The organism is Sphingomonas lacunae (genome assembly GCF_012979535.1).
Taxonomy (GTDB): Bacteria; Pseudomonadota; Alphaproteobacteria; order Sphingomonadales; family Sphingomonadaceae; genus Sphingopyxis; species Sphingopyxis lacunae.
In genome coordinates, this window is record NZ_CP053015.1 from 576,241 (window position 1) to 633,911 (window position 57,671).

The following is a 57,671-nucleotide window of genomic DNA, read 5'->3' on the forward strand; positions in this document are numbered from 1 at the left end:
ACATGACGCTGGAAGAGCTCAGCTGGTATGTCGACAATACCGTGGCCAAGCGAATCCGGGCCATTCCAGGCGTCGCCGCAGTTGAGCGGGGCGGTGGCGTCGACCGCGAGATAAGGGTGATATTGAACCCCGCAGAGTTGCAATCACAGGGGCTGACCGCTTCCCAGGTCAATGCCCAGCTCCGCCAGCTCAACATCAATGCAGCCGGAGGCCGTGCAGAGATTGGCGGCACCGAGCAATCGGTTCGCGTCTTGGGCAATGCGGCCGACGCCTATGCCCTGTCCCAGATGGACATCGCGGTGGGCAACCGCACGATCAAACTGGCCGACATCGCCGATGTCCGCGACGGTTATGCCGAACAACGCACACGCTCGCTCATGGACGGGCGGGAAGTGCTCAGCTTTGGCATCACCCGTGCCAAGGGGGCATCCGACGTCGAGGTCTATGACGAGGTGCAGCAAGTCCTCAACGACCTGCGCGAGAAGAACCCCAAAGTCAGCTACCGTGAGTTGTTCACCAGCGTCAACTATACCAAGGACCAGTTCAAATCCGCCATGCGGGCGATGATCGAAGGCGCCATCCTCGCCGTGATCGTCGTCTTCTGGTTCCTGCGGGACTGGCGCGCGACGATCATCAGCGCCATTGCCATCCCCCTCTCCGCCATCCCTGCCTTTTTCTTCATGGACCTGTTGGGCTTTTCGCTCAACTTCCTGTCGCTGTTGGCCCTCAGTCTGGTGGCCGGTGTGCTGGTCGATGACGCAATCGTGGAAATCGAGAATATCGTCCGTCATATGCGCATGGGCAAAACCGCCTATCAGGCATCAATCGACGCCGCCGACGAGATTGGCCTGGCCGTGCTCGCGACGACCATGTCGATCGTCGCGGTCTTCCTGCCGGTCGGATTCATGCCCGGATTTTCAGGCCAATTCTTCAAAAATTTCGGCTTTACCGTCGTTGCGGCCGTGCTCGTTTCACTGGCGGTCGCGCGCATGATTACGCCCATGCTAGCGGCCTATTTCCTGAAAAGTCACGGCAGCGCGAGCCATGGCGAAGGGCGTGCCATGGATTGGTACACATCGACCCTGCGCTGGACGCTGATCAACCGGTGGAAGACGATGGGTGTGGGCATTCTGGCCCTTGTAATGACGGTGCTGACCTTTTCCGGCGTTCCCGGCCTGATCAAGCCGATCCCCTTTGCCTTCCAGCCGCCGCAAGACAATGATTTCAGTCAGATCCGTATCATAATGACGCCGGGAACGACGCTGCAGCAAACCGAACAGGTTACCCGTCGCGTCTATGACATGATCAGCAAGGCCCCGGATGTGAAGTCAGCCTTTGCCGACATCAACGTCGGCAACGCCAACATCTTCCTGACTCTCAAGGACGACCGCTCGATGAAGAGCGTGGAGTTTGAGCGCAGCTGGGCAGATCGTCTCAACGCCGTGCCGGACGCCCGGGTCAGTTTCCAGTCCCAGTCCCAAGGCGGACCGGGCAACACCGGACGCGATATCACCATCACCTTGGGCGGTGACAATAGCGACGTGCTCAATGCCACAGCATCGCAGATTGTCACCGAAATGCAGCAGCGCTTGTCTGACAAGCTGGTTGCACCGCGCACAAACGCCGACATGAAGCGACCGGAGCTGGTTATAACACCGCGCCGCCAGCTGGCGTCTGATCTCGGCGTTTCAACCGCCGCGATGAGCCAGGCGATCCGCATCGCCACTTTGGGCGAAATTGAACAGAATGCCGCCAAATTTTCACTGAACGACCGGCAAATTCCGATTGCCGTCCAACTGGGTGAGGATTCGCGCCGCAGCATCGCCAATATCGAAAATCTGCCGGTCCCAACCTCAAATGGCGGCTCCGTCCCTCTCAAGCTCGTCGCCGACATCCGTTTTGGCGCCGGTCCAGTGTCGATTCAGCGCACTAATCAGACACGTCGTGTCAGTCTGGGAGCCGACCTCGCCCCTGGCCTCGTCAGCGGCGACGTGATGCCATTGATCGAAGAATTGCCGACAATGAAGAATTTGCCGCAGGGCGTGACCCGACTGACTCTGGGCGAGGCCAAATGGCAGGCGGAATTGTTGGTCAATTTCATCATTGCGCTCGTCACCGGTATCCTTTTGGTGTTCGCCACTCTGGTACTGCTCTACAAGCGGCTGCTGCCACCGTTGGTCAACATGGGTTCGTTGGCGCTCGCTCCGCTCGGCGGCGCCATCGCGCTGAGACTGACCGGTGATGCCGTATCGATGCCGGTGCTTATCGGCATGCTGCTGCTATTTGGCATTGTCGCGAAAAACTCGATCCTGCTGGTCGACTTCGCATTGGAGGAAATGTCAAAGGGCATCGACAAGTTCGAAGCCATTCTTGATGCCGGTCACAAGCGCGCCCAGCCGATTGTCATGACCACCGTGGCAATGGTCGCCGGCATGATCCCGGTTGCCCTGAGCCTCGATGGTGACGGCAGTTTCCGAGCACCAATGGGCATCACCGTGATCGGTGGCCTGATCATCTCCACCCTGCTGACCTTGCTTATTGTTCCTGCGGGATTCAGTCTGGCGATCGGCGCGGAACAGCGGCTCGGGCCTTGGCTGCGGCGCAAACTGCTGACCTATCGCCCTGGCGATGAGGATCGGCCCGTTTCGCCGCAACCGGCGGAGTGAGGGTGACGGGCACGCGAGCAGCGTCAATGGCATTGCAACCGCAGGGCAACTGGATGAGTGAGGGGCGGTGAGCCGTCGTCCTGCCCTGCCCCAAACACCCGCCATCCGCATTGATCGCGGTGGAATGGCTCTGGGTTTCGGCAATCCGGGCCATGACATCAGGCGCATTGCCACTGGCCTGTTGGTGTTCATGGCGGCCCTCTTTCTGCTCACCCACTGGTATCGGGACATGCATCCCGCCATCGGTTTCATTCGCGCCTTCGCAGAAGCAGCAATGGTCGGCGGTCTGGCCGACTGGTTTGCGGTTACCGCCCTGTTCCGCCATCCGCTGGGGTTGCCTATCCCCCACACCGCCATTGTACCGCGCAACAAGGACCGGATCGGCGAAACGCTGGCGCAATTCATCCGGGGCAATTTCCTCGTGCCGCGCATCATTGCGCTGAGGATGCGGCGCATCGACATTGCAGGCGCGGTAGGCCGGTTCCTGACCGACCCCAGCCTGTCCCAAGGCCGGATGAAATCGGGCGCCGGACGGCTGATCGCCGACGTCATCGCTGCGCTCGACCAAGACCGGCTAGGCGGCATGGTCAAAAGCGCGCTGGCCGACCGTTTACGGCAGCTGGATATCGCCCCGTTGCTTGGTCAGGCCTTGACCGCGGCCATGGCCGATGGCCGGCATCAACCGCTGCTTGACGGATTTGTTGGTTGGGCGGCCAAAACGCTCGACGCCAACGCCCATCTGATCCGCGAGATGGTGCATGAGCGCGCCAACGCCCTCGTCCGGCTTACCGGCATAGACGAAACCATTGCCAATTCGATCATCAATGGGCTGCACAAACTGTTGGAAGACATGGCAAGTGACCCCGACCACCCATTGCGTGAAAGGGTCGAGGAAGGCCTCACCAAGCTCGCCAACGATTTGCAGCATGACCCGTTGATGCAGGCGCGGGTTGACAAGGTGCGCGACGAGATTCTGGAAAATCCGGCTGTCAAACGTTGGCTGGATGGACTCTGGGAACAGGGCCGGGGAGCACTGCTCAAGGCAGCACGCCATCCTGAGTCGGCGCTGGCCGGGCGACTGGGGGAAGCCATGCAACAATTGGGCGGCACCCTGATCGAGGACCGGACCCTGCGCGCCATGATCAACCGCTTCGCCCGGCGCGCAGTAGTTGGCGCGGTGGACAGCTATGGCGACACCGCAGTGCGCCTGATCTCCGACACTGTCCGCGGATGGGATGCCGATACCGTCACCGGCCGGCTCGAAAATGCGGTGGGACGCGACCTGCAATATATCCGGATCAACGGCACATTGGTTGGCGGGTTGGTCGGTGTGTTGATCCACACTATCGAAGTCGCGCTGTAGCTCCGATGCGGGCAAGCCGATGCGAACGCAAGGGCACAAGGGTCACAAGCAGCTGTTCAGTCCGCTGCGATATTCGGCAAACCGTGGCGACCAACCCAACAGCCGCTTGGCCCGCCCGTTCGCCACCCGCCGATTTTCGGCATAAAAAGCGCGGGCCATCGGCGACAGGCTGTCGATCGTCACATAGGGCGGCGGAGCCAGCCCGAGCATTGATGCGGCCGCCTCCACCACATCATTCTGGCTGGCCGGCAGATCATCGGCGATATTGAACACACCCGTCGCCGGGCTGTCGATGCTGGCGACAACCGCGCCAACAATGTCATCGACATGGATCCGGCTGAAAATCTGGTCGGGCAGGTCAACCCGGTGCGCTTTGCCCTCGCGCACCCGGTCGAGGGCGCTGCGGCCTGGCCCATAGATGCCGGGGAGACGGAAAATGCGAACATCGGCGCGCAGGCCCTGCCAGGCGAGGTCGGCGGCATTGCGGCCGGCCCTCCGCCCTTTCAGCGGTGCACTTTCATCGACCCAGGCACCGCCGGTATCACCATAGACACCGGTGGACGACAGGTAACCAACCCACCGCGCCGGGGCGAGCGCCAGCGCCTCGCCATAGTTTGCAAGCACGGGATCCCTGCCACTGGCGTCGGGCGGGACCGAGGACAGGACGTGCGTTGCCGAGCGCATCGCAGCGAGTACTGCCGCTTCGTCGGCAAAGGGAATGGAACCATTGCGACCGTCGCGTGTCGTGCCGGTGACAGTCCAGCCCCTTGCTTCAATCCGACGGGCAATTGCCCCGGCGCTGTAACCAAGGCCAAAGATGAGGAGAGCGGTCATGCCGCTCCCCCTAACCCAATATTATGGCGTTGTCGCGGGGGCAGCGGCCGGCGCTGCCACCGCCGGCCGACCGGGACCAGCCGCGCGTGATTCAGGCGACAATTCATTCCAGTGCCGCGCCTTCCAGTCCATCGACATCTGCACCCGGGTGCGGCCCGAGGGATGATCGTAGAACAGGATTTCCTCCAGCGCGCCCGGTTCGATCTTGCGATATTCCGACAGGCGCATCGCTGCCTGGGCAAAGCCGTCGGGTTCGCGCGCGACATCGAGACCAAAGGCGTCCGCTTCGCTCTCGTTCCAGCGGATGATGCTGTTGGTCAGCGGCGTCATCACCACACTGAGCGCCCCGAGCGCTATCATGTAGACCGGGATAGCCGCCACATCATCGGGCCCGCGTACACGCCAGTTGCTCCCCCAGCGATTGATCATCGCCGGCACCATGCGCGAGGCGGCGAAGAAGAGCAGGCCAAAGATGAGGGCAAAGGCGCCGATCATCTTGTAGACATGGCTCAGCACATAATGGCCCAGCTCATGCCCCATCACCGCCGCCGTTTCAGGGAGGCTGGTGCGGTTGAGCAGATTGTCGTTGAGCGAGATGCGGATCGTCGGGCCAAGCCCCGAGACATTGGCTGAAATGCGCTTGGTCTGTTTCGACGCATCGAACAGGTAGATATGCTCGGCCGGAACATTCTGACTCTCTGCCATCGCGACAATGCGGTCACGCACCGGCCCCTGATCCAGTTCGGTATAGGTATTGAACAGCGGGTTGATGAACACCGGCACGATCAGCGCGGCAAAGGCCGCCATCGCCGTCATCGCTCCCGCGCCCCACAGCCACCAGCTTTTCGGGAATTTGCGGATCAGCCCCATGATGATGGCAAGGCCGATGGCAAGGAAGACGATGTTGATCGCCAGCATGATCCCGGCATCGCCGAGCCATTCGACGAAGGTCTGGTTCATCAGGCCATATTGGTCTTCGCGGACGAATTCGGTGTAGATCGTCCAGGGCGCGACGATCAGCGACGACACGATGCCATAGGGCAGCACCCACAGCATCGTCTGCAGCCAGCGCCATTTGCCCCAGCGTTCCGCCCAGTCGCGGAAGCGCGCCGACAGGCCGGTCCTGAGGATGACCAGTTCCGAAGCGATGGAGACCAGCGCGCCCCACAGGATCAGCCAGTAGCCGCCCTCGAAATAAGCATCCGACTTGGCCCGCGCCGCGCCGCGCAGCGTCGCCATATAGGCGTCGGTCGCGGCGTCGGGGTCAAAGGCTCCGCCAGCCTGCGCCGCCCATGCCGCACCGGGCAGCAGCAGCGCCAATCCTGCCACGGCGAGCGCGGCCTTGCGTCCTGTCATCATCGTCCATCCCCGCAGACTGTATTGGGTGGACAATACACATCGAGCAACACAGTTCAAGCGGCAGTTTTTCTGCCCTCCTCCTTGCGTTGCCGCGGCCCCTCTCCTAGGCTTTTGGCCATGTCTGACAGCCCCTCCCCGCTCGCCATCCGCACCATTCACCGCAGCGATTACCAGCCGCCCGACTGGCTGGTGGAGACTGTGCATCTCGATTTCGACCTGTCACTCGATGCCACCACTGTCTCGGCGACGCTCGGCATCCGCCGCAATGGCAGTCACGACCGCCCGCTGCGCCTCGACGAGGATGGCGCGATCCCCGAGGTCATCCGCGTCGATGGCAAGGCCGTCGCATACACCCGCGACAGCGGGCAGTTGATCTTGCCGGTGGGCAGCGAAACCGCCACCGTGACCTTCACCACCACCATCGACCCCAGCGCCAACACACAGCTCATGGGCCTGTTCGCCTCGAACGGCATGCTTTGCACCCAGTGCGAGGCCGAGGGCTTCCGTCGCATCATCCCGTTCGTCGACCGGCCCGACAATATGGCGGTCTATACCGTGCGCATGGAAGCTGACCGCGCAGCCTTCCCCATCCTCCTCGCCAATGGCGAAAAGGTCGCCGAGGGTGATCTCGATGACGGCCGCCACTTTGCCGAATGGCACGACCGCTGGCCCAAGCCCTCCTACCTCTTCGCGCTGGTCGCGGGTCAGTTGGTCGCCAACCGCGACAGCTTCACCACCGCCTCGGGCATGGATGTCGATCTCGCCATCTGGGTGCGTGACGGCGACCTCGACCGCACCGGCCACGCGATGCAGGCGCTCAAGAACAGCATGCGCTGGGACGAGCAGGTTTATGGCCGCGAATATGACCTGCCGGTGTTCAACATCGTCGCGGTCAGCGATTTCAACATGGGCGCGATGGAGAACAAGGGGCTGAACATCTTCAACAGCCGCTACATCCTCGCCGATGCCGACACGGCCTCGGACCTCGATTTCGACGGGGTCGAAGGCGTCGTCGCGCACGAATATTTCCACAACTGGTCGGGCAACCGCGTCACCTGCCGTGACTGGTTCCAGCTCTCGCTGAAAGAGGGCTTCACCGTCTATCGCGACCAGTGCTTCTCCGCCGACATGGGCTCCGAAGCGGTCAAACGCATCGAGGATGTCCGCATCCTGCGTGCCGCGCAATTCCCCGAGGACAATGGCCCGCTCGCCCACCCGATCCGGCCCGACTCCTATCAGGAAATCTCCAACTTCTACACCGCCACCGTCTATAACAAGGGGGCGGAGGTCATCCGGATGATGGCGACGATGGTGGGACCGAAGCGCTTCCGCGCCGGCACCGACCTCTATTTCGACCGCCACGACGGAGAGGCGGCAACCTGCGAGGATTTCGTCCGCGCCATTGAGGAAGGGGCCGGCATCAACCTCAGCCAGTTCCGCCTGTGGTACAGTCAGGCCGGAACACCGCACGTCACAGCCCGCGTCGAGCATGACGATGCCAGTGGAACAGCGGCGCTTCACCTGACCCAGACCATCCCCGCAACCCCGGGTCAGCCGGACAAGCAGCCGATGCTCATCCCGCTCCGCATTGCTGCGCATGACCGGGCGAAGAATGCGCCGGGCAGCGAACAGCTCGTCCTGCTCGGCGAGGCGGAGGCCAGCGTCTCGCTCGGCCGGTTCAGCGAGCCGCCTGTCCTCTCGTTCAACCGGGGCTTTTCCGCGCCAATCATCGCCGAGGTCGCCCGCAATCCCGGCGACCTCGCCTGGCTAGCCGCGCATGATGATGATCCCTTCGCCCGGTATGAGGCGCTGCAAGCGCTGATGCTCGACACGCTGGTTGCCCGGGTTTCGGGTGGTGACGCCAGCCATGACGCGGTTGTTGCCGCCGTCGGCAACACGCTCGCCAGTTGGGCGTCGGACCCGGCCTTTGTCGCCGAAGCCTGTGCCCTGCCCAGCGAAGCCTTTGTCGGCGATCAGATGCTGGTTGTCGATCCCGATGCCATTCGCCGCGAACGACGTGCCCTGCAACGCAGCATCGGGCAGACGCACGAGGCGCTGTTGCGCACCATCCACGCCGGCACAGCCACCAACGCCACAGAGCTGTCCCCGACGGCCAAGGGTATGCGCAAGCTGCACAGTCTCGCGCTGATGCTGCTGTGGGCGAGTGACGCCGCCGACGCCCCCGCCCTTGCCTTCGCCCAGTTCGCACAGGCCGGCGGCATGACCGACCGGCAGGCGGCGCTCGGCATCCTCGCCCACATGGATGCTCCCGAGCGGCAAACGGCGCTCGACGCCTTTTACGCCCGCTACCACGACAATCAGCTGGTGCTCGACAAATGGTTCACCACCCAGGCCTTTTCTTTGCGCGCCGACACGCCCGAGGTGGTCGCCGCGCTGGCGCAGCACCCCGACTTCACCCTCGGCAACCCCAACCGGGTGCGCTCGCTCTATGGTGCCTTTGCCGGCAATCAGGCGAGCTTCCATGACGCCAGCGGGCGCGGCTATGCCCTGCTGGCGGACCTCGTCATCGCGCTCGACCCCAAAAACCCGCAAACCGCCGCCCGGATGATCCCGCCGCTCGGGCGCTGGAAACGGTTTGACGAAAGCCGGGCGAGGCTGATGCGCGAGGCGCTTGAGCGCATCCTCGAAACGCCGGACCTGTCTCGCGATGTCACCGAACAGGCGAGCAAGAGTCTGGCGGGATAGGCTCTACCCTTCCCGCACCCGCATCATCGCCAGCGCCGCCACCACCAGCGTACCGGCGGCAAAGGCCATGGTGTAGATCGGCTCGGTCGGGAAGAAGGCCTTGACGATCGATCCCATCACCGTGGCCACCAGCAATTGCGGCACGACGACGAACACGTTGAACAAGCCCATATAGATGCCCAGCTTGCGCTGCGGCAGGGCGCCGGCAAGGATGGCATAGGGCATGGCGAGGATGGACGCCCAAGCGATGCCGATGCCGAATTCGCTGAGCAACAGCCATTGCGGGTCAGTGATGAAAAAGAAGCTGGCAAAGCCCGCGGCACCCGCCATCAGGCCGACCATATGGGTGCGGGCCTTGCCAAACCGTGCCGCCAACCAAGGCAGCATCGTCAGCGCCGCCACCGCCGCGACACCATTATAGACGGCGAACATGATGCCGACCCAGTTGCCGGCCTCGTTGAAGGTCGCGCTGCTGCTGTCGGTCGTGCCATAATAATATTGGGCGACGACAGGCGTGGTGTTGATCCACATGATGAACAGTGCCGACCAGCTGAAGAACTGGACAAGCGCGAGCTGTTTCATCACCGGCGGCATCCCGCCGAAATCACCGACAATATGGCCCAGCGCCGTGTTGCCGTGCCCCGCCCTGGCCATGGCTATCGCTATGGCACTGGCGAGGCCATATGCCGCGAGCAACCCGCCGAGCAGATAGACTTCCTTTTCCAACCCCCATTCGGCCACGGTGAGCATCACCACCACACCTGCCGCTAACCAGAGTCCGCTCGACACATAGGATCGAGCGGCGAGCGCCCGGATGCTCTCGTCCGTGTCATCACCCGCTGCGGCGTCATCACCAAAGGCGGCAAGTTGCGCCGGACTATATTCGCGGGTTGACAGCACCGTCCCCAGCACCGCGACAAACAGGGCAAGGCCGCCGAACCAGAAGCTGTACCTCACCGTGTCGGGAATGACGCCCGGCGGCGCTTCATTGGCGACCCCCATATGCTCCATCAACCAAGGGAATACCGAACCGACCACGGCACCCGCGCCGATAAAGGCGGTTTGCACCGCATAGCCCGCCGTGTGCTGATCCTTGCGCAACATATCACCGACAAAGGCGCGGAACGGCTCCATTGATATGTTGAGGCTGGCATCGAGCAGCCACAGCGTCAGGGCGGCGGCAAACAACACGGGCGCCAGCGGCATGTAGAACAGTGCAGCCGCAGAGAGGATCGCCCCGGCGAGGAAATAGGGGCGACGGCGGCCAAAGCGTGACCATGTCCGGTCGGAATAATGGCCGATGATCGGTTGGACCAACAATCCGGTCAATGGTGCCGCGACCCACAGCGCCGGCAAATCATCGAGACTGGTGCCCAGTGTCTGGAATATGCGGCTCATATTGGCGTTTTGCAGGGCAAAGCCGATCTGGATGCCAAAGAAGCCAAGGCTGATCATCGCCAGGCCGAGCCAGCCCTGACGTGGCTTGCCGCTCACGCCTGCGCTGTCGCCGATGCCATCGCTCATCCTTTTCCCTCCCCGGTGCGGCGTTGTTCACGCCTGCCTCTCCACCCCGCACAGTGGCGCAACCCCCGGCATCGGGCAATCGCACCACATACGAATACACTGGCAGCACGGCTTGCCAGCCGCCTGGTGACCGGGCAGCCCTTGCAGAGAAAGAATTCAACATTGTCATCCCCGCGAAGGTGGGGATCCATCTCAGGCCCTCTCGGCCAATGCAGGCTGGCTGACTTTCATGAGAGGACTGGGGATGGATTCCCGCGTTCGGCACAACCCAAGTCTGTCCTGAGGGCCTGCAAGGCTGTCGACGGGCGGGGATGACGAGATGGAGAGAGATGCCATGCGCCCCCTGACATTTTTTGCCGCTGCCAGCTTGCTGGCCCTCGTCACCCCCGCCTTGGCCCAGACCAGCCCGATCCCCGACCGCTACCAGCCGCACCCCTATGTCGAGATCAGCGCGCCGGAATGGACGCGCAATGCCGTCGTCTACCAGATCAACACGCGCCAGTTCACGCCCGAGGGCACGTTCCGCGCGGCGCAAGCACAACTGCCCCGGCTGAGAGCTTTGGGCGTCGACATCATCTGGCTGATGCCGATCCATCCGATTGGCCAGGTCAACCGCAAGGGCACATTGGGCAGCCCCTATGCGGTACGCGACTATTATGGGGTGAACCCGGAGTTCGGCACCAAGGATGACCTCAAGGCCTTTGTCGATGCCGCCCATGCACAGGGTATGCGCGTCATTCTGGACTGGGTCGCCAACCACACCGCATGGGACAATCCCATGGCCCGCGACCATCCCGACTGGTACGAACGCAATTGGGATGGACAGTTCCGCCCGACGACATGGTTCGACTGGACCGACATCATTGACCTCGATTATTCGAAGCCCGAGGTGCGCCAGTATATGACCGGGGCGATGGTCCATTGGGTGCGCGAATATGGGATCGACGGCTATCGCGCCGATGTGGCCGGCATGGTCCCGGTCGATTTCTGGAACAATGTCCGCGCCGAGCTCGACGCCATCCGGCCGGTTTTCATGCTCGCCGAATGGGAATGGCCCGAACTGCACCGCCGCGCCTTTGACGCCAGCTATGCCTGGGGATGGGCCGAGGCGATGCGCAAGGTGGCGCATGGCGAAGCCGATGTCGGCGCACTGTTCGGCTGGCTCAGCTGGGACGATGGCGCATGGCCAGCGGAATCAATGCGGCTGATGGGCACATCCAACCATGACTGGAATGCGTGGGAGGGGACCGAATATGAAATGTTCGGGCCCGCGCTGGAAAATGCCACCGTACTGACCTTTGTCGCGCGGGGCATGCCGATGATCTACAACGGGCAAGAGGCAGGCAACGCCCGCCGCCTCGCCTTCTTCGAACGCGATCCGATCATCTGGCCGGCGACCGAGCATGCCAATACCGCCATGTACCGCCGCCTCATCGCCTTCCGCGATGCCCATCCGGCGCTGCACAATGGCCGCTGGGGCGCGAGGCCTGTCCCGGTGATCAACAGCGCGCCGTCAAAAGTGCTCAGCTTCGTGCGCCAGCATCCCGCCGCCAATGGCCAGCCGGGCGACAAGGTCTTCGCTATCTTCAACATGTCCGCCGAACCGCAGACGATCCGCTTCAGCGCCGGTCCCTACGCCGGTGATTACACCGACTTTCGCGATGGCGGCGCGGTGCATATCGACGCGACGACAACCCTGACCCTCCCGGCCTGGGGACACAAGTTGCTGACCGGGCGGCCGTGAGAGGAACGCAGCCCGCCACCTTCCTTCCCCTTGGGATGGGGGAAGGATTCAGAGACTTTTGAGCGAAGCGAATTAGTCGCGGCTGGAGGGGGTGGCACCCTGTCGCCCGAAGGCAGTAAGGCTTTGTCCGGGACCAGAGGTGCTCGACGCAAGACCGACGAACCGATAGCCTAACCTGCCCCAGAAGACTGGCGGACCACCAGCCGTGTGGGGATGACCTCGCTGACCGACTGGCCCTTGTGGATCAGGTCGTGCAGTTTGCTGACCAGCAACTCTCCCGCGGCCCGGACATCCTGCACTACGGTGGTCAGCGGCGGATTGGCGAAGCTGGCGGCGAGAATGTCATCGAAACCGGTCAGCGCCACATCGTCCGGCACCTTCAGGCCGGCCTTTTGCAGCGCCCGCATGGCGCCGATGGCGATCATGTCGCTGGCACAGACAATTGCGTCGAGCCCAACGCCCTGTTCGAGGAAGTTCCGCGCGGCGACATTGCCATCCTCTTCGGCATTATGCGCCGGATATTGCGCTGCCGGTTCAAGCCCGGCCTCACGCAGCGCATCGCAATAGCCGTCATAGCGCGCGCGGAATTCGGGGGAGCCGATGCCAATCTCCCCGATGAAGCCAATGCGGCGGCGGCCAAGGCCGATGAGGTGCTGCGTGACCGCATGGCCACCGGCGCGATTGTCGCTACCCACCACCACCTCCGGGTGGCCCGGTTCCTCCGATCCCCAGCGGACGAAGTGCGTTCCCTGCTCGACCAGCCGGGCATGGCGTTCCTGATAGTCGCGATAATCGCCATAGCCGAGCAGGATCAGCCCGTCGGCCTTGCGGCTGTCCTCATAGTCGGTGTGCCAGTCGGATGACAGCTGCTGGAACGAGACGAGCAGGTCATACCCCCGGCGCGCCGTCGCCCGGGTGATCGACCCCAGCATGGCGAGGAAGAAGGGGTTGATCATCGAATCGTCGGGCGTCGGATCTTCGAACAGCAACAGTGCCAGCGTGTTCGAATGGCGGCTGCGCAGGTTCGACGCATTCTTGTCGACCTTGTAGTTCAGCTGGCGGGCAATTTCCTGGACCCGGTGGCGTGTGGCCTCGCTGACCGAAGGGCTGCCGCGCAGCGCCCGCGACACTGTCGGCTGCGAAACGCCCGCCAGTTCGGCGATGTCAAAGGATGTGGGCTTGCCCGCCACGTCCCGAACCTCTCCCCGTATCTTTATGTTGCGCCAGACGGACGGCGCATAATTTGAATACGTATGTGCCAAGCTTGGCTTTGGCTGGCAAGCATCGCATTAGGAAGAAGGACCAAAATTGGCGGAAACCCGGACCTGCATGCTTTGCGGGCCGGGGAAGCTTTGCCTGCGGGGTTCAAGGGGAGATCATATGTCCAACAAGACCTTCATTACCGCTGCCCGCCTGTCGCGCGGTGCCAGCACCATCGCGCTGGCCGGTGCCCTGTGGATGACCGGCACGACCGCCGCCATGGCCCAGGCTGCCGCTGAAGACGAAACCAATGACGACATCGTTGTCACCGGCTATGCCGCCGCGCTCGACAGCGCGACCACCGAAAAGCGTGAAAACGACCAGATCGTCGAATCCGTTTCTGCCGAAGACATTGGCCGTCTGCCCGACGCATCGATCGGTGAGGCCATTGCCCGCCTGCCCGGCATCACCTCGCAACGCCTCAACGGCCGCGCCAACAACATCGCCATCCGCGGCCTTGGCCCGGACTTTTCGCAGACCCTGCTCAACGGTCGCGAACAGACATCGACCGGCGACAACCGTGCCGTCGAATTTGACCAATATCCCTCGGAAATCGTCAACCAGGTGGTCGTCTACAAGTCGCCGACCGCTGATCTCGTCGGCCAAGGTCTGGTCGGCACCATCGACATCCGCACCATCCGTCCGCTGGAAAATGGCGGCCGCGGCATCTTCGCTGTCGGTGGCCGCGGCACCATGGCCGATCTGGGCGCGCTCAACTCGGGCTCGAACAAATATGGCTACCGCCTCAACGGCACCTTCGTTGACCAGTTCGCCGACGACACCATCGGCATCGCGCTCGCCGCCTCCTATGTCGACGAGCCCTACCAGCTGCAGGAATTCAACGCCTGGGGTTACAACAATGTCGGCGGCAACGCGCTGATCGGCGGGTCGAAGTCCTATGTCACCTCGACCCAGCTCCAGCGCCTGGGCATCAACGGCACCCTGCAGTGGGAGCCGAACGACAATATGATGTTCACCTTCGACGGCTTCTACTCGCACTTCAACGACGACCAGATCAAGCGCGGCATCGAGCTTCCGCTCGGCTTCTTCGCGTTTGGCACCCAGCTGTCGCCGACCGGCCAGACCGTGGCCGGCGGCCAGATCGTCGGCGGCACCTTCACCAATGTCGAAGGCGTGATCCGCAACGACGTCTATGATCGGGAAGCCGACCTCTACTCGCTCGGCTTCAACAGCGTCTATGACACGCATGATGGCTGGAAGTTCACCGTCGATCTCGGCTATTCGCGCACCGAGCGCAGCGAGCTGTCGATCGAGAGCTATTCGGGCACCGGCTATGGCACCGGCGTCGGCGCGACTGACACCATCCGCTTTGCCAGCGGTCCGTCGGGCACGGTCTTCCAGCCGACGCTCGACTATTCGAACAGCTCGCTCATCCGCCTGACCGACCCGCTCGGCTGGGGTGGCAGCCGCATTCAGGCCGGCTACTGGAACGACCGCCAGATCGTTGACGATCTCAAGCAGTTCCGGGCCGAAGTTGAACGCGAGATGGAAGGCACGCTGTCTAGCGTCCAGTTCGGCATCAACTACACCACGCGCGACAAGTCGCTGAACCCGGATGAGTTCTTCATCGGCCTGCGCGGTGGTGCCAGCTCGCTGCCGATCCCGGCGTCCAGCCTGCTGACCCCGACCAACCTCAGCTACCTCGGCCTCGGCCCGATCGTCAGCTATGATCCGCGCACCTTGCTCGCCGACGGCACCTATGTGCTCGACCGCAACACGTCGCAGGACATTCCGGCCAAGGCCTACACCATCTCCGAAGACCTGTTGACCCTGTACCTCCAGGCCAACATCAACAGCGAACTCGGCGGCGGCGAGCTGACCGGCAACATCGGCGTCCAGGCGATCCACACCGACCAGTCCTCGTCCGGTCTGGTGTTCGCCAATGGTGTCGGCTCCATCCGCACCCGCGGCGCCAGCTATTGGGACGTGCTGCCCAGCCTCAACCTGTCGCTGCGCTTTGACAGCGATCTCGTCCTGCGCTTTGCCGCAGCCCGCGAGATCCAGCGTCCCCGTCTCGACGACATGCGGACCGCGCTCAGCATCGGAATCGACAATTCGGTCGTTCCGCGCGTCTATTCGGGCAACGGCGGCAACCCGTTCCTGCGTCCGATCCGCGCCAATGCCGTCGACTTCAACGTCGAGCAATATTTCGGTCGTGGCGGTCTCGTTGCCCTTCAGCTCTTCTACAAGGATCTGAAGACCTACATCGATCAGGACCGGGTCACCTTCGATTTCGCCGGCAACCCGCTGCCGACCGGACTGCCGGTCTCCAGCACCGTCGGTTATCTCGACTCGCGGTTCAACACCGGTGGCGGCAGCTTCCTCGGTGCGGAACTGGGTGCAACCCTGCCGTTCGGCAACTTCGCCGAAGCGCTTGACGGTTTCGGCGTGACTGGCGGCGTGGGCTGGACCCGCACCCGCGTCCGCAATGCCCGTGGTCAGCTGAGCGCCATTCCGGGCTATTCGAAGTGGACCGCCAACGCGACTGTCTACTTCGAACGCTCGGGCTTCAACGCCCGCGCCTCGGCCCGCTACCGCTCGACCTTCCTCGGCGATTTCAACGGCTTCGGTGGCTCGCCGACGCGTCGTCAGGCGCTCGACGAAACCATTGTCGACGCCCAGATCGGTTATGACTTCCAGCCGGGCAGCGCGCTCGAAGGTCTCTCGCTCTATGTCCAGGGCCAGAATCTGACCGACGAACGCTTTGCCTCGGTGGCCAACACCGCCACCCCGCTGCAGGTCATCGACTACCAGATCTATGGCCGCCGCTTCCTCGCCGGCTTCACCTTCAAGTTCTGACACCTGAAGGGTCGCGCAACTCCCCTGCCGGTGTCATAGCTGGCAGGGGATTTGTTTTCTGGGGCACGGCGACATGACGGCCATGCGTGAAGCGCGCACCATCACGATCATCGGCGGCGGGACCGCCGGCTGGATGACAGCCGCAGCCCTTGGCCGTTTCCTTTCCGGTCCGGACTGGACCATCCGCCTCATCGAATCCGACGCCATCGGCACGGTCGGCGTCGGAGAGGCGACCATCCCCCAGCTCCACCTGTTCAACCGCGCGCTCGGGCTTGACGAAAACGCCTTTGTCGCCGCGACACAGGGAACATTCAAACTGGGCATCGCCTTTGACGGCTGGCGCGCGCCGGGCCACAGCTACATGCACGGTTTCGGCACGGTCGGGCGCGATCTCGGCATGCTGTCCTTTTACCATTACTGGCTCGCCGCCCGGCTGGATGGCATGGCCGCCGACAGCCTCGACGATTGCCTGATTGCCGCTGTTGCCGGGCGTCAGGGCCGCTTTGCCCGGCCTGACCCGGCCCGGCCTGCTCCGGCTGGCGGACACAATTACGCCTTTCATTTTGACGCCTCGCTCTATGCCGCCTTTTTGCGCAGCTATGCCGAAGCGCGCGGCATCAACCGCCATGAAGGCCGCATCACCGGATTTGAACGCGATGCCGAGACCGGAGATATTGCCGCTGCGGTGATGGAGGATGGCCGCCGCATCAGCGGGGACCTGTTCATTGATTGCTCGGGCTTCATCGGCCTTTTGATCGAACGGGAAATGCAGGCCGGCTATGAAAGCTGGCAGCATTGGCTGCCCTGCGACCGGGCACTGGCGGTGCCCAGCGCCGACGACAATCCCCCCCTGCCATACACCCGTGCCATGGCCCGGGCGGCAGGCTGGCAGTGGCGCATTCCGCTCCAGCACCGCACCGGAAATGGCCATGTCTTCTGCTCCGCTTTGATGGGCGAGGATGAGGCCGCCGCCATATTGCTTGCCAACCTGCCCGGTAGGGCGCTGGCCGATCCGCGCCCGCTGCGTTTCACCGCCGGTCGCCGCCGATCGGTTTGGGTTGGCAATGTCATTGCCATCGGCCTGTCCTCCGGCTTCCTCGAACCGCTCGAATCCACCAGTATCCACCTCATCCAGTCAGGCATCGAACGGCTGCTGAAGGCGCTGCCATCCGATCGTGGCAGCGATGCGGAACGCGCCGCCTTCAATGCCCAGGCAGCGGCCGAGATGGAGCAACTGCGCGATTTCATCATTCTCCATTATTGGGCGAATGGCCGTGACGAGCCCTTCTGGCAGGATCGCCGCGAGGCCAGCTTGCCCGACAGCCTGCAACAGCGCATCGACCTGTTCCGTGCCTCTGGCCGACTGGCCGACGGGCAAGGCGAATTGTTCACCCCGCTCGCCTGGCAACAGGTCATGATCGGTCAGGGCCTCTTGCCGGATGCCGTCCACCCGCTGGCGGCATCCATGCCAAAGGCCCAGCGCGATGAGCTGATCGCCATGGTGCGTCAGGTGGTCGCCAGCCAATCGGCAGCCATGCCCCTGCACCGCGCCTTCATCGACACAAATTGCCCTTCCACCCCCCGGGAAAGACTGGCCTCATGAAACATTTGACCCTTGCTTTTGCCTTGGCCGCCACCACCCTGTCGGCCTGCGCCCATGCCCAGACGGCCCCTGCCGTTCCCGCTCGGGCAACGCCGGCGGCACCATCCGCCGAGGCGCTCGCCGCCGTCCGCGCGCGTCTGCCACAGGATGAGATCATCTATTTTGTCCTGCCCGACCGCTTTGAAAACGGGGATCCCTCCAATGATCGTGGCGGCCTGTCGGGAGGCCCGCTGCAAACCGGCTTTGACCCCACCCACAAGGGTTTTTTCCATGGTGGCGACCTGCGCGGCCTGATCAACCGGCTTGATTATATCCAGGGCCTTGGCGCGACAGCGATCTGGCTGGCTCCGGTGTTCAAGAACAAGCCGGTACAGGGCGGTCCGGGAGAGGAAAGCGCCGGTTATCACGGCTACTGGGTGACCGATTTCACCACCATCGACCCGCACTTCGGCACCGAGGATGATTTCCGCGAACTGGTCAACGCCGCCCATGCGCGCGGCATGAAGGTCTATATGGACATCATCGCCAATCACACGGCCGACGTCATCACCTATACCGAAGGGGCAGCGGAAAACTTCCCCTATCGCAGCATCGCCGACTATCCCGACACCGCCTATACGCCGGTTGTCCCGGCGGCCGAGCGCGATGTGAAGGTGCCGGCCTGGCTCAATGATCCCCGCTGGTACCATAATCGCGGCAACACCCTATTCCGCAACGAAAGCTCGATCATGGGCGACTTTGTCGGCCTTGATGATCTCGCCACCGAAAACCCCCGGGTGATCGAGGGCTTCATCGAGATTTTCGGCAGCTGGATCGACCGTTTCGGCATTGACGGTTTCCGCATCGACACCGCACGGCACGTCAATCCCGAATTTTGGCAGGCCTTCAATCCGGCCATGCTCGAACGCGCCCGGGCACGCGGCATCCCCAATTTCCACATCTTTGGTGAAGTGGCGATCGAGGAGATCAATCCCGGTGCGCTCGCCCGGTTCACCAGGGTTGACCGCTATCCTGCGGTGCTGGATTTCCCGTTCCAGTCGGCCATCCGGGCGGTCGTGGCCGGCAACCAGAGTCCGGCCCTGTTCGAACGGCTGTTCAGCGGTGATGCCCTTTATGAGGGCGGCGAGCCGACCGCACTGCAATTGCCCACCTTCCTCGGCAACCATGACATGGGCCGCATCGGCACCTTCATCCGTCAGGCCAATCCACAGGCCAGCGATGCCGAACAATTGGCCCGCCTGCGCCTTGCCAATGCCCTGATGCTGACCCTGCGTGGCGTGCCGACCATCTATTATGGCGATGAACAGGGCTTTGTCGGCGATGGCAATGACCAGGCCGCACGAGAGGACATGTTCCCCAGCCGCACCGCCAGCTACAATGACAATGATCTGGTCGGCACGGACGCCACCACCGCGGTGAGCAATTTCGACACCAGCCACCCGCTTTATCGCACCATTGCGGAACTGAGCGCCATCCGCCGCGCCCATCCCGCGCTGACCCGTGGCCGGCAGCAGTTGCGCACATGGTCCGATGATCCGGGCCTGTTTTCCGTGTCGCGTTTCGATCCCGAGAGCGGGCGGGAATATATCCTCGCCTTCAACACCTCCAACCAACCGATCAGGGCCAACATGATTGTCGAACGCGGCTCCAGCCGTTTCACGGCCTTGTCCGGTCCCTGTCCGGCGACCGCCCGCGTTCCCGGCAGCGTCACCGTCAGTCTCGAACCCTTTGGCTACATGATCTGCGCTGCGGAGCCGACCGAGTGAATAAAGTTTCCCGTCTCGATACCGGTGCCTGCTCGGGCAGCACCGCGCCCTGGTGGCGCGGCGCGACCATCTACCAGATCTACCCGCGCAGTTTTGCCGACTCCAACGATGACGGGATCGGCGACCTTCCGGGCATCACCGCCCATCTCGATTATGTCGCCTCGCTCGGCGTCGATGCCTTATGGCTCTCGCCCTTCTTCAAAAGCCCGATGCGCGATTTCGGCTATGATGTGTCCGACTATTGCGATGTTGACCCGATATTCGGCACGCTCGCCGATTTTGACGCCTTGGTCGCCCGCGCCCATGCGCTCGGGCTCAAGGTGCTGATTGATCAGGTTTATGCCCATACATCGGACCTGCACGACTGGTTTGTCGAAAGCCGGTCGAACCGCACCAACCCCCGCGCCGACTGGTATGTCTGGGCCGATGCCAAGCCGGACGGCTCGCCGCCCAACAATTGGCAGTCCGTCTTCGGCGGCCCGGCCTGGACCTGGGACGCCCGTCGCTGCCAATATTATCTGCACAATTTCCTCAAGGAACAGCCACAGCTCAATGGCCATCATCCCGATGTGCAACAGGCACTGATCGACGCGGCCCGCTTCTGGCTGGATCGCGGGGTTGATGGCTTCCGCGTCGATGCGATCAACTTCGCGATGCACAATCCGGCGCTGACCGATAATCCGCCGGCCCCCGACACCGGAAAGCCCCGCACCCGGCCCTTCGATTTCCAGCTCAAGATCCACAATCAGAGCCAGCCGCAGGTGACGGAGTTCCTGCGTCGCTATCGCGCGATGCTTGATGACTATGGCGCCATCTTCACCGTGGCCGAGGTCGGCGGCGATCAGGCGATTGTCGAAATGAAAGCCTATACGGAGGGGGATGAACATCTCAACAGCGCCTATGGCTTCGACTTCCTCTACGCCGACAGGCTGACGCCCGAAGTGGTCGCCACCGCGCTTGCCGAATGGCCCGACGCTCCTGGCATGGGCTGGCCGAGTTGGGCCTTCGCCAATCATGATGCGCCGCGCTGGATCAGCCGCTGGGCACCTGCTGACGCCCGCGATGCCTTTGCCCGCCTTATCCTTCTCCTGTTCGTCGCCCTGCGCGGCAACATCATCCTGTGGCAGGGGGAGGAACTTGGCCTGACCCAGGTGGACATCCCGTTTGAGCGGCTCCAGGACCCGGAAGCCATCGCCAACTGGCCCCTCACCCTTTCCCGCGACGGCGCCCGCACGCCGATGGTGTGGAGCGACAATGCCCCGCATGGCGGCTTTTCCCACGCCGAGCCATGGTTGCCGGTCGGTGAGGATCACGCCCTGCTCGCCGTCGCCCGGCAGGATGGCGATCCGGCCTCGCTGCTCAACTGGACGCGCCGCCTTGTCGCGCTCAGGCAGGCGCAGCCCGTGCTGCGGCTCGGCCGCCTCGACATTGTTCAGGCGAGCGACGACCTGCTCATCTTCACCCGTGCATGGCAGGGTGAAACCTTGCTGTGCGCCTTCAATCTCGGATCGGCCGTCCAATCCTGGACTCCACCTGCCGGGCAGGCCTGGACCGTTCTGGAAAATGTAGGCGATTCAACGCTTTCCATTCTCCCCGCCTATGCCGGCCTGATCGCCAGAGGAGCCTGAGTGATGCCCGCCCTGACCCCCAGATACTGGCTCTACCTCGCCCTCTACCTGCTCGCCATCTGTGCGCCCGCCAATGCCGAAACCGTCGCCACCGCCACTTCCCCCGACGGCAAGATCGAAGTCCGCATCGACATCAACAACGACGGCCGCGCCAGCTACAGCGTCACCCGCGAGGGCCGGCCAGTCATCGGCAACTCTCGTCTCGGCTTCCTGTTCACCGACGCCCTCGCCTTCGACCGCGGCCTGACGCTCGAAAGTCAAGCCAGCAGCAGCGCCGACACCCGCTGGGAGCAGCCCTGGGGCGAGCGCCGGTTCGTCCGCGACCATCACAATGAGCTGATGCTCGCCCTGCGCGAGCGCGGCGACGGCCAGCGCAAACTCGTAGTGCGTTTCCGTCTGTTCAACGACGGCATCGGCTTCCGCTACGAATTTCCGTCAGACGGCAATTGGCCGATCACGATCAACATTCAGGACGAACTGACCGAGTTCACCGTCGACCGTCCCGGCACCGCCTGGTGGATAGCGGGCGGCGACTGGAACCGCTACGAGCAGCTCTATCAGCGCACCCCGATTGACGCGGTTGCCACCGCCCATACGCCCATCACAATGCGCTTCGAAGACGGAACACACCTCACCTTCCACGAGGCGGCATTGGTCGATTACGCTGCCATGTGGTTCCGCCGAGTGGAGGGGCAGCGCTTCAAGGGGACTTTGTCTCCTTCTGGCAGCGGCCCGCGAGTCACCCGCGTCGTTCCCTTCCCGACACCGTGGCGGACAATCATAATCACAGCTGATGCTGCCGGCATGGTCGAGAGTGACCTTGTCCTGAATCTCAACGAGCCAAACAAGCTCGGGGATGTGAGTTGGGTGCGTCCGTATCGCTACATCGGCATCTGGTGGGGGATGCATCTCGGCCAATGGAGCTGGGCCTCGGGCGAACGGCACGGGGCGACCACGGAGAACGCAAGGCGCCACATCGACTTTGCTGCACGCCACGGCTTCCGAGGCGTGCTGATCGAGGGCTGGAATGTCGGCTGGGACGGCAACTGGTTCGGCCATGGCGACCAGTTCAGCTTCACCCGTCCCTATTCCGATTTCGACCTTGAGGCAGTTGCCGCTTATGCCCGCGAGCGGGGCGTGCGGCTGGTTGGCCATCATGAGACGGGCGGCAACATCGCAGTCTATGAAGACCAGCTGGAAGACGCGATGGCCCTTTACCAACGGCTCGGTATCGACAGCGTCAAGACCGGCTATGTGGCTGATGCAGGCGGCATCATATCGCGTGATGCCGAAGGCACGATACATATGGAATATCACGATGGGCAGGTGATGAGCCGGCATCATATCCGGGTCGTGGAAGCGGCTGCACGGCACCGCATTGCTGTCAATCCGCACGAACCCATCAAGGATACCGGCCTCAGGCGGACCTATCCGAACTGGGTGAGCCGCGAAGCAGCGCGTGGCATGGAGTATAATGCCTGGACCGGCTCCCAGAACCCGGTCGATCACGAACCGACATTGGTCTACACACGCATGCTGTCAGGTCCGATGGACTTCACGCCTGGCATTCTGTCGCTCCAGGGCCAGAACGGGCAGCCGCTCAATTCCACCATGGCTCGCCAGCTGGCGTTGTATATCGCGATCTACAGCCCGATCCAGATGGCCGCAGACCTCATTGAAAATCTGGAGCAGCACCCCCGGGAGCTGGCCTTCATCAGTGCAGTGCCAAGCGACTGGGCGGAAAGCCATCTGGTTGATGGCGCTGTTGGCGAATATGCCCTGTTCGCGCGCAAGGACCGGAATAGTGAAGATTGGTATCTCGGGGGAATAACGGATGGTCAGGCCCGGGACTTCAACACGCCACTCACATTCCTTGAACCCGGGCGGCGCTATGTCGCGACCATCTATCGCGATGGGCCAGAGGCGGACTATCGGACTGACCGGCGCGGGGATATTGTGATTGAAAGCCGTGAAGTGACGAGTGCCGACCGACTGTCGTTCCGAATGGCGCCCGGTGGAGGCGCGGCGATACGTTTTGTCCCGGTCCGGACAAGTGGTAGGCGATAATGCACAGGGCGCCCCCAACTCCTGCCGAACCACTGCGCATTGTCATCGTCGGCGGCGGGACGGCGGGCTGGATGGCAGCAGCGCTGATGGCGCAGCACTGGGGCGCGGCTGCGACCGTTACCGTGGTCGAAAGCGTCGACATCGGCATCATTGGTGTTGGCGAGGGATCGACGCCGCAGCTTCGCGCGTTTTTCGAGAAACTGCGTGTTGCGGATAGCGAGTGGATGCCAGCGTGCAACGCGACGTACAAGGCGGGTATCCGTTTTGCTGGCTGGTCCGAACGGCCGGGGTTTCAGGAATATTTCCATCCCTTTGCCACGGCACTGGACGGACATACGGCGCCTTCCTTCTTTTTTCATACAAGGGCGCGGCGGTCCGGGCGGGATGTATGGGCGCATCCGGACCGGTTTTTCCTGTCGGAAAAGTTGGCGGCGCAGCGATTGGCGCCGGTGCCTGCCGGGAATTTTCCGTTCGACATTGGTTATGGCTATCATTTTGACGCGGTGCTGGTCGGGCGGTTCCTGAGACGGCATTGTGCCGAGCGGTTGGGCGTGGTGCATTTGGAACGCATGGTGACGGATGTGCAGCTCAATGTAGAAGGCGAGGTAGAGCGACTAATCACGGCTGAGGAGCCCTCTATCGAGGGGGATTTTTTTGTCGATGCGTCGGGGTTTCGGGGGCTGCTGATCCAGCAGGCGCTGGGCGAGCCGTTCCGACCATTTGCAGAAAATCTGTTCAATAACAGTGCTATAGCCATTCCCACCGAGCGCGAGGCAGAGAGCCTTTCGTGCGAGACCAAGGCCACCGCCCTGGCCGCCGGATGGGCCTGGCAGATCCCGCTGACCAACCGCTATGGCAATGGCTATGTCTATTCGTCGGACTTCAAGTCGAAGGACGCCGCCGAGGCGGAGTTGCGGGCGCATCTGGGCATCGGCGACAAGGGCGAGGCGCGGCACCTGAGCATGAATGTCGGCCGGGTCGAACGCAGCTGGGTGAAAAATTGCCTCGCCGTCGGCCTCAGTCAGGGCTTCATCGAACCGCTCGAGGCAACGGCGTTGCACATCGTGCAGGCGACGGTCGAGCAATTCTGTGCCGCCTATGACGCCGGCACAGATGCGGCGCGGGACCAGTTCAACCAGCGGATCGCGGCGCGCTACGAAGGCATCCGCGACTATATCGTCTGCCATTACAAGGTGAACCAGCGCCGCGACGATGGTACGGCTCGCGACTATTGGCGGGCCAACGCCGCCAACCAGCATCTGTCGGACACTCTCAAGGCCGTGCTGACCAGCTGGTACACAGCAGGCGAGCTCGATGCCGAAATCGCCCGGCTGGGCATCGCCACTTATTATGCGCCGCTGTCCTGGCACTGCCTGCTGGCGGGCTATGGCACCTTCCCCGAGGACGCCAAGTTGACCGCCTCGACCGAGGGGCTGCCGCTGGCGGACATGGCGGTGATTGACGATTTCGTCGATCGGTGCAGCCGCAACTTCCCCGACCATGCGGCGCATCTCGCCGCTCTGACCGGACCCTGACCATGCGCATGATCCGTTGGCTGGTTGCACTCTTCTGCCTGATGCTGTGCAACCTGCATAGCCCAGCAGTGGCTCAGGCCGATGGCCGGATGGTCGAATGGCGCGACCTTGCCTCAGCCCATGTCCAGCCCCGCAATGTCACCATCTGGCTGCCGCCGGGCTATGACGGAAGCCAGCGGCGTTACCCGGTCATCTACATGCATGATGGGCAGAATATCCTTGTCCCCGGCCATGCCTATGGCGGCGAGGAATGGGGCGTCGACGAGGCGCTGTCGCGGATGATCGCCAGCGGCAGGACGCGCGGCGCGATTGTCGTGGGCATCTGGAACACCAATTTGCGCGGCCGCGAATATTTGCCGGCCAAGGTCGCGGCGCTGTTGCCGCCGGACCAGCGCGCGCTGGTTGAAACCACCCATGGAGGCCCCAGCATCGCCGATGCCTATCTGCGCTTCATCGTCACCGAGTTGAAGCCACGGGTTGATGCCGAATTCCGCACGCGGCCTGACCGCGCCCACACCAGCATCATGGGGTCAAGCATGGGCGGGCTGATCTCGCTTTATGCGCTGGGGGAATATCCCGACATTTTCGGTTGCGCCGCCGCCGTGTCGATCCACTGGCCGCTCGGTGATCCGCGCGAAGGCCAGGGAGCCAACCCGGCGTCAGTCACGACGGCGTTTGACCAATGGCTTGGTTCCACCCGCCTGTCGCCGCGCCAACACCGGCTCTACATGGACCATGGCACGGTCAACCTCGACGGTTTCTACCGGGCCTATAGCGAACCGATGGCGACTGTGTTCGCCCGGCGCGGCTGGAGGAGCGGGCGCGGGTTCCAGTCGCGCCTGTTCGCTGGGGCCGACCATAATGAGCGCAGTTGGCGCGAGCGGGTCGAGATTCCCTTGGCGTTCCTCTTGCGCTAACAGGCCAACCGGTCCCGACAGAGGGCCGCGTCAAACGTGGGAGCCCCAAGCGTGTCTGTACCGCCCATTGCCCTGTTCCTGTTTCAGGCAAGTCTGCTGATTGCCGGTCCCTGGGCGCTTTGGCGGCTGACCGGCATCAGGCGCATCGCGCCGCTCGCCGTGCTGCAGATTTGCGCCGGCGTGCTGTTGGGACCATCGGTCCTCGGCGTCATTGCGCCGGGGGTCCAATCGGCCCTGTTCCCCGCTGACAGTGTGCCGAAGATCGGCTCCGTCGCGCAGCTGGCGGTGGTGCTCTACAGTTTCTGTACCGGCATGCATCTGGACCATCGCGAAGTGGCCCGGGCACAGGGAACCACGATCATCGCCACCACATCCTTTGTCCTGCCGATGCTGGTGGGGGCGGTGATGGCCGTGCTGTTGGCTGAAGCAGTGCCGGCCATCATGCCGGAAGGGATGACCAGCCCGTCGATCAGCTTCATCGCCGCACTGGCGCTGTTGACGACGGTGACGGCGCTGCCGGTTCTGGCTGCACTGATGCGCGAGACCGGCATATTGCAGACGCCGTTCGGGCAGCGGGCACTGGGGCTGGCGGCCATCAATGATGCGGGCATGTGGATCGGCGTCGCGGCCATCCTGTTGGTGGTGGCTCCGGAGGCGGAGGGTGCGCACCTGATGGCCATGCCGCCCCTGGTTCTGCTGATTGCCGGTGTCAGCCATGTGCTGAGGAAAAGCAGCGTTGCCGAAGAATCCAGCGGGGTGCAGGTGCTGCTGTGCGCCTATGCCGCGCTGGCGGCGGCGCTGAGCGAGGCAGCCGGAGTGGGCTATGTCATTGGTGCCTTTGTTGCCGGAGTGACCGTGCCCTATCGTTATCGCAAGGCGATGCTGGACCGGCTGGAATGGCCGGCGCTTTTCATCCTGATGCCCTTTTTCTTCATGGCGACCGGCCTGCGCATCCGCGAAGACCTGTTGTCGCCACAACTGATCGGTCTTGTGGTTGTCCTGTCGCTGACCGCGATGAGCAGCAAGATGATCGGCACGGCCATCGGTTCGCGACTGGCCGGCCTGTCATGGAAGGAGGGGGCAGCCATCGGCACCGCATTGCAGACCAAGGGGCTGATGGAAGTGCTGGTCGCAACCATCCTGCTTGACCATGGCGTGATCGGCGAAGCCCTGTTCGCGCCGCTGATCCTGATGGCGCTGATCTGTACTGTGGTGACGACGCCGCTGCTGCGCCTGCTGGGGGTGATCCAGCGGGGGTGACGAAGGGCGTGCTGTTTGGAAAATGACGCTCTGGGCCCCGGCTTTCGCCGGAGGGCGAGGAAGCCATGGTGCCGCTGGGGCCCAGCCGAATACGAATAAAGGCGCAACAAACGATTGCATAACAGGCTTGGGACGTGTTGCCCTCGATGCGATATGGACTAACACTCCATTGGCACGAGGGGCTGTTGCGGCATGGCGTTTGTTTCTGACCGATTGATCCTATTTGGCGCGACCGGTGACCTGTCGCGGCGTATGCTGCTGCCGTCGCTGGCGGCGCTGCATGCCGACGGGCTGGTTGCCCCTGACCTCAAGATCATTGGCACCGCCCGGTCTGACCATGACGATGCGGGGTTCCGGGAGTTTGCCAGAGCAGCTCTTGCCGAATTCCTGCCCGAGGATCGCGCCGAACCGGCGCAGATCGAAAGCTTCCTCGACCGCTTGAGCTATCAGACGCTCGACGCCTCCAAGCCTGACGGTTTTGCGCCGCTGGCCAGCAAGCTGGGCACCGGTTTTGAGGGGCTGTCGATTTTCCTGTCGACCGCGCCGTCGCTGTTCGAGCCGACCATTGCCGGCCTCGCCAAGGCGGGCCTCGCCGGGGACAAGGTGCGCATCGGCCTCGAAAAGCCGCTGGGTACCGATCTGGAGTCGAGCCGCTTCATCAATGATGCGGTGGCGGCGGTGTTCCCCGAGGACCGGATTTTCCGCATCGACCATTATCTCGGCAAGGAAACGGTGCAGAACCTGCTGGCGCTGCGCTTTGCCAACATCATGTTCGAGCCGCTGTGGAACGCCCAGCATATCGACCATGTGCAGATCACGGTCAGCGAGACTGTGGGCCTGGAAGGGCGCGTCGGGTTCTACGATGGCGCCGGGGCGCTGCGCGACATGGTGCAGAACCACATGCTGCAACTGCTGGCGCTGGTGGCAATGGAACCGCCGGCCAAGTTCGACGCGACCGCCATCCGTGACGAGAAGGTCAAGGTTCTGCGCAACCTGCGCGCGCTGGGCAACGGCGACAGCGTTACCGGCCAATATCGCGCCGGCGCGATCAAGGGCGCGGCGGTGCCCGGATATGACGAGGAACTGGGCAAGGACAGCGACACCGAAACCTTTGTCGCGATCAAGGCGCATATAGACAATTGGCGGTGGAAGGGCGTGCCCTTCTTCCTGAGGACCGGAAAGCGCCTGCCCGAACGCAAGACCGAGATTGTCATCCAGCTGAAGCCGGTGCCGCACAGCATCTTTGCCGCATCGGGGGCGGCGGCCCAGCCCAACCGGCTGATCATCGGCATCCAGCCGCAAGAGAACATCCGCATGTCGGTGATGGCCAAGGTGCCGGGGCTTGACCGGGGCGGCATCCGCCTGCGCGAGGTGCCACTCGACATTTCGATGCCCGATGCCTTTGCCGGGCCAAAAAAGCGCATCGCCTATGAACGGCTGTTGCTCGACCTGATCGAGGGCGACCAGACATTGTTCGTCCGGCGTGACGAGGTTGAGGCGCAATGGACCTGGATCGACGGCATCCGTGCCGGTTGGGATGCGGCGGCGCTCAAGCCCAAGGGCTATACAGCCGGCAGTTGGGGACCATCGGCCGCGGTGGCGCTGGCCGAACGCGATGGGGTGAGCTGGCATGAGTGAGACGGTTGTTGCAGTCGATATTGGCGGAACCCACGCGCGCTTTGCCCTGGCTGAAATCGATAGCGGGCGGGTGATCTCACTTGGCGAGGCCGTGACGCTGAAGACCGCCGAGCATGCCAGTTTGCAGACGGCGTGGGAGGATTTCGGCCGGCAGGTCGGCGGCGCCCTGCCCCGCGCTGCCGCCATTGCCATCGCCTGCCCGGTGCGGGGCGACGTGCTGAAGCTGACCAATAATCCGTGGATCATCCGTCCGGCGCTGGTCAATGAAAAGCTCGGCGTCGACCGGCATGTGCTGATCAATGATTTCGAAGCGGTTGGCCATGCGGTGGCGCAGGCGGGCAGCGAGCATTTTGTCCACCTAACCGGGCCGGAGGACGACCTGCCCGACAGCGGCACCATTTCGATCATAGGACCGGGGACCGGGCTGGGTGTCGCGCACATCTGGCGCGGGTACGGCAGCTATCATGTGCAGGCGACCGAGGGAGGGCATATCGATTTCGCCCCATTGGATTCCATCGAGGATGCACTTCTGAAAGCGCTGCGACAGCGGTATCGCCGGGTATCGGTCGAGCGGATCGTGTCGGGGCCCGGCTTGCCTGACATTTATGCGGCGCTGGCGGCGATAGAGGGCCGTGCGGTCCATGCAATGGACGACAAGACGCTGTGGACGCTCGCGCTCGAAGGCAGCGACAGTCTGGCGACGGCGGCGGTGGACCGTTTCTGCATGGCGTTGGGCAGCGTGGCTGGCGACATTGCGCTGGCCCAGGGGGGCGGCGCCGTGGTCATCGCCGGCGGGCTCGGCCTCAGGATCAAGGACATATTGGTGCAATCGGGCTTTGCCGACCGGTTCCGCGCCAAGGGGCGGTTCGAGGGACTGATGGCCTCGCTCCCCGTCAAACTCATCACTCATCCGCAGCCCGGCCTGTTTGGCGCGGCGGCTGCCTTTGCACGGGATTTTGGCTGAACCATGACCGCCGCGATTGAACAGATCATGCTGACTGCCCCGGTGATTCCGGTCCTGGTGGTCGACGACGTCGCCCATGCGGTACCGATAGCCGAGGCGCTGGTGCGCGGCGGGCTCCCGGTGCTCGAAGTGACGTTGAGGACGGCAGCGGCGCTTGATGTGATTGCGGCGATGAAGACTGTGCCCGGCGCAATTGTCGGTGCCGGGACGGTGCTCAATCCGCAGGACCTCAACGCGGCGATCCATGCCGGAGCGACATTCATCGTTTCGCCCGGCCTGACCGAACCGCTGGGCAAGGCGGCAGTGGAAAGCGGCATTCCTTTTCTGCCGGGCACGGCCAATGCCGGCGACATGATGCGCGGACTCGACCGAGGCCTGAGGCACTTCAAATTTTTCCCTGCAGAAACCAGCGGCGGACGGCCGGCATTAAAGGCTCTGATGGGCCCGTTTTCCGACGTGCGGATTTGTCCGACCGGTGGCATCACACTCGACAACGCCTCGGACTGGCTGGCGATCGAGCAGGTGCTGTGTGTCGGCGGCAGCTGGCTGGTCAAGCGCGGGGCGCCCGATGTGGCGGCGATCGAGGCTGCGGCACGGGCAGCGGCGGCGCTGACGAGGGACTAGGAGAAGGCGAATGACCGGGCGGCTGCGCGAGCGACTGGGCGAATTGCACAAGCTGACGGCACAAACGCCGCTGTTCAACCCGGTGTTCCAGATGGGGCTCGATCTCTCACGCGATCTGGAGTCCGGGGTCTTGTCGCTCGACGACATGGCCAAAATGGTCGAGGAGTTGGGCTGCGAGGCCCTGCAGAGCCGGGCCCACCGACTCAACGCCCTGCTCGCGCCGATGGATGCAGCAGAAAACGAGCAGCGGATCGTCGCGCTGGTTGAGGCAAGCGCAGCGGACGGAGACTTTGCCGCCTTTGCCGCGCGCTGGTCACGCCCGTTGCAGCATATTGTTTTCACCGGTCACCCGACATTTCTTCTGACCGCTGACGAGGCTGATGCAGTGGCCATGGCGGCAAGCCAGGACGATGTCGGCCCTGCAATGTGCGTGATCAACACGACGCGGGCGCCGGTGACACTGGCTAGTGAGCATGGCGATGTACTCGACGCGATGCGGCAAGCGCAGGCGGCACGTAACCGGATCGTTACCACCATCCTGTCGGTGGCGGCCAAGGCCTGGCCAGCCCATTGGCGCAAGCTTAAGCCGCTGCCGTTCCGTTTCGCGACATGGGTCGGTTATGACATGGACGGGCGGACCGACATCGGCTGGGCAACCAGCATCCGCCACCGGTTGATTGAAAAAGCCGAACGGCTGGCGGGCTATGCCACGGCGCTGGCCAGTGTCGCGGCGACGAAAGATGTGCGCGCGACCCTGGTGGCAGCTGAAGAGGATGCGCGTGCGATGGCGGCGCTGTTTGCCGGCGACTTCGACAGCCCCGAAGCCCTGTCGGACGCGGCCAACCAACTGACGGCGGATCGGGCGAGCAAGCTGGCATCGCTGGAGCCAGTGATTACGGCGATAGAGGCGTTGGCGGGCGAGGCAGAGGAAGGCGATGCGCTGCTTTTGCTGACACAAGCCGCGGCGATGCGGGCCGACGGGCTCGGCATGGGCTGGATCCATTTCCGAGTGAACAGCGCGCAATTGCTCAATGCGATCCGGCGGCGGATCGACCCAGACAACCAGCTTGATCTGGCCAGCGGCACTGCGCTGGCGCGGCTACGCGACCTGTTGGCCACCGTGGAGCCACTGCGCAGCAACTTTGCCGCGCTGGCGATCGAAAATACGACGGCGGTCCGGCAGTTCCTGGCGATGGCCCAGATCATCCGCCATATCGATGGCGACGCGCCCATCCGGATGCTCATTGCCGAATGCGAAGAGCCGCAGACGGTGCTCGCCGCTCTCTATTTTGCACGTCTGTTCGGTATCGCCGACAAGGTCGATGTGTCGCCATTGTTCGAAACCGAGAGCGCAATGGAACATGGCGGTCGCTTCCTCGACGCTCTGCTCAGGGAGCCGGCCTATCAGGCCTATGTGAGGGCGCGAGGCAGGGTATCGATCCAGACCGGCTTCTCGGACGCGGGGCGCTTTGTCGGGCAGTTACCGGCGGCTCTCGCCATCGAGCGGCTGCATGGGCGTCTAGCCGATGCGATGAAGGCGCATGGACTGTCTGACGTCGCCGCGCTGATTTTCAATACGCATGGCGAGTCAATGGGGCGAGGAGCGCACCCGGCAACCATGACCGATCGGCTCACATATCCGATGAGCCTGTGGGCCAGGAACCGCTTTGCCACGCATGGCATCGTGCTGGAACCGGAAATCAGTTTCCAGGGTGGCGATGGCTTCCTGCCGTTCCGCAACCCGTTGCTGGCGCTGGCGACACTGACGCGCATAGCTGAAGTTGAGAGCCAGCCAGCCGCAGCACAAGATGACCCCTTTTATAGCCGCACCGACCTGAGCCTCGATTTCTATCGCGGCATACGCCGGATGCAGCGCGATTTCCTCGCTTCGCGCAGCTATGCCCGGGCTATCACTGCCTTTGGACTTGGCCTGCTGAACGAAACTGGCTCGCGCAAATCGCGCCGCCAGTCTGACCTTGCCGCAGACCGGGAAATGAGCCTGCGTCAGATACGCGCAATTCCACACAATGCGGTTTTGCAACAGCTAGGTTATCCGGTGAACATCCTCGGCGGGACAGGCACGGCGGCAAGCGAGGAATTGGAAGCGATCACCGCGCTGATTGCAGATAGCCCACGCGCCATGCAGCTGATGCGCATGATCCGCGCCTCAAACGCCCTCGCCAGCATCAAATCTGTTGCAGCCTATGGCGAACTTTTCAACAGTGCCTATTGGGCAAGCCGCCCCTATCGCGGCACCGAACCTCAACTGGAGAATGGTTGTCTGGCGCTTGCCGAACATCTGGTCGGCGATGACCGAACAGGGGCATTCCGCCGACTGGCAAGCCGACTGCGTATCGATGGCCTCAAGCTGCATCGCCTGTTGGCCCGCTTACCAGATGATCAGCCCGATCCACTGCGTGAGGAGCGGCGCCGTTCAATTGGCCTGCTCCACGCGATGCGACTGGCCCTGATGCAGCACATGTTCCTGCTGGCGGTCCAGATTCCGGCCTTTTCCCGATCCAACGACATCAGTCGTGATGATGTCTTGGCGATGGTCTTTTCTCTGCGCATCGAAGAGGCGCTGGCACAACTGCGTCGTGCCTATCCCGTATCAGGCCCGGCGATAAGCGACTTCCATATCGATGAACCCACCGATTATCCCGATGGTGAAGTTCAGGCCTATGCTGGAATCCAGCGCCACTATATCGAACCCATGGAACGGGCATATGCCCTGTGTCTGCGTATCGGCACTGCCATAGCCAATCATTTCGGAGCACATGGCTGATGCACAGTGGGGCCTGGTAGCCGGCCAGTGCCGACTACCGGAACCGCCGCCACCAGCGTGCCGTTGCAGTATTCTTGATCATGCGCACCTTGGTTTCGGCGGCGCTTTCCTCACGGTGACGCGACAGCCTTTCAAGCCGGGTCTCAAAGCGCGATGGGCGCTTGTCGCCAAGCCAAAGCGTGCGAAGCAGTTTCATCCATTGGCTCAAGGATTTGGGCGCAGATGTGCTGACGTGTTCGGTTTGTTTTCCCTGCGGCATTTTGGCGGCATGGCAGGGCATTCGTAACCAGTTGGTAAACATTCGACGGGGCTTTCCTCTTGCGGCAAAATAATTGTCGGGACAGGGTGACTTCATGTCAGAATCCCTTTCCCCGCTGCTCACTGGCCCGTCATCCCACAGCTATGTCTCCCAACGGCTCAGGCTGCATTATGCTGATTGGGGCAACCCCGACGCGCCGCCCCTATTGCTGGTGCATGGCGGGCGTGATCATTGCCGCAACTGGGATTGGGTAGCGCAGGAATTGCGGCAGGATTGGCATGTTATCTGTCCAGACTTGCGGGGCCATGGTGACAGCCAGTGGGCACCGGACGGCAATTATCCGATGGACGCCTTCGTCTATGATCTGGCACAGTTGGTTCATCAGCTTGATCTCGCACCGGTTACGATCATCGCCCATTCGCTCGGCGGCAATATTTCAAGTCGCTACACCGGCCTTTTCCCCGAAAACGTCGCCAAGTTGGTGTGTATCGAGGGACTGGGACCGTCACCGGCCGTCCGGGCCGAACGGGAAGCAGCGGGCACCCGGCAGCGCTTCAGGAAATGGATCGAGGACAAGCGGGCAGCGGCCCAGCGACAGGTACGGCGTTACCCGACAATCGAGGCCGCCTATGCCCGGATGAAGGAAGAGAACAAGCATCTCAACGACGAGCAGGCACGGCACCTGACGGTGCATGGCGTGAGCCGCAACGAGGACGGTAGCTGGAGCTGGAAATTCGACAATTATCTTAACGTCTGGCCAGTGTTCGACCTGCCATTTGAACAGTTGACTGAAATCTGGTCAGCCATAACGTGTCCCACCCTGCTGCTCTATGGGGCAGACAGCTGGGCGTCGAATCCCGAGAAGGACGGGCGTATCGCCCATTTCAGCAATGCGCAGGTGGTCGAGTTCGCGAATGCGGGGCACTGGCTGCATCACGACCAGTTCGACCGCTTCATGACGACGGTGCGGGATTTTTTGGCGGAGTAGGGTGGGACTATAATTTGGTCCCGGTGATGTCTGCCGGAGGGTCGCCGAGCATGAAGCCGGTCAGGCTGCGACCATCGGGACTGACCTCAAAGGTGAAGTCATCGGGTGACCATGTCGGGTATCTGGCCCGATCCACTGTGCATTGCATGGAGAGTCTGCTCCCCGTTCGGATGCCCACGCAGTCCTGTTCAGCTTCCCCCTGCCGCTCGACAATGGTGCCGGGACTGTCGACTTGGGTTATGTTGAGGGACACATCGTAGCGATCGGTCTGCTGACCCGGTGAAATGAGGAATGTCCCGCTGAACCGACACTGATAGTTGGGGTGGCACTGATAGTTGACGGTGCTCCATCGCCACATGCCTGAAAAAAGGTCAGGGGCAGCAGGGGTAGGAGCGGACTCGTTCCGGTCTGCGCTCGTGTTGTCGCCAGCCCTTTCGCCGCGCCCATCTGATCTCCGTTCCGCTGGTCCACAGGCAGTCAAAAACAGCACCAGAAGCAAAACCGATTTGCGCATGCTCACCCTTCCCCATCAGGACAGCCATCCCAAGGGTGTAACCTCGACCAGGAAACGCTGCAATTGTGAAAGCCGACTGGCGCGGATCAGCCCTGTTCGCGACCGCGCTCCATGACTGCCTTGCGCCTCGCTTCCACATCACCCGCCTCGACCTGGCTGTTGGCTTCACGGGACAGCCTTGCTTCAAGCGCCATGCCATCTCCAAAGCTGGTGGCATAGCCGGCGTTGATCAGTTGCTTGTAGGCCCGGCTCATATGGGACTCGACCGTAGCCATGTCCTGAGCCAGCCTGACCGCAGTGGGCAACAGCTCCTCCGGGGCGACGATACGGTTGAGCAGGCCCCAGCGCTCAGCCGTCGCCGCGTCAAGGAAATTGCCCGACAGCGACAATTCGCGGGCCCGATAAATGCCGATGGTCCGCGACAGCTTTTGCGACAGGCCCCAACCCGGCATGATGCCAACGCGGGCATGGGTGTCGGCAAAGCGGGCGTTGGTCGAGCCGATCAGCACGTCACAGGCAAGGGCGACTTCAAAGCCGCCGGTAATGGCGACACCGTTGATTGCGCCGATCACCGGTTTGGTGCAGCTTTCGATGGCGAGCACCGGGTTGGCTTCGGCCTCGGTTGCGTTGGCGGCACCGAGATTGCTGGTATCAGCCCCCAGTTCCTTGAGGTCGAGGCCGGCGGTGAAGGCGCGTTCACCCGCGCCGGTGAGCACAATGGCGCGCACGCTGTCGTCGGCTTCAACTGCGCGCATGACGGCGGCGAGGTCGGCGCGGAGTGCCTTGGAAAGCGCATTCATCGCCTCGGGGCGATTGAGGGTGACGATAGCAACCGGTCCGTCGCGGGTGATGGTGACAAGGGACATGGGGTTCTCCGTTCAGCGGCCGCTGTAGGTCGGGCGGCGCTTTTCGAGGAAGGCGGTCATCGCCTCGATATGGTCCTGCGTTGCGCCGAGCACGACCTGCTGCCGGTCCTCGACCGCCATGGCGGCTTCTAGACTGGGGGCGTCGATGGCGAGGCCGAGCGCCTGTTTCGACAGGCGCAAGCCCCATGGGGCGGTGAGGAGCATTTCGTCAGCCAGAGCGAGACCGGCTTCCAGCAGCTTGTCCTCGTCGACCACATCGCTGACCAGACCCGAGCTGAGCGCCCGGTCGGCGTGGATGAAGCGGCCGGTGAGGATCATTTCCGACGCGAGGCTGGCACCGACGAGGCGCGGGAGGAAGTAGCTCGACGCCATGTCGCAGCCGCCAAGGCCGATCCTGATATAGGCGGCATTGGCGCGGAGCGACGGTGCGGCAATACGGACATCGCTGGCGAGCAACAGCGACAGGCCGCCGCCACAGGCCGCGCCCTGGGCAAGCGCAATGATAGGCTGGGGGCAGGCGCGCATCTTGCGATAGATGTTGCCGATATTGGTCTGGGTGCGCAGCGTGCGCAGGACCGGGGTTTCGTCGCTGGACTTGCCATCCATCGAGGATTTGATGTCGAGACCGGCACAGAAAGCGCGTCCGGCGCCCCTCAGGATGACCACGCGGACGTCGAGCCGTTCGGCCAAGCCGCCGAAATAGTCATTGAGGGCTTGGGTCAGCTCGGCGTTGAGCGAGTTGAGGGCATCGGGCCGGTTGAGCGTGACAATCTCTATCTCGCCGCGCTTTTCGATCAACAAGGTGTCGCTCATCGTCACTCCCTCTCCTGTCCCGCAGTCCGTGCTTCGGCCATGATGTCCCGGCCAATAGCGGCGACCCCTGACGCATCATGCCGGCCGGCAAACAGCGACGCCGACAGGCAGTAGCGTGGTGGGGCACCCGGTTCTGGCACCACGGCGGCGACCGTCACGATGCCAGGGTTGAGCCATTGGTCGTCAACGGCATAGCCAAGCCGTGCGGCCTCATGCACCTGTGAGACGTAGCTATCGGCATCAAGCGCCGACGGCCAGCGCACGCCGGCATGGGCAGCGCGCAAGGTGGTAGCATCGGCAGCGCGGGCGGCGAGGAGGGCCCGGCCGGTCGAGCCGGCGCCGACCGGCTGGCGCTGCCCCACAGCCATGTGGATGCGGGTGGCGGCTTCACTTTCGGCCAGTGCGAGCAGCAGCAGGCGACCACTGTCAGCGGCCCGCCAGAGACCAATGGCGGCATCATGCCGTTCGGCCAACCGTTCCATCACAGGACGCAGCGCCGCAACCATCGTATCACCGCGCAGGGCCATGCGGGCGAAGTCGATCGAGCCGAGGCCGATGCGATAGGTTTTGGTGGCCTCGTCGAAATCAACCAGCCCTTCGGCGACCAAGGTGCGGGCGAGGTTGAAGGTGCTCGACGGGCTCAGGTCGAGGGCCCTCGCGATGGCGGTCACCCCCATGGATTCGCCCGATTTCCCGAGCAGCCGCAGGATCGAAATAGAGTGCGAGACAGAGGGGACTTTTGTGGGTGGTCGGGGTGCCATTGCGCTCCATTACCATTCACAATGGTGAATGGCAATTCTCTATCTTGAACAAACGGGCAGCACTGCGCTACGGCATGAATGAGAGACAAGACTCGCATGCGGGAGAACGAGATGGCTGGGCAATTGCAGGGTAAGGTTGTGGCGGTGACGGGTGCCGGTCGCGGGGTCGGGCGAGAAATCGCCCTGCTGTGCGCCAAGGAAGGTGCGAATGTCGTGGTAAACGATCTGGGTGCCAGCGCCGATGGGGAGGGTGCCGACCTGTCCCCGGCACAGGAAACGGTAAACGACATCATCGCAGCCGGTGGCAAGGCCATCGTCAACGGCGCAAGTGTGGCCGACCCGGCAGGCGCAGCGACGATCATCGAGGATGCGGTCAAGACCTTTGGCCAGATTGACGCGGTGGTGAACAACGCCGGCATCCTGCGCGACCGCATCTGGCACAAGATGAGCCATGAGGATTGGAACGCGGTGATCGACGTTCACCTCAACGGCTGTTTCAACGTGTCCAAGGCAGCCACCCCCTACTTCCGCGATCAGGGGTCGGGCAGCTTCATCCACTTCACCTCAACGAGCGGCCTCATCGGCAATTTCGGCCAAGCCAATTACAGTGCGGCCAAGCTGGGCATCGTCGGCCTGTCACAGAGCATCGCGCTCGACATGGCCCGGGCCGGGGTGCGGTCGAACTGCATCGCGCCCTTTGCGTGGAGCCGCCTGATCGCTACCATCCCGGCAACCAATGAGGCAGAGGCGCAGCGCATCGAGCGGATGAAGACGATGAGCGCCGACAAGATCGCGCCGCTGGTCGCCTTCCTCGCCTCCGACGCGTCGAAGGAGGTCACCAACCAGGTGTTCGGTGTGCGCAAGAACGAGATTTTCCTCTTTTCCAAGCCGCGCCCGATCCGGTCCATGCACAAGAGCGAGGGCTGGACGGCCCAGAGCATCGCCGAGGAATTCCTGCCCGCGGTGCGCGGGAGCTTTGCCAATCCTGCGGAACGGTCGGGCGATGTGTTCGGTTATGATCCGATTTGAGGGTAGCCATGATTGACCCGCAACACCTCCTCACCATGCCGCCGATCATCACCCGGCAGACGCTCACCGCGCGGGATACGGCACTTTACGCGCTGGGCGTGGGGGCGGACGAGCTGGACTTTGTCTTTGAAGAACGGCTGAAGGCGCTGCCAACGATGGCAGTGGTGCTGGGCTATCCGGGCTTCATCTGGCGCGACCCGGCGCTGGGCGTGACCTGGCAAAAGGTGCTGCATGGTGAGCAATCTACCATCCTTCACGCCCCTCTGCCGGTCGAAGGGGAGATCATCGGCGAGACGCGGATCGAGGCGCTGTTCGACAAAGGCGCGGAAAAGGGCGCGATTGCGCTGGTAACGCGTGAGATACGCGACAGCGCGGGGACGCACCTCGCCACCAGCAGGGCGACGACATTCCTGCGCGGCGACGGCGGCTATGGCGGCAGCGCCGAGGGCGCCCCTGCCCCGCACCCCTTGCCCAACGACCGCCAGCCAGATGCAACCGTGACACTGACGACGGCGGCCAATCAGGCGCTGATCTATCGCCTGTCGGGCGACCTCAATCCGCTGCACATCGACCCTGACGTGGCGACAGGAGCCGGCTTCAAGGGGCCGATATTACACGGCCTCGCTACCTATGGCGTGGTCGGGCGGGCGCTTCTCAACGCACGCTGCGGCAATGATCCGGCGCGGATGAAGCGCATGGACGTGCGCTTTTCCTCACCCGTCTATCCCGGCGAGACGATTGCCACCGACATTTGGGATGAGGGCGCGGGACGCATTGCCTTTCGTTCTAGAGTGGTCGAGCGTGACCTTGTGGTGCTGACCAATGGCTATGCGGAGATTGGATGAGATGAGCGACGTCGGACTGCACGGCTTTGGCGCCTATGTGCCGATTACCCGGCTGCAACGCAGTGCGATCCATGCCGCCAATGGCTGGTTCGCTGGCGGACTGAAAGGCCTCGCCAAGGGCGAGAAGGCGGTTGGCAGCTGGGACGAGGACCCCATCACCATGGCGGTCGAGGCCGCGCGCGACATGCTGGGCGAGGGCGAACGGAGCGTTGATAGCATCACGCTGGCATCGACCACCCATGTCTTTGCCGACCGGCAGAATACGGGCGTGGTCAAGGAGGCGCTCAACCTCGACGATACGACGGGCGCGCTTGATGCGGGTGGCAGCCAGCGGGCGGGAACCTCGTCGTTGATCGCGGCGCTTGATGCTGCGGCGGCGGGGAAGCGCACGCTGCATTTGGCGGCGGAGCGGCTGGTGCCCAATCCCGCCTCAGAACGCGAGATGCTGGCGGGTGATGCGGCAGCGGCGCTGCTGGTCGGGCCGGGGGCGGGGATCGCGCGGCTGATCGCCAGCCACAGCGTCACTGCCGATTTCGTCGACCATTTCCGCGAGACAGGCGAGAACGCCGATTATGACTGGGAAGCGCGTTGGGTGCGTGACGAGGGCTTTGGCAAGATCGCCGTCCCGGCCATCCGCGACGCACTGGCCAAGGCGGGAATCCAGGGCGACAAGGTCAACCACTTCATCGCACCGATTGCTGTGCGTGGCGTCCCCGAAATGCTGGCCAAGCAAGCGGGCATCCCGGTCGAAGCGATTGCCGACACGTTGGGAGCGGCCATTGGCCATGCCGGGGCGGCGCAGGCGACGCTGATGCTTACCGCGACGCTGGAGAAGGCCAGGACAGGCGATATCCTGTGCCTGATCGGTTTTGGTCAGGGCTGTGACGTGCTCCTGTTCGAAGCAACGGGCGCGATCGGTTCGGCCAAACCCCGCCTTGGCGTGTCTGGCTGGCTGGCACGTCGGCAGGCAAGCGACAATTACATGAAATATCTGTTCCACCGCGGTCTGGTGCCGCTGGAGAAAGGCGCGCGCGCCGAGTTCGACAGCAAGACCGCGCTGACCGCGATGTGGCGCAACCGCAAGGCGGTGATGGGTCTGGTCGGAGGCCGATGCACCAAGACCGGCACGGTGCAGTTCCCCAAGACCGAGATCAGCGTCAACCCCAATGACCATGGCGTCCGCACGCAGGAGGATTATCCGCTGGCCGAGATTCCGGCGCGGGTGATGACCTATACCGCCGATGTGCTCGCCTTCTCGCCCGAGCCACCTGACTGTTATGGCAATATCGAATTTGAGGGCGGTGGGCGCATGATGGCGCAGTTCATCGACATGCCGGCCGATGCGCTGGAGGTCGGCAAGGAATTGCGCATGATGTTCCGCATCAAATCGATGGACGAGCAACGGCATTTCCGCCGCTATTTCTGGAAGGCGGCCCCGGCCCACTGAGGAGACGACACATGGCACGTGGTATCAAGGACAAGGTCGCCATCCTCGGCATGGGCTGCGCCAAATTCGGCGAGCGCTGGGACAAGGACGCCGACCAGTTGATGGTCGAGGCTTATGAGGAAGCGATTGCCGATGCCGGCATCGAAACCAGCCAGATCGACGCGGCCTGGCTGGGTGCGGCGTTTGACGCGGTCAATATCGGCCCGTCGGGCATTCCGCTGTCGGTGGCGCTGCGGCTCAACGACATCGGCGTGACCAAGGTCGAGAATTATTGCGCCAGCGGCACCGAGAGCTTTCGTGGCGCGGTCTATGCCGTGGCGTCGGGTGCCGCGGACATTGCGCTGGCCATGGGTGTCGAGAAGCTGAAGGACACGGGCTATGGTGGCCTGCCGGTGCGGACGCGCGGCACGACGCATGACATGATCGGCATCACCGGATCAGCTCCCGGCAACTTTGCCCAGCTCGCCGCCGCCTATCGCGCGCAGCATGGCGTGTCGCCCGATGACCTCAAGCAGGCGATGGCGCATGTCTCGGTCAAGAGCCACGCCAATGGAGCGAAGAACCCGAAGGCGCATTTGCGCAATGCCATTACCATGGAACAAGCGATCAACGCGCCGACCATCGCCGCGCCGCTCGGTTTGTTCGATTGCTGCGGTGTCAGCGACGGGGCCGCCTGTGCGATTGTGACGACGCCGGAAATCGCCCGGTCGCTGGGCAAGACCGACATTGTGACGGTCAAGGCGCTGCAGATCGCTAGCTCGAACGGCTGGGAAGCGCAAGGATCGGGCTGGAACGGCAGCTATTTCCATACCACCCGCGTCGCCGCCGCCAAGGCCTATGACGAAGCGGGCATAACCAATCCGCGCGAGCAGTTGAGCCTGATGGAAGTGCACGACTGTTTCTCGATCACCGAGCTGGTGACGATGGAGGATCTGTTCGTTTCCAAAGAGGGAGAGGGCTGGAAAGACGTGCTCGACGGCTTTTTCGACGCCGACGGGCAGGTCCCCTGCCAGATTGACGGAGGGCTGAAATGTTTCGGCCATCCGATCGGCGCATCAGGCCTTCGCATGATTTATGAGAATTACCTGCAGCTGCTGGGCCGCGCCGGTGAACGGCAGCGGGCCAAGCAGCCGGTATTCGCGCTGAGCCACAATCTGGGCGGGATGCCCAATTCCAACGTTTCATCCATCGCTATTGTAGGATTGTCCGATGCTTAATCCCGGAATGGACGCCGACGTCTTTGAAGCCTTCATCGACCAGCTGAAGCGCTATGTGCGCGAACGGTTGATCCCGGCAGAAGCCGATGTGATTGCCAATGACCGGATTCCGGAGACCATCTTGCAGGAGATGCGCGAGATGGGTCTGTTTGGCATCACCATCCCCGAAGAGTTTGGCGGGGCGGGCATGAATGTCAGCCAATATATAGAGACGGTCAAGCAGCTGTCCTATGCGGCGCCTGCCTATCGGTCGACCATGTCAATCAACGTCGGCATGACCGGTAGCGCGATCAAGAATTTCGGCACGCCGGAACAGCGCGAGCAATGGTTGCCGCGCATCGCATCGGGCGAGATTGCCTGTTTCGGCCTGACTGAACCAGGGTCAGGCTCTGACTCTGCCGCAATGCAGACAATGGCTGTGCGGGACGGCAATGGCTACAGGCTCAACGGCACCAAGCGCTACATCACCAACAGTCCCCACGCGAAGATCGGCCTGATCATGGCGCGGACCAGCAAGGAAGCGCTGCCCAAGAACGCCCATGTCTCTGCCTTCATCGTCGATATGACGACGCCCGGCATCAGCATTGGCAGCCCTGACAAGAAGATGGGGCAGACAGGAGCGCATATCGCCGATGTCATCATGGACGATGTGAAGATCCCCGGCGACGCACTGGTCGGTGGCGAGGAGGGTCGAGGATTCCAGATCGCCATGCAGAGCCTCGACAATGGGCGGCTGTCAGTCGCCGGCATGTCGGTCGGCCTGGGCCGGCGGGCGCTCGACACCGCGGTGCGCTATGCCAATGAGCGCAAGGCCTTTGGCGAGCCGATTGCCAATTTCCAGCTGATCCAGGCAATGCTGGCCGATAGCGACACCGAACTGTACGCCGCCGAATGCATGATTGCCGACGCCTGTGCGCGGGCGGACCGGGGTGAGAATATCGTCCGCAAGGCGGCAGCGGCCAAGATGTTCGCATCCGAAACCGCAGGCCGCGTGGTGGACCGGGTAGTGCAGGTCTATGGCGGGGCGGGTTACCTCGCCGAATATGAGGCCGAGCGTTTCTTCCGCGATGCCCGCATCCTGCGCATCTATGAGGGCACGACCCAGATCATGCAGTTGCAGATTGCCAAGCATATGCTGCGCGAATTTGCCGCGACCGGGAATGTGTGGTCATGACGGACGGATACTGAGATGTACCCCCTCCTCACCGGCCTGAGCGTTATCGAGGCCTCCTCCTTCGTCGCCTCCCCTACTGCTGGCCTCTATATGGCGCAGATGGGGGCGGAGGTGATCCGCGTTGATCAGATCGGCGGCGGACCCGACTTCAACCGATGGCCCAAGGCGGACAACGGCAAGTCGCTCTATTGGGAGAATCTCAATCGGGCGAAAAAATCGGTGGCGCTGAACCTGGGTGCCCCGGAAGGACGGGAATTGCTTGCCGCATTGGTCCGCAAGACGGGGCAGTTTGTCACCAACTTTCCGGTGGAGGGATTTCTCTCCCACGAAAAGCTGGCAGCAGGGCGACCGGACCTGATCACTGTGCGGGTGATGGGCATGGCGGATGGTTCGCCCGCGCTCGATTACACGGTGAACAGTGCGGTTGGCTACCCCGACCTGACTGGGGCAGGGCCGGAACCCGTCAACCATGTATTGCCGGCATGGGACTTGCTGACCGGGGCATACGCCGCCTTTGCCATGCTGGCGGCGCTGCGGCACCGGGATGCAAGCGGGTTGGGGCAGGAAGTGCGCGTACCGCTGTCGGATGTCGCCATCGGCACCGTCGCGAACCTCGGCAGCCTTGCCGAAGTGCTCTACACCGGGGCGAACCGGGAACGGCTGGGCAATGCGGTTTATGGCGCGTTCGGGCGCGATTTCGTGACGCGGGACGGCACACGACTGATGATCATGGCGATCACCACGCGGCAATGGACGGGGCTGGTCAAAGTGCTCGACATCGCTGAGGAAGTGGCAGCCATTGAGGCGGCGCGCGGCGTCAGCTTTGCCGCAGATGAAGGCGTCCGCTTCGAGCATCGCGATGCGCTGTTCCCGCTCGTCGAGGCGAAGGTGGCGGGATGGGCCTATGCCGATCTGGCGGCGGCGTTTGACGCTGTCGGCGGATGTTATGGCCCGTATCAGACAATGGCCGATGCGGCAGTTGATCCCGTACTGGTCGGCGGCAATCCGATCTTTGGCCGGACGGCCAACCCGAGCGGCTTTGACTATCCCGCCGCCGGCGCCTTTGCGACCGTGCCACAGATGGAGCGCGGCCAACCTCGGCCTGCCCCTTTGCTCGGCGCCGACAGCGAAGCGGTGCTGAGCGATCGGCTGGGCCTCGACAGCGGGGCTATTGCCGCGCTGATCGACAAGGGCGTGGTGGCGCAGGCATGAGCGGCTGGGACAAGAGCGAACGCATCAGCATCGATATAGAGGTGATGGACCAGCTGGTCCCGGCGGTCGTGGCGGCTGAGCGTTATGCCGCCGACGCGCGCGAAGCTGTGCGGGCCAAGGTTGCCGCCAGGAGCCTCGATGCCGAACAGCGCGCCGCCCATGGCTATGCCTGGGTCGAAACCAGCGTGGCGGCGATGCGCGCGACGCTCGACTGGTTGCAGTCTGCGGAGGCTGACAATCGCGCCCATGCCCATGAATGGCTGGTGGCGATCATCGGCATCAGCGAGACACTGGCCCAACTGACCGGCGGCCTGCCAATGGGCCAGAATGAGATCGTCCGCCCGGTTGATATGGACAGCGGCGCAGCAGCGCGGCGGCTGGCAGAAGAACCAGCGGTCGACTGGTTGCTGACCCAGGGTAACAGCGCCAAGCACAGGTCTTGGCTGGTCCAGTGCATGGTCGATGGCAATGGCCTTGACGACCGGCTGGGCGACGAATTGATCGACACGATCCGCGACCAGTATCGCCGCTTTACCGATGAACGGATCCTGCCGGACGCGCATGGCTGGCACCTCGCCAACGATCTGATTCCCGACGGGCTTGTCGCAGAAATGGCGCAGTTGGGCACATTCGGCATCTGCATACCCGAACAGTTTGGCGGGCTCGGTCTCGGCAAGCTGGTGATGTGTGTCGTCACCGAGGAATTGTCGCGCGGCTATATTGGCACGGGATCGCTGGGGACCCGCTCGGAAATTGCCGGCGAACTGATCCTGCATGGCGGCACCAGCGAACAGCAGGCTCAGTGGCTGCCTCGTATTGCCTCTGGAGAGATTTTGCCGACGGCAGTGTTTACCGAACCCGATGTCGGGTCTGACCTCGGCAGTCTGACCACGCGGGCGGCGCGCGGGGACGATGGCACCTGGTCGATCAGCGGCGCGAAAACGTGGATCACCCATGCCGCGCGGTCCGACCTGATGACCATGCTGGTTCGCACGCGGCCAGAGGTGAAGGGCTATGCCGGCCTGTCGATGCTGCTGGTGCCCAAGCCCCGTGGGACCGATGACGAGCCTTTCCCGGCGCAGGGGATGAACGGCAGCGAGATCGAAGTGCTCGGCTATCGCGGGATGCGCGAATATGCGCTGCAGTTCGATGGCATGGCGGCTCCCGCCGACGCGCTGCTTGGCGGCGAGGAGGGGCAAGGTTTCAAGCAGCTGATGCGCACGTTCGAGGGCGCGCGCATCCAGACGGCGGCGCGCGCGGTCGGCGTGGCGCGGCGGGCAATTGACCTCGCGCTGGCCTATGCGCAGGACCGCAAGCAGTTTGGCCAACCGATCATCGGTTTCCCCAGAGTCGCCGACAAGCTGGCAATGATGCAGGCCGACATGCTGATGGCGCGCGAACTGACCTATGCGGCCGCGCGAGCGAAGGACAGCGGCAAGCGTTGCGACATTGAAGCAGGCATGGCGAAACTGCTGGCGGCGCGCTGTGCCTGGGCCAATGCCGATGCCGCGCTGCAGGTACATGGCGGCAATGGCTATGCCCAGGAATATGAGATCAGCCGCATCCTGTGCGATGCCCGCATCCTCAACATTTTCGAAGGCGCGGCGGAAATACAGGCGCAGGTGATCGCCAAGGGCAAATTGGGTGACAGGAATTGATGCGTGACCGAATATAGTGAAATCCGAGAGGCCGTTGCCAAGCTGTGCCAGCAATTTCCTGGTGACTATTGGCGGGCGAAGGACCGCGAGCGGGCTTATCCTGGCGAATTTGTCGATGCGCTGACGCAGGCAGGGTTCCTCTCCGTATTGATCCCCGAGGAATATGGCGGGTCAGGCCTGCCGATTTCCGCCGCCGCTGCCATCCTTGAGGAGATACAGGCGCAAGGGTGCAACGGCGGGGCATGCCATGCACAAATGTATGTGATGGGCACGGTGCTGCGCCATGGCAGCGAGGCGCAGAAGGCGAAATATCTGCCCAAGGTCGCGTCAGGCGAGTTGCGGCTGCAGGCCTTTGGCGTGACCGAGCCAACCAGCGGCACCGACACACTGAGCCTCAAGACCACGGCCAAACTCGATCCGGCGACCGGCGACTATATCGTCAACGGGCAGAAGATCTGGACCAGCCGCGCCGAGCACAGCGACCTGATGATCCTGCTGGCCCGCACCACCCCGCGCGAACAGGCGGCCAAGCGAACCGATGGCCTGAGCGTGTTCATCGTCGACATGAAGGCGGCGCTGGGCAACGGCCTGACCATCCGCCCCATCGAGACGATGATGAATCACGCCACCACCGAAGTTTTCTTCGACAACATGCGGGTGCCGGCGGAAAATCTGATCGGCGAGGAGGGGCAGGGTTTCAAATATATACTGTCGGGCATGAATGCCGAGCGCCTGCTGATCGCTGCCGAGTGCATCGGCGATGCCAAATGGTTCATCGACAAGGCGAGCGCCTATGCCAAGGAACGGGTGCTCTTCGGCCGCCCCATCGGCCAGAACCAGGGCGTGCAATTCCCCATCGCCCGCGCCTATGCCCAGATGCGCGCCGCGGAGCTGATGGTGCTCGATGGCCTGCGCCGTTATGAGGCGGGCGAGAATGTCGGCGAACAGGCCAACATGTCCAAGATGCTGGCAGCCGAGGCAAGCTGGGCAGCGGGCGAAGCCTGTATCCAGACGCACGGCGGGTTCGGCTTTGCCGCCGAATATGACATTGAACGCAAGTTCCGCGAGACGCGACTCTATCAGGTGGCACCGATCAGCACGAACATGATCCTGTCGTTCGTGGCGGAGCATGTGCTGGGCCTGCCGCGGAGTTACTGATGTGAGCGAGTGGCAGGACTTCATCGGCAAGGGCATGGTGCAGCGCGATGTGCTGACGCCCGGTCTGGCACAGCGCCACGCAGCAACGCTCGACCTGCCGCTGGCCCGCGATGCGGCGCTGCCCGGTATCCACTGGTGCCTGTGCCTGCCCGAGGCGGCGACGGCGCAGCTGGGACCCGATGGCCACCCGCGCCGGGATAGTGCCGGCAGTTTCCTGCCGCCGATCCCCCTGCCCCGGCGCATGTGGGCGTCGAGCAGCGTCGAATTCCTGGCGCCGATCGCGGTGGGAGCCGAGGTCGAGCGGACATCGACCATCGCCGACATCACCGCCAAGAGTGGTGGCAGTGGGCAGCTTGTCTTTGTCACCGTCGAACATGTGACGCGGGTTGGCGACGCCGTGGCGGTGCGCGAAAAGCAGAGCATCGTCTATCGCGAGGCAACCAGTGCAGCGCCAGCATTCCTTGCGCCCCGTACTGGCGATGCCGCGGTTGACGCCGGGGAATGGCCCGCTCAGCGCAAGCTGGTCCCCAGCGAGCCGCTACTGCTGCGTTTTTCTGCCCTCACCTTCAATGCGCACCGCATCCATTATGACCTGCCCTACGCGCGCGACGAGGAAGGCTATGCGGGCCTTGTGGTACATGGACCGCTGACCGCGACGCTGTTGCTCAATCATGCGACGGCGGTGCTGGGAGCCCCCGTGCGCCAGTTCAGCTTTCGGGGGGCATCACCGGCCTTCTGCGGCGAACCGCTGACGCTGGCGGCACGGAGCGAGGGTGACCGGCTGGCGCTGGCGGCGATCAATGGCGAAGGGCAGACGGTGATGACCGGCGAGGCCGCTATTTGACGGGACCCTCCCGGCCCGGAGGGAGTTGGGCGATCATGTCTATGCGCTGCACCTCGGTCATGCGGCCATCGACCAGACGCCCTTCGACCAGCTCGGTTTCCATCAGCGCAAAAATGCGCCCGCCGGTGAAGATCGGCCGGCTGTTGCCGTACCAGTCGACACAACTGACCTCGCACTCATAATCAGGCGCGCGCTCCTCCCGCCCGACTGTGGTCGAGACGAGCAGGCCGGCATCGGTGATGCTGCGCGTTGTGCCGCCCGTCACCGAGGCGAAACTGACGTCCGAGGTTTCGCTGCGCCAGAAATAGCGGCCGGAGGGCATCGCGATGGTCGGCACGCCGACGAGGCCATTGCCGTCAAGGCCGACCGAGCTGTTGAAGGCGTGGCTGCGCCCTTCGCTTTCGTAGCGGCCAAGCAATGTGGTGCTGGTGGCGATGTGGGGAACATTGCCAAGCTGGATCAGCGACATCGTCAGCCCCTGATGGTCGCGATAGCCGTTGACGATCATGCCATCGAGGCCAACGCGATCAATGCGGATGACATTGTGGCCGACCGGCACAACCACCGCCTGTGACGGGCGATCAACCGGCAGGACAACGACAGAACCGGCGCGCTCGGCAGCCCGCAAGGCGGCCTTTTCGGGTGTGTCATCGGCGGGCGGCTCTTCGGGAATGGCCTGGTAGCCCCAGTCACCCGAGCCATAGACCAGCCAGTCATCGGCAAAACGGTTGCGTACCTGCCCCGGTCGAAGCGATGGCACGGCAATATGGCGGGCGGCGCGGAGTTCGGTGTAGGTTTCGGTGAATTCCCGCAGGGCGATGTTGGTGAAGGCGACGGGAATATCCTGTTCTTCAATGTCGCATGTTGCATCATTGACCGACCAGAGCCCACGGAAATAGCCGTCGGTCATATCCATCGAGAATTGATCGAACGGGCGGCCACGCACCCCCACGACGCCCAGTGTCGAGGCGGTGATGGGCACGCGATAGACGGCCGCAGGTGGCAGGTTGCGGAGATCGGGACGGCCAGCCGCACAGGGCTTCCGCTCACTGTACCAATCGCGATCGAACTCCGCCCAGCCGGCACCCACCCACAGGAACACCTCGCGCGGGGTGACGAACATTTCCGCCTGTCGCGGCCCGGTGAAGGCGGTGACACGGCAGCCGGGCACGCGGTCGGCGCGATACTCTCCGAGGTCACAGATGGTGACGCTATGGACATAGGGATCGACGGTGGGGACCACGGGGCGGTGGATTTCATCGGCGCTGAGCATGGCGCGACCGGCAAGGCGTTCGTCGCGATCCTCATCGGCGCCCCCGTCGATCAGCTCCTTGCGCTCAGCCTCGGTCATCCAACGACGGATACGCGGGCGGCCCGAGCGGTCGGTGACATCGTCGGCCTCATAGGGGGTGTAGATGATCAGCCGGTCACCGACGATGCGCGTCGCATAATTGTCGCTGCTGTAATAATCCTCGCTGCTGATCAGGAAGGCGCCATCGCGGGACAGGCGACCCGTTGCCGTATCGAGCCGGAAGACGGCGATTTCGGTCGCTTCATCCTGATAGCTGTAGCTGGTGATGAGGATGCGATCCCCCTCAACCAGCATCTCGTCATACCAGCCATCGTCATCGGCATTGCGGTAGACATTGATGCGGTCGGCAAGGCGCAGTTGAGGGCCGGAAATGTCGACGGCGAAAATGCGTCCATCCTGCAGGACGAGGAGATAATTGCCGATCTGTTTGACGATGTCGCCTTCGTCGACATTGGCGCTCTGGTTATTGGTGATGCTGGTGACGGGCGTGGCGACATTTTGCACTGGGGCGGAGATGCGGGTGCCGGTAACAATGATTTGACCCTGCTCCTGCCCCTCTTCAGAGGGACAGCCTGGATCATCCGGGCCGCATTCGGGTGGCGTGTCCTGCAGGGCGAAGATGCCTGGGCGGACACCCGGCGGCGGCGTGATGGCACCAAAGCGCCGTTCCCAACGACGCCGCGCCGCCTCGGTGCGGGCGACATAGCGGCGGAAATCGCTGTCACTTTCGAAGGTTTCGAGACCGGGGCTAAGCAGGCGGCGGAAAGCGGCATCCTGCCATGGCGCGGTAGGGCGATTGTCGGTCCGCTCGTTGCGGGCATCACCGGACGAGCCCGCCGGAGCGGCTGGCTGTGGCGGTGGCTCCGTCTGCGCCATGGCCGTCGTGGCGAGCAGTGTCGCAGCGAAGCCGGCGAAGGCTATTCTTGCCAGCAGGGTCAGTCGGTGAGCCATGGTCCATTCCTCCCCCAACAGTCTGATCGACCGAACCCGGACAGGCTATACCCGATGGCGGTTGCGACCAAATACTGATTGGCAAGGCACTGGCATTGCTGCCGAATTTGCGGGCAGTTGCCAAGGACTGTGCAAAGACTATGACCCGGAGCATGAGTGCCCCCCGATCGATCACATTGCTGGCCTTCCTCGTCGCCTGCCTGGGCGTCGCGCTGTTTTCGGCGATGGACGCGGTGATGAAGGGGCTGGTGCTGAGCATCGGCGTCTACAATGCCCTGCTGTGGCGCAACCTGGCGGGCGTGCTGATGAGTGGCGCGGTCTATGCGGTGAGCCGCCGGGGTTGGCCTTCGCGCGCGGCAATGCGCCTGCACATCTGGCGCGGCGTGGTCGTGGCGGCGATGGCGCTGCTGTTCTTTTGGTCGTTGGCGCATTTGCCGCTGGCAGAAGCGATTGCGCTTTCGTTCATCGCGCCACTGATTGCGCTCTATCTGGCGGCGGTTCTGTTGGGCGAGACGATCGGCAAGGCGGCGATCTTTGCCTCGATCATGGGCATTGCCGGCGTGGCGGTGATCATGGCGGGCAAATTTGGCGGCGGCGATTATTCGGCCGACGCGATGAATGGCGCGCTGGCGGTGTTCGGCTCAGCTGTGCTGTTCGCCTATAACCTGATCCTGGCACGACAGCAGGCACAGCTTGCCGAGCCTTCGGAAATTGCCTTTTTCCAGGTGCTGACGGTGGCGCTGGTGCTCTTGCTGGGCGCACCCTGGTTCGCGATCTTGCCTGACGGTGCCGAGTGGGTGCCGCTGATCGGCGCGGCGGCGCTCGCCATCGTCTCGCTGCTGCTGCTGAGCTGGGCCTATGCCCGGGCCGAGGCGCAGGTGCTCATACCGGTCGAATACACCGCCTTCATCTGGGCCGCGATCCTCGGCTGGATCGTGTTTGACGAGGCACTGACTTGGACGACCGTGGCGGGTACTGTGATGATCGTCGCCGGTTGCCTGACCGTCGCGCGGTCACAAAAGAACCCTCAGCCGATGCAGGTCGAGGAAAGCGTGGCCTGAACGGCACACTAGAGACGGTCTGGGCCCCGGCTTTCGCCGGGAACAGTCGCTGATCAATCCCCGTGGGTACGGATCCAGTCTTCGACAATCGGGGCGATCTGTTCACGCCATTTGCTGCCGTTGAATATCCCGTAATGGCCCGCGCCCTCGATGAGGTGATAGGCCTTTTGATCTTCGGTAAGGCCGGTGCTGATCTTGAGCGCGGCCTTGGTCTGGCCGATGCCGGAAATGTCATCCCGCTCGCCCTCGATGCACAAAATGGCCGTCTTGTTGATAGCACCTGGGTCGATGCGCAGTCCGCGATGGGTGAACTCCCCCTTGGGCAGCGCATGACGCTGGAAGACGACGTCAACAGTCTGGAGGTAGAATTCGGCGGTCATGTCACAGACGGCCCGATATTCGTCGTAGAATGTCTTGATGACATCGGAACTGTCGTCATCTCCCTCAACCAGATGATTGAACATGGTCCAATGGCTGACCATGTGGTTACCCAAATTCATCGACATGAAGCCGGTGAGCTGGAGGAAGCCGGGATAGACCTTGCGTCCCGCGCCCGGATAATAGTTGGGCACGCGGGCAATGACATTGTGGACGAACCAGTCATGCGGACGCTGGACCGCCATGCTATTGACCTGGGTCGGCGCCTCGCGCGTGTCGATTGGGCCACCCATCATGGTGAGAGTGACCGGGGTGGCGGGATGGTTTTGGGCATTCATCAGCGCCACCGCGGCATAGGTCGGCACCGAAGGCTGACATACGGCGAGGGCGTGGGTCCCCGGGCCAATCGCATCAAGAAATTCGATCACATAGTCGACGTAATCATCGAGATCGAAGCGACCTGCCGAGCGTGGAACCATTTTTGCATCGGCCCAATCGGTGATGTAGACGTCGTGACTGGGCAGCATGCGTTCGACCGTGCCGCGCAACAAGGTGGCGTAATGGCCCGACATCGGCGCAACGATCAGAAGTTTCGGGTCGCCTGAGCGGCCTTCGCGGACAAAACGAAGCAGATTGCCGAACGGCTTTTCGACAACCAACTGTTCACGCACGGGAACGGCCTTGCCCTCAATGACCGTGTGGTCGAGGCCGAATGCGGGTTTGCCGCGCGGTTCAACAGCATGGGCAAACACCTCGAGCGCCGAAGCAAGCACAGGGCCTCCCCCGAAATAGGCGAAGGGCAGCGCCTTGCTGCCGAGAATGCGGGCGCTGGCATCGGCCCAGCGGCCTGCTCCGGCGAGCAGCGCCTTTTGCATGTCAAAAGCGTGATAGAGCATGGGCAATGCGAACTTTCCTGCGAGGACGGCCCTGTGTCGGTGCCTATCCGTTTCATCGATGCTGACATGCTGCACCGCAACATGCAAGCGGCAAGTGCACCCTTGGTATGGACGTCCCTGTTCGGGTCTGGTCCACGATTGAGTGCTCTGCATGCAACTGCTAGGGCCCGATCATGAGCGAAACAGCCCCCGACGCCTCGCAAAGCAGCGCTGGCACCAGCTTGCCGCAAGCCACCGCGCCTGCCGCCAAAAAATTGGGCAGCCTGCGCATGGTTTGGACCTATGCCAGCGCCTATCCGGTCCAGATCGCCCTGGCTCTGCTGGGCCTCACCATGTCTTCCGCGGCAACCCTTGCCATCCCTGCGGGTTTCAAGCTGGTGATCGACCGGGCCTTTGTGACCGGCAACACAGAGAACATCGACCGTTACTTCGGCTATCTGTTGCTGATCGTGGTCGTGCTGGCAGCAGCGACGACGTTGCGATTTTATTTCGTTTCATGGCTGGGTGAGCGGACAGTGGCCGACATCCGCCGCGCGGTGAACCGCAACCTGCTGCGCCAGTCACCCAGTTTTTTCGAGGAAAACCGGCCTTCCGAAATCGCCAGTCGTATGACGTCGGACACGTCGATCATCGAAATGGTGGTGGGCACGACCCTGTCAGTGGCGTTGCGCAACATGGTCACCGGGATCGGCGGCATCATCTATCTGTTCACCCTGTCGCCCAAGATGGCAGCGATGATCATCATCGGCATACCGCTGGCAATCATGCCAATCATGCTGGTCGGTCGCAAATTGCAGACCATTTCCCGTGCCAGTCAGGACAAGGTGGCAGGCGTAGGCAGCATGACCACTGAAGTGCTGGGGGCAATGAAGATCGTTCAGGGGTTCGGCCAGGAAGCGCGCGAAGGCGAACGTTTTGCCACGGCGGTGGAAACCACCTTTGCTACTGCCAAACGGCGCATCTCGATCCGTGCCGGCATGACAACAGCCGTCATCTCCATCCTGTTTGGCGGTATCATCTGCCTGTTGTGGTATGGCGCCTGGCAGGTCGTGCAAGGAACAATGACCGGGGGCACGCTGGCAGCCTTTGTCCTCACCGGAGGGCTGGTGGCCGGGGCGTTTGGCGCCCTGACCGAAGTTTACGGCGATCTGGTGCGCGGCGCGGGCGCGGCAAGTCGCCTGTCCGAGTTGCTCCATGCCGAACCCGAGATAAAGGCTCCGCCGACCCCTGCGGCACTGCCAAACCCATCACGCGGTGAAATGGCTTTCGAGCATGTCGAATTCCGTTATCCATCGCGCCCGGATATGCCCGCGCTGCATGATTTTTCATTGGCCATCCGACCCAATGAGACAGTAGCGATTGTCGGCCCATCCGGTGCCGGCAAGACTACCCTGTTCCAGTTGGCCCAGCGATTCTATGATCCGCAGTCTGGCCGGGTTACCCTGGACGGTGTTGATATCCGAGAGACCGATCCGGCAGAGGTCCGCGCAAGAATCGCAATGGTGCCGCAAGAAACCGTGGTCTTCGCGGCGACGGCACGGGACAATCTGCGCTATGGTAACTGGTCGGCCAGCGATGCCGAAATATGGGAAGCTGCTGAAGCGGCGAATGCAGCGGAGTTCTTGCGCAAGCTACCTGTAGGGCTCGACACATTTCTGGGGGAGGCGGGCACACGCCTGTCCGGTGGTCAACGGCAACGGGTAGCCATTGCACGTGCCCTGCTCCGCAAATCACCGTTATTGCTGCTCGATGAAGCGACCTCCGCTCTTGACGCCGAGAGCGAAAAGCTGGTGCAGGACGCGCTTGACCGGTTGATGCACGACCGGACGACAGTTGTCATCGCCCACAGGCTCGCCACGGTGCGCGCCGCAGACCGGATCATCGTCATGGATGATGGACGAATCGTCGAACAGGGCACGCACGATAGTCTTGTCGCCCAAGGAGGCCTTTACGCCCGGCTGGCGAGCCTCCAGTTCAATGCGATCCCCGCCTAGAAATCCGTCGCAAGTGTGACGGCAACTCCGCTACCTGGCGCCGCCTGACCCGCCAGTCTTTGCCGCCAGTCGATTGACAATCGTGGCGCCGCTTGGCCCAAGCGGACGTCTAGGCCGGGGCCGCCATCCAGCCGCGATACGCCTGGTTGCGCCGCACCCCAGACACCTGCACCCGCAGACAGGCGAATATTCGCCAGGGCCGCCAGTGGCCGGGTAATGCGAACCGAACCTTCGCCAAAGGCATCCCGTCGCCTGACACCAACAACGCCGGCCGCGCCATAACCATCCAATCGCCAACCATCCGGCAACGGCAGGTCCGAAACGCCGCCAGAAGCCATGGCCGCAAAGGCCGAGCGAGATTCGCCTCCCATTATCCCATGGCGCCGTTCGACAGCCAACCGGACAGGAATGGCCGGTGCCGGCTGCCAACTGAGGCCGACCGCCCCCTCAGCCCCATCCATTGACTGACCTGTCGTCGTTAGCCGAACATATATGTCGCCGCCCTGCCCCCGGTCGATCGTCCGTGCCAATCGGGCACCACCCTGAGAACCACCAAGCATCGCGACTGAACCGAGGGACGGAAGACGACTGCCATAAGATCCGTGACGCAGGGCCAGCCAAGCGCCCCCCGACCAGCGGTTGACCACACTAGCGGATCGATCACGCAATCTCGGCAAAAGGCCATTGCCCATCATGGCAAGGCGGCCGTCGGCCGCGACGGCGGGTGCGCCCGATGCCAACGCAGTCCGACTGTGAAACGCCAGCATGAGAGACCTCAACTGGGACCGGCGAGGGGCAGGCGTCGGTTGGTAAGTGGCCGGGCCAAGGATCGGTTGCCGCTCAGCAGGCATTGGCGGGAGCGCGAGCGGGGAGGAAGGCATCGAGACTCGGTGGCGAGGATCATGACGGATCGGGCGCACGGCGAGGCGGACAGTGGTGACCGGTGCAAGCAGACCAGGCGCCGCGAGAGGATCTGTCGACACGAGCTGATGTGCCGGTTGGTCATGAATCTTGGCGAATGCATCGGGATAGTGCACAAAGGGCGCAGCCCCTCCCGGCAAGGGCGCGACCGGACGTTGAAACAGTGATCCGGCAAAGGCGATGGTCAATCGTGATCCTGTCCACAGCAGCAACACCACGGACAACAAAATCAACGGAGGCGAACGGCGGATCATCTGCGATCAGTCGCCAAGGAAACTGTGGCGGGCCAATCCGGAAAATGATGGGTTGTCTTGTCCCAGACAAGCGGTTGTCCACCTAGCCCGCGCCAATGACCCAACAGCGCTCGCCATGCTGTCATGACCAGGATGACATTGCTTACAGGCTGGCGAAAAACAGCCATGCACCCCTGTTGCCAGCCGTAAACGCGCCCAGTGAACCAGCCGCGCATTGCCAGTCGCCACACAAGCAGCACAAGGTTGAAACTGGCAAGCAACCAGGCAAGCGGACCGCCGATAAGCACCTGGGTTCCGCCCATCGCGCCCAGCGCAAAGGCCGCCAACCCGGCAAACATGGCGGTATAGGCAGCCAAAGTGGCCACCGCTGCCAGCAAGGCCCGACGGTCACGCCACAGCATCCAACACGAAACAATTGACCGGGCCAAACTGGCCCCGGGCGGCTTCACCCAGCCGATTCGGCGCCAGCCTTCGAGCGCGTTGCCCCTCAGCCAGCGGGTTTTCTGTCGAACCGCGGCTTCTATCCGTTCGGGGAAATAGGCGCGCGAGGCGATAAGGCGCCCATCCGCCGCGACGGCGCGTACAAAGTCTGCACGGCCACCAATGGCTGTAAGGCGCATGCCAAGCTCATAATCCTCGGTCAGGCTATCTGCCGGGAAGGGGCCGTCCCTCCCGGCAAGTTGATCCAGCACATCGACACGAAAGGCGCAGCCTACCCCCGCTGTCGGCAAAGGCGCCCCCAACGCGGAGCGAATGGCCAGTTCCTTTCCATGCGCTTCAGCGAATTCGTCACAATAGTGGCGGCGTATCCAGTGATTCCCTCGACCCATCAGCGGTATGACCGGCAGTTGGACAAAGTCGGCAGTGCGGAGCGATTGATCGAGCAGCGGCAAGGCTGCGGGATCGACCATATCCTCTGCATCGTGGATCAGAATGGCGCCCTTGCGAGCGCGTCCTTGTGCAACATCCTGGCGAAACCGACGCCATAGGGTGTTGAGGCAATCGCCTTTTGTCGTCGGGCCAGGCCGTTCATTGACAACCATGCGAACACGCCGGTCACGGGCAACGCGTTGGGTGACCGCCTGCATCGTTGCGAAATCATTGGCATAGACCCCGACATAGACGATCAGGCGCGGACTGGGCCAGGCCAACAGACAATGATCGAGCATCGCCCCGATGACCCGGGATTCAGCCCAGGCTGGAATGAACAGGGCAAAGTCTCTTTGCAGGGGGGAGGCAGGATCGGGCGCGGCACGCACCGGGTCAGCCAAACCGGCAATATACAGCGTATCAACCGCAACATCGTCGATGCCGAACAAGGCAAAAACAACGGCCGCGAACAGGCCCAGTTCAAATGCGATCGCTGCGAGGAACAGCGTCAACGCCTCCATCACGGGTGCCTCTCGACAAGGACCGGTTTGCAACCGATCCGGCCAGAATTTTCCCGAGATATGTCGCTTTCATACAATTTCGCATCCGAAATGGCAAGAAAGCGACGAACGACCGTTGCGATGCACTTGGCGGGTTTGCCAAATCATGCTGCCTGTATAGAAAAGAGTCATGACCCAGACCAAAGCCAATACCGCACATTCCCGGTCCGCATTGCGGGCGTTTTTAGAAAGCGAAGCCGCCGGCGGGATCATCTTGATCGGTGCGGCGATAATGGCGATGATCATCGCCAATTCGCCGTTCAGCCAAGGTTATCATGATTTGCTGCACAGTCCGGTGAGCCCCGCCCTCACCGAGAAACTGGGGCCGATGACCGCCCATCTGTGGATCAATGATGGGCTGATGGCGATTTTCTTTCTGTTCGTCGGGCTGGAGATCAAGCGCGAACTGGTTGACGGGCGACTGTCCAACTGGGCACAACGGCGATTGCCGGTTGTTGCAGCCGCCGGCGGCATGATCATACCTGCCCTGGTTTATCTCGCCTTTGTTTTTGGCGACGCCCAATTGACCAGCGGCTGGGCCATCCCGGCAGCCACTGACATTGCCTTTGCCATCGGCGTTCTTGCCCTGCTCGGCAGTCGTGCCCCGACCTCGTTGAAGCTGTTCC

The 57,671-nt window shown here is 63.0% G+C and carries 43 protein-coding genes (2 of these 43 only partly in view); 29 read left to right on the plus strand and 14 right to left on the minus strand.

Annotated elements, in window-relative coordinates:
• Both GV829_RS02680 and GV829_RS02685 read left to right on the plus strand, forming a co-directional pair.
• Positions 1 to 2,666: the 3' portion of an efflux RND transporter permease subunit gene (locus tag GV829_RS02680; protein WP_169943708.1), read on the plus strand. Its footprint begins 448 nt before the window's first position; only the last 2,666 of its 3,114 coding nucleotides appear in the window; its start codon lies beyond the left edge, outside the window; it ends in the stop codon at positions 2,664 to 2,666.
• 124 nt (positions 2,667 to 2,790) lie between these two features.
• Complete coding sequence (locus GV829_RS02685) at positions 2,791 to 4,029, plus strand: DUF445 domain-containing protein (RefSeq protein ID WP_169947861.1); 1,239 nt, start codon at positions 2,791 to 2,793, stop codon at positions 4,027 to 4,029.
• A gap of 42 nt (positions 4,030 to 4,071) precedes the next feature.
• On the opposite strand, the gene GV829_RS02690 is transcribed toward GV829_RS02685, so the two are convergent.
• Both GV829_RS02690 and GV829_RS02695 read right to left on the minus strand, forming a co-directional pair.
• Complete coding sequence (locus tag GV829_RS02690; RefSeq protein WP_169943709.1) at positions 4,072 to 4,863, minus strand: SDR family oxidoreductase; 792 nt, start codon at positions 4,861 to 4,863, stop codon at positions 4,072 to 4,074.
• A 21-nt stretch (positions 4,864 to 4,884) separates the two neighbouring features.
• Positions 4,885 to 6,222 carry a M48 family metallopeptidase gene (locus GV829_RS02695; protein WP_246202979.1) on the minus strand — a complete coding sequence of 446 codons (1,338 nt, stop codon included), beginning with the start codon at positions 6,220 to 6,222 and terminating at the stop codon, positions 4,885 to 4,887.
• Between the two features lie 117 nt (positions 6,223 to 6,339).
• Here GV829_RS02695 and pepN point away from each other — a divergent pair, with 117 nt between their 5' ends.
• Positions 6,340 to 8,928: an aminopeptidase N gene (gene pepN, locus GV829_RS02700; RefSeq protein WP_169943710.1), complete on the plus strand. Its 2,589-nt coding sequence runs from the start codon at positions 6,340 to 6,342 to the stop codon at positions 8,926 to 8,928.
• A gap of 3 nt (positions 8,929 to 8,931) precedes the next feature.
• Here pepN and GV829_RS02705 read toward each other — a convergent pair whose 3' ends face one another.
• Positions 8,932 to 10,452: an MFS transporter gene (locus GV829_RS02705; protein ID WP_169943711.1), complete on the minus strand. Its 1,521-nt coding sequence runs from the start codon at positions 10,450 to 10,452 to the stop codon at positions 8,932 to 8,934.
• Between the two features lie 334 nt (positions 10,453 to 10,786).
• Here GV829_RS02705 and GV829_RS02710 point away from each other — a divergent pair, with 334 nt between their 5' ends.
• On the plus strand, positions 10,787 to 12,196 hold the full coding sequence (locus GV829_RS02710; protein ID WP_169943712.1) for an alpha-amylase family glycosyl hydrolase: 1,410 nt from the start codon (positions 10,787 to 10,789) through the stop codon (positions 12,194 to 12,196).
• A gap of 170 nt (positions 12,197 to 12,366) precedes the next feature.
• Here GV829_RS02710 and GV829_RS02715 read toward each other — a convergent pair whose 3' ends face one another.
• Entirely contained in the window at positions 12,367 to 13,386 is a 1,020-nt protein-coding gene (locus GV829_RS02715; RefSeq protein ID WP_169943713.1) for a LacI family DNA-binding transcriptional regulator, read from the minus strand.
• Positions 13,387 to 13,576: 190 nt separating this feature from the next.
• Between GV829_RS02715 and GV829_RS02720 the strand changes: the two genes are divergently transcribed.
• From GV829_RS02720 to GV829_RS02775, 12 genes are all read left to right on the plus strand, one after another.
• Positions 13,577 to 16,276 carry a TonB-dependent receptor gene (locus GV829_RS02720; RefSeq protein ID WP_169943714.1) on the plus strand — a complete coding sequence of 900 codons (2,700 nt, stop codon included), beginning with the start codon at positions 13,577 to 13,579 and terminating at the stop codon, positions 16,274 to 16,276.
• A 73-nt stretch (positions 16,277 to 16,349) separates the two neighbouring features.
• On the plus strand, positions 16,350 to 17,879 hold the full coding sequence (locus GV829_RS02725; RefSeq protein ID WP_169943715.1) for a tryptophan halogenase family protein: 1,530 nt from the start codon (positions 16,350 to 16,352) through the stop codon (positions 17,877 to 17,879).
• A complete protein-coding gene (locus GV829_RS02730; protein WP_169943716.1) occupies positions 17,876 to 19,645 on the plus strand; it encodes an alpha-amylase family glycosyl hydrolase in 1,770 nt (589 codons plus the stop codon). Before GV829_RS02725 ends, GV829_RS02730 begins: the two co-directional genes overlap by 4 nt.
• Positions 19,642 to 21,273, plus strand: coding sequence for an alpha-amylase family glycosyl hydrolase (locus GV829_RS02735; protein WP_169943717.1), 1,632 nt, complete (start codon positions 19,642 to 19,644; stop codon positions 21,271 to 21,273). The genes GV829_RS02730 and GV829_RS02735 overlap by 4 nt, the downstream gene beginning before the upstream one ends.
• 3 nt (positions 21,274 to 21,276) lie before the next feature.
• On the plus strand, positions 21,277 to 23,340 hold the full coding sequence (locus GV829_RS02740) for a glycoside hydrolase family 97 protein (protein WP_169943718.1): 2,064 nt from the start codon (positions 21,277 to 21,279) through the stop codon (positions 23,338 to 23,340).
• Positions 23,340 to 24,875, plus strand: a complete 1,536-nt coding sequence (locus GV829_RS02745) for a tryptophan halogenase family protein (RefSeq protein ID WP_169943719.1) — start codon at positions 23,340 to 23,342, stop codon at positions 24,873 to 24,875. Before GV829_RS02740 ends, GV829_RS02745 begins: the two co-directional genes overlap by 1 nt.
• A 2-nt stretch (positions 24,876 to 24,877) precedes the next feature.
• Entirely contained in the window at positions 24,878 to 25,792 is a 915-nt protein-coding gene (locus GV829_RS02750; RefSeq protein ID WP_169943720.1) for an alpha/beta hydrolase, read from the plus strand.
• Between the two features lie 51 nt (positions 25,793 to 25,843).
• Positions 25,844 to 27,052: a cation:proton antiporter gene (locus GV829_RS02755; protein WP_169943721.1), complete on the plus strand. Its 1,209-nt coding sequence runs from the start codon at positions 25,844 to 25,846 to the stop codon at positions 27,050 to 27,052.
• Between the two features lie 192 nt (positions 27,053 to 27,244).
• A complete protein-coding gene (gene zwf / locus GV829_RS02760; RefSeq protein ID WP_169943722.1) occupies positions 27,245 to 28,690 on the plus strand; it encodes a glucose-6-phosphate dehydrogenase in 1,446 nt (481 codons plus the stop codon).
• A complete protein-coding gene (gene glk, locus GV829_RS02765) occupies positions 28,683 to 29,654 on the plus strand; it encodes a glucokinase (RefSeq protein WP_169943723.1) in 972 nt (323 codons plus the stop codon). The genes zwf and glk overlap by 8 nt, the downstream gene beginning before the upstream one ends.
• A 3-nt stretch (positions 29,655 to 29,657) precedes the next feature.
• Complete coding sequence (eda, locus tag GV829_RS02770) at positions 29,658 to 30,278, plus strand: bifunctional 4-hydroxy-2-oxoglutarate aldolase/2-dehydro-3-deoxy-phosphogluconate aldolase (RefSeq protein ID WP_169943724.1); 621 nt, start codon at positions 29,658 to 29,660, stop codon at positions 30,276 to 30,278.
• A 10-nt stretch (positions 30,279 to 30,288) separates the two neighbouring features.
• The gene (locus GV829_RS02775; RefSeq protein WP_169943725.1) at positions 30,289 to 33,063 is read left to right on the plus strand and encodes a phosphoenolpyruvate carboxylase; all 2,775 of its coding nucleotides are present in this window, start codon (positions 30,289 to 30,291) and stop codon (positions 33,061 to 33,063) included.
• A 34-nt stretch (positions 33,064 to 33,097) separates the two neighbouring features.
• Here GV829_RS02775 and GV829_RS02780 read toward each other — a convergent pair whose 3' ends face one another.
• Positions 33,098 to 33,259, minus strand: coding sequence for a hypothetical protein (locus GV829_RS02780; RefSeq protein ID WP_169943726.1), 162 nt, complete (start codon positions 33,257 to 33,259; stop codon positions 33,098 to 33,100).
• Positions 33,260 to 33,416: 157 nt separating this feature from the next.
• On the opposite strand from GV829_RS02780, the gene GV829_RS02785 reads away from it, so the two are divergent.
• Positions 33,417 to 34,310, plus strand: a complete 894-nt coding sequence (locus tag GV829_RS02785) for an alpha/beta fold hydrolase (protein ID WP_169943727.1) — start codon at positions 33,417 to 33,419, stop codon at positions 34,308 to 34,310.
• Between the two features lie 7 nt (positions 34,311 to 34,317).
• Here the strand turns inward: GV829_RS02785 and GV829_RS02790 are convergent, their stop codons facing one another.
• The 4 genes from GV829_RS02790 to GV829_RS02805 form a co-directional block, all read right to left on the minus strand.
• Entirely contained in the window at positions 34,318 to 34,668 is a 351-nt protein-coding gene (locus GV829_RS02790; protein WP_169943728.1) for a hypothetical protein, read from the minus strand.
• 242 nt (positions 34,669 to 34,910) lie between these two features.
• Positions 34,911 to 35,690 (minus strand): enoyl-CoA hydratase, encoded by a 780-nt coding sequence (locus GV829_RS02795; RefSeq protein WP_169943729.1) that lies wholly within the window; start codon positions 35,688 to 35,690, stop codon positions 34,911 to 34,913.
• Between the two features lie 12 nt (positions 35,691 to 35,702).
• Positions 35,703 to 36,503, minus strand: coding sequence for an enoyl-CoA hydratase/isomerase family protein (locus GV829_RS02800; RefSeq protein ID WP_169943730.1), 801 nt, complete (start codon positions 36,501 to 36,503; stop codon positions 35,703 to 35,705).
• 2 nt (positions 36,504 to 36,505) lie between these two features.
• Positions 36,506 to 37,264: an IclR family transcriptional regulator gene (locus tag GV829_RS02805; RefSeq protein ID WP_169943731.1), complete on the minus strand. Its 759-nt coding sequence runs from the start codon at positions 37,262 to 37,264 to the stop codon at positions 36,506 to 36,508.
• 78 nt (positions 37,265 to 37,342) lie between these two features.
• Between GV829_RS02805 and GV829_RS02810 the strand changes: the two genes are divergently transcribed.
• From GV829_RS02810 to GV829_RS02850, 9 genes are read left to right on the plus strand one after another with little or no spacing between them, the layout of a single operon-like run.
• On the plus strand, positions 37,343 to 38,293 hold the full coding sequence (locus GV829_RS02810; RefSeq protein ID WP_246202983.1) for an SDR family NAD(P)-dependent oxidoreductase: 951 nt from the start codon (positions 37,343 to 37,345) through the stop codon (positions 38,291 to 38,293).
• Between the two features lie 8 nt (positions 38,294 to 38,301).
• A complete protein-coding gene (locus GV829_RS02815; protein ID WP_169943732.1) occupies positions 38,302 to 39,138 on the plus strand; it encodes a MaoC/PaaZ C-terminal domain-containing protein in 837 nt (278 codons plus the stop codon).
• Position 39,139: 1 nt separating this feature from the next.
• Positions 39,140 to 40,585 carry a 3-oxoacyl-[acyl-carrier-protein] synthase III C-terminal domain-containing protein gene (locus GV829_RS02820; protein WP_169943733.1) on the plus strand — a complete coding sequence of 482 codons (1,446 nt, stop codon included), beginning with the start codon at positions 39,140 to 39,142 and terminating at the stop codon, positions 40,583 to 40,585.
• Positions 40,586 to 40,596: 11 nt separating this feature from the next.
• The gene (locus GV829_RS02825) at positions 40,597 to 41,802 is read left to right on the plus strand and encodes an acetyl-CoA acetyltransferase (protein WP_169943734.1); all 1,206 of its coding nucleotides are present in this window, start codon (positions 40,597 to 40,599) and stop codon (positions 41,800 to 41,802) included.
• A 7-nt stretch (positions 41,803 to 41,809) separates the two neighbouring features.
• Complete coding sequence (locus GV829_RS02830; protein WP_246202984.1) at positions 41,810 to 42,976, plus strand: acyl-CoA dehydrogenase family protein; 1,167 nt, start codon at positions 41,810 to 41,812, stop codon at positions 42,974 to 42,976.
• A 15-nt stretch (positions 42,977 to 42,991) separates the two neighbouring features.
• The gene (locus tag GV829_RS02835; RefSeq protein ID WP_169943736.1) at positions 42,992 to 44,188 is read left to right on the plus strand and encodes a CoA transferase; all 1,197 of its coding nucleotides are present in this window, start codon (positions 42,992 to 42,994) and stop codon (positions 44,186 to 44,188) included.
• Positions 44,185 to 45,846, plus strand: a complete 1,662-nt coding sequence (locus tag GV829_RS02840) for an acyl-CoA dehydrogenase family protein (RefSeq protein ID WP_425505433.1) — start codon at positions 44,185 to 44,187, stop codon at positions 45,844 to 45,846. Before GV829_RS02835 ends, GV829_RS02840 begins: the two co-directional genes overlap by 4 nt.
• 3 nt (positions 45,847 to 45,849) lie before the next feature.
• Positions 45,850 to 47,004, plus strand: a complete 1,155-nt coding sequence (locus tag GV829_RS02845) for an acyl-CoA dehydrogenase family protein (protein WP_169943737.1) — start codon at positions 45,850 to 45,852, stop codon at positions 47,002 to 47,004.
• A gap of 1 nt (position 47,005) precedes the next feature.
• On the plus strand, positions 47,006 to 47,848 hold the full coding sequence (locus GV829_RS02850; RefSeq protein ID WP_246202986.1) for an HTD2 family dehydratase: 843 nt from the start codon (positions 47,006 to 47,008) through the stop codon (positions 47,846 to 47,848).
• On the opposite strand, the gene GV829_RS02855 is transcribed toward GV829_RS02850, so the two are convergent.
• A complete protein-coding gene (locus GV829_RS02855) occupies positions 47,841 to 50,111 on the minus strand; it encodes a beta-propeller domain-containing protein (protein WP_169943738.1) in 2,271 nt (756 codons plus the stop codon). The genes GV829_RS02850 and GV829_RS02855 overlap by 8 nt on opposite strands.
• Positions 50,112 to 50,263: 152 nt before the next feature.
• Here GV829_RS02855 and GV829_RS02860 point away from each other — a divergent pair, with 152 nt between their 5' ends.
• The gene (locus GV829_RS02860; RefSeq protein ID WP_246202988.1) at positions 50,264 to 51,172 is read left to right on the plus strand and encodes a DMT family transporter; all 909 of its coding nucleotides are present in this window, start codon (positions 50,264 to 50,266) and stop codon (positions 51,170 to 51,172) included.
• A 53-nt stretch (positions 51,173 to 51,225) separates the two neighbouring features.
• Here GV829_RS02860 and GV829_RS02865 read toward each other — a convergent pair whose 3' ends face one another.
• Positions 51,226 to 52,446 (minus strand): polyhydroxyalkanoate depolymerase, encoded by a 1,221-nt coding sequence (locus GV829_RS02865; protein WP_169943740.1) that lies wholly within the window; start codon positions 52,444 to 52,446, stop codon positions 51,226 to 51,228.
• A 173-nt stretch (positions 52,447 to 52,619) separates the two neighbouring features.
• Here GV829_RS02865 and GV829_RS02870 point away from each other — a divergent pair, with 173 nt between their 5' ends.
• Complete coding sequence (locus tag GV829_RS02870) at positions 52,620 to 54,440, plus strand: ABC transporter transmembrane domain-containing protein (protein ID WP_169943741.1); 1,821 nt, start codon at positions 52,620 to 52,622, stop codon at positions 54,438 to 54,440.
• On the opposite strand, the gene GV829_RS02875 is transcribed toward GV829_RS02870, so the two are convergent.
• From GV829_RS02875 to GV829_RS14280, 3 genes are all read right to left on the minus strand, one after another.
• Positions 54,437 to 55,615, minus strand: coding sequence for a hypothetical protein (locus tag GV829_RS02875; protein WP_169943742.1), 1,179 nt, complete (start codon positions 55,613 to 55,615; stop codon positions 54,437 to 54,439). The genes GV829_RS02870 and GV829_RS02875 overlap by 4 nt on opposite strands.
• The gene (locus tag GV829_RS02880; protein ID WP_169947871.1) at positions 55,612 to 57,006 is read right to left on the minus strand and encodes a glycosyl transferase family protein; all 1,395 of its coding nucleotides are present in this window, start codon (positions 57,004 to 57,006) and stop codon (positions 55,612 to 55,614) included. The genes GV829_RS02875 and GV829_RS02880 overlap by 4 nt, the downstream gene beginning before the upstream one ends.
• Positions 57,007 to 57,075: 69 nt before the next feature.
• Positions 57,076 to 57,291, minus strand: a complete 216-nt coding sequence (locus GV829_RS14280; protein ID WP_246203146.1) for a hypothetical protein — start codon at positions 57,289 to 57,291, stop codon at positions 57,076 to 57,078.
• Here GV829_RS14280 and nhaA point away from each other — a divergent pair.
• Positions 57,218 to 57,671: the 5' portion of a Na+/H+ antiporter NhaA gene (nhaA, locus tag GV829_RS02885; protein ID WP_425505458.1), read on the plus strand. Its footprint extends 791 nt past the window's final position; 454 of the gene's 1,245 nt are visible here — the first part of the coding sequence; the start codon lies at positions 57,218 to 57,220; its stop codon lies off the right edge, out of view. The genes GV829_RS14280 and nhaA overlap by 74 nt on opposite strands.

What these genes read in the sequence shown, in the direction of transcription:
- GV829_RS02725 (WP_169943715.1), top strand. Translation starts at nt 16,350, where the DNA reads ATGACGGCCATGCGTGAAGCGCGCACCATCACGATCATCGGCGGCGGG.
- GV829_RS02875 (WP_169943742.1), bottom strand. Translation starts at nt 55,615, where the DNA reads ATGATCCGCCGTTCGCCTCCGTTGATTTTGTTGTCCGTGGTGTTGCTG.
- GV829_RS02820 (WP_169943733.1), top strand. Translation starts at nt 39,140, where the DNA reads ATGAGCGACGTCGGACTGCACGGCTTTGGCGCCTATGTGCCGATTACC.
- GV829_RS02705 (WP_169943711.1), bottom strand. Translation starts at nt 10,452, where the DNA reads ATGAGCGATGGCATCGGCGACAGCGCAGGCGTGAGCGGCAAGCCACGT.
- GV829_RS02795 (WP_169943729.1), bottom strand. Translation starts at nt 35,690, where the DNA reads ATGTCCCTTGTCACCATCACCCGCGACGGACCGGTTGCTATCGTCACC.
- GV829_RS02805 (WP_169943731.1), bottom strand. Translation starts at nt 37,264, where the DNA reads ATGGCACCCCGACCACCCACAAAAGTCCCCTCTGTCTCGCACTCTATT.
- pepN (WP_169943710.1), top strand. Translation starts at nt 6,340, where the DNA reads ATGTCTGACAGCCCCTCCCCGCTCGCCATCCGCACCATTCACCGCAGC.
- GV829_RS02780 (WP_169943726.1), bottom strand. Translation starts at nt 33,259, where the DNA reads ATGAAACTGCTTCGCACGCTTTGGCTTGGCGACAAGCGCCCATCGCGC.
- GV829_RS02810 (WP_246202983.1), top strand. Translation starts at nt 37,343, where the DNA reads ATGAGAGACAAGACTCGCATGCGGGAGAACGAGATGGCTGGGCAATTG.
- GV829_RS02790 (WP_169943728.1), bottom strand. Translation starts at nt 34,668, where the DNA reads ATGTGGCGATGGAGCACCGTCAACTATCAGTGCCACCCCAACTATCAG.
- GV829_RS02815 (WP_169943732.1), top strand. Translation starts at nt 38,302, where the DNA reads ATGATTGACCCGCAACACCTCCTCACCATGCCGCCGATCATCACCCGG.
- GV829_RS02865 (WP_169943740.1), bottom strand. Translation starts at nt 52,446, where the DNA reads ATGCTCTATCACGCTTTTGACATGCAAAAGGCGCTGCTCGCCGGAGCA.
- GV829_RS02695 (WP_246202979.1), bottom strand. Translation starts at nt 6,222, where the DNA reads ATGATGACAGGACGCAAGGCCGCGCTCGCCGTGGCAGGATTGGCGCTG.
- GV829_RS02730 (WP_169943716.1), top strand. Translation starts at nt 17,876, where the DNA reads ATGAAACATTTGACCCTTGCTTTTGCCTTGGCCGCCACCACCCTGTCG.
- GV829_RS02825 (WP_169943734.1), top strand. Translation starts at nt 40,597, where the DNA reads ATGGCACGTGGTATCAAGGACAAGGTCGCCATCCTCGGCATGGGCTGC.
- GV829_RS02685 (WP_169947861.1), top strand. Translation starts at nt 2,791, where the DNA reads ATGGCTCTGGGTTTCGGCAATCCGGGCCATGACATCAGGCGCATTGCC.
- GV829_RS02745 (WP_169943719.1), top strand. Translation starts at nt 23,340, where the DNA reads ATGCACAGGGCGCCCCCAACTCCTGCCGAACCACTGCGCATTGTCATC.
- GV829_RS02840 (WP_425505433.1), top strand. Translation starts at nt 44,185, where the DNA reads ATGAGCGGCTGGGACAAGAGCGAACGCATCAGCATCGATATAGAGGTG.
- GV829_RS02690 (WP_169943709.1), bottom strand. Translation starts at nt 4,863, where the DNA reads ATGACCGCTCTCCTCATCTTTGGCCTTGGTTACAGCGCCGGGGCAATT.
- GV829_RS02835 (WP_169943736.1), top strand. Translation starts at nt 42,992, where the DNA reads ATGTACCCCCTCCTCACCGGCCTGAGCGTTATCGAGGCCTCCTCCTTC.
- GV829_RS14280 (WP_246203146.1), bottom strand. Translation starts at nt 57,291, where the DNA reads ATGATCATCGCCATTATCGCCGCACCGATCAAGATGATCCCGCCGGCG.
- GV829_RS02775 (WP_169943725.1), top strand. Translation starts at nt 30,289, where the DNA reads ATGACCGGGCGGCTGCGCGAGCGACTGGGCGAATTGCACAAGCTGACG.
- GV829_RS02785 (WP_169943727.1), top strand. Translation starts at nt 33,417, where the DNA reads ATGTCAGAATCCCTTTCCCCGCTGCTCACTGGCCCGTCATCCCACAGC.
- GV829_RS02880 (WP_169947871.1), bottom strand. Translation starts at nt 57,006, where the DNA reads ATGGAGGCGTTGACGCTGTTCCTCGCAGCGATCGCATTTGAACTGGGC.
- GV829_RS02870 (WP_169943741.1), top strand. Translation starts at nt 52,620, where the DNA reads ATGAGCGAAACAGCCCCCGACGCCTCGCAAAGCAGCGCTGGCACCAGC.
- GV829_RS02800 (WP_169943730.1), bottom strand. Translation starts at nt 36,503, where the DNA reads ATGAGCGACACCTTGTTGATCGAAAAGCGCGGCGAGATAGAGATTGTC.
- GV829_RS02720 (WP_169943714.1), top strand. Translation starts at nt 13,577, where the DNA reads ATGTCCAACAAGACCTTCATTACCGCTGCCCGCCTGTCGCGCGGTGCC.
- zwf (WP_169943722.1), top strand. Translation starts at nt 27,245, where the DNA reads ATGGCGTTTGTTTCTGACCGATTGATCCTATTTGGCGCGACCGGTGAC.
- GV829_RS02855 (WP_169943738.1), bottom strand. Translation starts at nt 50,111, where the DNA reads ATGGCTCACCGACTGACCCTGCTGGCAAGAATAGCCTTCGCCGGCTTC.
- GV829_RS02710 (WP_169943712.1), top strand. Translation starts at nt 10,787, where the DNA reads ATGCGCCCCCTGACATTTTTTGCCGCTGCCAGCTTGCTGGCCCTCGTC.
- GV829_RS02740 (WP_169943718.1), top strand. Translation starts at nt 21,277, where the DNA reads ATGCCCGCCCTGACCCCCAGATACTGGCTCTACCTCGCCCTCTACCTG.
- GV829_RS02860 (WP_246202988.1), top strand. Translation starts at nt 50,264, where the DNA reads ATGAGTGCCCCCCGATCGATCACATTGCTGGCCTTCCTCGTCGCCTGC.
- GV829_RS02830 (WP_246202984.1), top strand. Translation starts at nt 41,810, where the DNA reads ATGGACGCCGACGTCTTTGAAGCCTTCATCGACCAGCTGAAGCGCTAT.
- GV829_RS02750 (WP_169943720.1), top strand. Translation starts at nt 24,878, where the DNA reads ATGCGCATGATCCGTTGGCTGGTTGCACTCTTCTGCCTGATGCTGTGC.
- glk (WP_169943723.1), top strand. Translation starts at nt 28,683, where the DNA reads ATGAGTGAGACGGTTGTTGCAGTCGATATTGGCGGAACCCACGCGCGC.
- eda (WP_169943724.1), top strand. Translation starts at nt 29,658, where the DNA reads ATGACCGCCGCGATTGAACAGATCATGCTGACTGCCCCGGTGATTCCG.